This is a genomic window from Holophagales bacterium (assembly GCA_016719485.1).
GTDB lineage: Bacteria > Acidobacteriota > Thermoanaerobaculia > UBA5066 > UBA5066 > UBA5066.
In genome coordinates this window covers 230,206-287,876 of sequence record JADJZB010000023.1, presented here as the reverse complement: position 1 = coordinate 287,876, position 57,671 = coordinate 230,206, and the positions used below count along the sequence as shown (strand labels likewise).

Sequence of the window (57,671 nt, the reverse complement as noted above, 5' to 3'; positions counted from 1 at the left end):
GAAGGGTCCGTTTCCTCGTTCCGCCGGGTTCCGCGCGCTGACTGCCGCGCGTCGCGCCCGCTCAACCTGTCGCGTGGCCCGGTGTCGCTTGTGACCTCCGTCACAAGGTTGGCCCCGATCCGGGGGCGAGCCCAGAATCGCGCCATGAGCCTCTTCCGGGTCGTTCGCTCGTCTTGCGTGCTGTTCAGCGCGGCGCTTCTCCCGGCGTTCTCCGCCATCGGCGGCGTGGAGCCGGTCCTCGTCGCGTCGGGCCTCTCGAACCCGCTGCGCGTCACGGCGCCCGCGGGGGACTTTCAGCGGCTCTTCGTCGCCGAGCAGGGGGGCAGGGTGCGGATCGTGAAGGACGGGGTCCTTCTCGGCGGGAGCTTCCTCGACCTCTCCGGGCGGATCAGCTCGGGCGGCGAGCGAGGTCTCCTGGGCCTGGCGTTTCACCCGGAGTACCGCCGGAACGGCCGGTTCTACGTGAACTACACCGACCCGCAGGGCCACACCGTCGTGTCCGAGTTCGTCGTCTCCTCGAATCCCGATTTCGCCACTCCCGGGAGCGAGAGGGTTCTCCTGCGCCGGACGCAGCCCTTCTCGAACCACAACGGAGGCCACCTCGCGTTCTCCCCGATCGACGGGACCCTGTACCTCGGTTTCGGCGATGGAGGGGGCGGCGGCGATCCGCAGAACCTCGCGCAGAACGACGGCACGTGGCTCGGGAAGATCCTCCGCATCGACGTGGACGGGCGGGACGCGGGGAAGGAGTACGCCGTCCCGGCCGACAACCCGTTCGCGGGCCGGACGAATCCCCTGCCCGAGATCTGGGCGAAGGGCCTGCGCAACCCGTGGCGCTTCTCGTTCGACCGGGCCAGCGGGGACCTCTGGATCGGCGACGTGGGGCAGGGGGCGTGGGAGGAGATCGACTGGCAGAGCGCTGCGTCCCCGGGAGGCGAGAACTACGGCTGGCGGCGGATGGAGGGAGCGCACTGCTACGACCCCGCGTCCGGTTGCCTGACGCCGTCGCTGACGCTCCCGATCCTCGAGTACGCGCACACCGTGAATCCCCGGCGCTGCTCGGTGACGGGTGGAGTCGTGGCGCGCGGGGCGTCGGTTCCCGAGATCGCGGGGCGCTACCTCTTCGCCGACTACTGCTCGGGCGAGCTGTTCAGCGTCCGGCGGCTCGGCAACGAGGTGATCGACGCGCGGAACCACAAGGCGGAGTGGATTCCGGCGGGTGGGTTTTCGATCGGCAGCGTGACGGACATCGGCGAGGACCCGCGAGGCGACGTGTACGTCACCGACTCGGCCGGTGGAGAGGTCTTCCGGCTGACGACGACGACGCCGTCGGCAATGCGCATCGTCCCGATCGTCCTCGACGCGACCGGCCAGGAGGGGTCGCGGTTCGCGACCGAGCTCGTCGTCGCGAACCGCGGCGCGAGCACCGCCACGATCCGCGCGACCTACACGCCGGCCCGGCGCTTCGGCGGGGCCGGCGGCGGGACGGTGTCGGAGCTGATCGGCCGCGGCCAGCAGAAGAGCTGGCCCGACGCCCTCGCGTGGCTCCGTTCGAAGGGGCTCGCGATTCCCGAAGCGTCGCAGGGCTCCCAGGGCGGGACGCTGCGGGTCGAGCTCACGGGCCTGGTCTCCGCCTCGGACGGCGTCGCTCTCGCGCGGACGACGACTCCTTCCGGGACCGGTCGCGCGGGGCTCGCCACCCCCGCGCCCCGCGCACAGGACCTCGTGTCCGAGAAGGCCGTCCTCTACGGCCTCCGGGAGACGCCGTCCGACCGGACGAATCTCGCGCTCCTCTCGGGAGCCGTCGCCGGGACGACGTACCTGCGCGTCTCGCTCCACTCCGCCGGCCGGACGTTCGTCCTGCCGGAGACGGTGGTCCTCGAGCCGGGCGAGTGGGTCCAGCTCGATGCGGTCCTGGTCCGCGCCGGCTTCTCCAGCGGCTGGGCGGTGGTCGAGCGGCTGTCGGGGCCCGGGCCGTTCTGGGCCTACGCGGTCTTCAACGACAACGGCACGAGCGACGGCTCTTACGTCGCGCCCGTGCCACCGGTGCGCTCCGTCGCGACCCAGGTCGTTCCCGTCGTCGTCGAGACGCCCGCCTTTCAGAGCGAGCTCGTCCTGGCGAACCCCGGAGACGCGCCCGTCACGGCCCGCCTCCTCTGGGTCGAGTCGCTCGCTACCCCCTCGCCGCGCCGGTTCACGGCGGCCGAGATCCTCGCCCCGGGGGAACAGAAGATCCTCCCGGCCATCGTGGATCGTCTTCGGTTGAGGGGGCTTCCGATCGGAGGCCGGGGCGGCTCGTACGCCGGGGCGCTCTTCGTGACGTTCGAGGGGGCCTCGGGACGTCCGGTTCAGGGGTACGCCGGGGCGAGGACGGCGTCGCCGGCCCCGGGGGGCGGCGCCTACGGGCTCTTCACGCCCGGCGCGGGCGTGGACGAGGCCGCGTGGCGCGAGGCGTGGCTCTTCGGCCTGCGGCAGGACGACGCCGTGAGGACCAACCTCGCGCTCCTGAACGCCGATGCGGACGGGGGCACGGTGACGCTGCGCTACGAGGCCTTCGAGGGGACGGCCGGCAGGAAGGTCGGGACGTCGCGCGACGTCGTTCTCGAACCGGGCGAGTGGGTCCAGGTGGATCGCGTCCTGCGCGAGTTCGCGCTGCGCGAGGGATACGTGAGGGTCTTCCGCGTTTCGGGGAGCGACCGCTTCGTCGCGTACGCGGTCGTCAACGACGGTCCGGTGCCGGGCGGGTCCGGGACGGACGACGGCAGCTTCGTTCCGATGGAAGCGGCCGAGTAGCGAGACCTCAGGTTTCGCCGAGCGTGAAGGAGGCCTCCACGTCCTGCGACGCGAGGAAGAAGCAGGAGTGGGGGATGTCGACGAAGTCCTCCTGCAGGCGCAGGAGCCGGTCGACGCGCGCCTTCGGCCCGGGCTGCCCGAGCGCCTCTATGAACTCCGGGGCGCTCCCGGAGAAGTGCACCTCGGCAAGGCCGTCGAAGGGAGCGGCCGAGCCGCGACTGAGCTGCCACTCGGCGTTCGCGCCGACGGCGAGAGCGGCGCTCACCTCGACCCGGACGGCTCCGAGCTCGGCACCCAGGGCGACGATCTGCTCGCTGTACTCCACCCACTGGCGGCGGAACTCCACGACGGTCAGCTCGGGGCGGCGGCGGACGCACTGAACCCACTTGAGCACGGTCGGCCTCCTCGGAGAGAGCTGGGAGCCCGGTCATCATACCCACCCTTGACGGCGAGGCCCGCGAGTCCCAACCTTTAGTTAGATGATTACCTAACTATCGAAATTCTGGAGGCTTCATGAGGTCGGCCGGTCCGGTCTTCTCGCTTTTTCTTCTGCTCGCCACGTCCCCGTCGCCTGCGACCCCTCCCGCGTCGGCGCCGCAGCCCCCCGCCACCCGCACCGGCGAGCTCGCACGCGAGGTGACGGCCTTCTTCGGGAAAGGGGACCTCGACGCCGTCGCCGCCCGCTTCTCGCCGCAGATGGCGGCCGCGCTTCCGGCGGCGAAGCTCCGCGAGTTCTGGGACTCCCTCCCGGCCCAGCTCGGGGTCCTGAAGTCTCTCGGGACGCCGGTCGTGAAGGCAGAAGAGGGCGTGGAGAACGCGTGGGTCCCGGCGACCTTCGAGATCGCCGTCGTCTGGCTCCGGATGTACTTCGACGCCGAGGGGCGGCTCGCCGGGCTCCGCGTCATGCCGGGACCCCCGCCCGCCGACTGGAGCCCGGCGCCCTACGCCGACCCGGCCCGGGTCCGTGAGCGCGAGGTGACGGTGGGCAGCGGCGCGTGGGCGCTCCCCGGAACGCTGACGCTCCCCGCGGAGCAGAGCGGCCTGTCCCCGGCCCTGGTCCTCGTCCACGGCTCGGGCCCGCACGACCGCGACGAGAGCGTCGGAGGGACGAAGGTCTTCCGGGACCTCGCAGGCGGTCTCGCGGCCCGGGGCGTCGTCGTCCTGCGCTACGAGAAGCGGACGAAGGCGCACGGGGCGCGGATGCAGAACCATCCGGTCACGGTGAGGGAGGAGGTCGTCGACGATGCGCTCGCGGCGATCGCGCTCCTGCGCGCGCAGCCGGAGGTGGACGGGAAGAGGGTGGCGGTCCTCGGGCACAGCCTCGGCGGGATGCTGGCACCCCGGATCGCCGCTGACGACCCGGTCCTGGCCGGGCTCGTGATCCTCGCCGGAAACACGCGTCCGCTCGACGTCCTGGCGTCGGAGCAGGTCGACTACCTCGTTTCCGTCGGCGCGGCAACGAAGGCGCAGGCCGACGCGCTGAAAGCCGAGATGGCGAAAGTCCGGTCGATCGACCCGGCGAAGCCACCCTCCCCGGGGACTCTCTTCCTGGGCGCTCCGGCGGCTTACTGGCTCGAGCTCGCGGCCTACGACCCGGCGGCGACGGTGAAGAAGCTGGGAATCCCGGTCCTCGTGCTGCAGGGGGGGCGCGACTACCAGGTGACGGTCCGCGACTTCGACGGGTGGAAGACCGCCCTCGACGGCGCCCCTCTCGCATCGCTCCGCGTCTTCCCGAAGCTGAACCACCTCCTCGTCGAGGGGGAGGGCCCGTCGACGCCCGCGGAGTACGAGCGCCCGGGACACGTTTCCGAGGACGTCGTGAAGGCGATTGCGGACTGGACGCAGGGGCTCAGGGGGCGGCGACGCCCGTGAGCGACCCGGGCCTCGTCTTCAAGGCGCTTGCCGACCCGACGCGGCGGCGAATACTGGAGTACCTCCGCGAGGGCGACCTGAATGCGGGCGAGATCGCTGAGCGGTTCGACATGACGAAGCCCTCGATCTCGCACCACCTCTCGCTCCTGAAGCAGGCGCGCCTCGTCCAGGACGTGAGGCGTGGCCAGAACATCGTCTACTCGCTCGATACGACGGTCTTCCAGGAGGCGCTTCGGTTCCTCCTCGGCATGACGGAACGGAAGAAGAAGAGTCATGAACGCTCCTGAACCGGCCTACCGCGTCGACCGCGCGCTCCTGAAAGGAGACGCGCCGCTGCTGGCGATCCTCCTTGCCGATCTCGCGTTCGGACTGTGGGTGCTCCCGCGCCTGCCGGAGAAGGTCCCGGTCCACTGGAACCTCGCGGGAGAGGCCGACCGCTTCGGGCCGGCCTGGCAGAACGCCCTCCTCCTGCCGGCCCTCGCGTTCAGCCTCTGGGCGGTTCTTCTGTTCCTGCCGCTCGCGGATCCGCTCCGAAAGAACTACCCCCGCTTCCCCGCGACGCTGAAGCTCTTCCGCTGGCTCGTTCCTCTGCTTGTCGTCGGGCTCCAGGTCCTGGTCGCCCTCAGCCAGCTCGGCGTCCCGCTCGACCCGGGGCAAGGGGGGCGCGCGATCCTCGCCGTGGTCTTCGTCATCCTCGGCAACAGCATGGGAAAGCTCCGGCACAATTGGTTCGTCGGCATCCGGACGCCCTGGACGATCGCCAGCGAGGAGGTCTGGACCCGGACGCATCGCCTCGCGGCGCCGATCTGGGTGGCGGGGGGCATCGTTCAGCTGTTCGCCGCCTTCGTTCCCGGGGTGGCGGGCGAGGCCCTCTACGCCGCTCCGCTCGCCGCGATGATCCTCGTGCCGGTCGTCTACTCGTTCGTCGTCTACCGGAGACTCACGTCCTGAGGTTCCGCATGACGAGGCCGAAGCAGGTGGCCGCGAGGACGAGGAGGCCGAAGCCTTCCGCGGCGGCGCCGAGGACGAGCTTGCCGATCCCGAAGAGCGCCGCGTAGACGAGAACGACCGCGAGGCCCCAGTTCGCGAAGGAGAGCGCGCCGCCGGGGATGCTCTCGCGCCCGAGGCCCATCGCCGTCGAGACGCGGACCCAGCCCGGGCCGCCGGGGCGGACCCGCTCGTAGAACGAGCGGAGCTTCTCGTCGGGCTCCGGCTTCGTCAGGAACGTCACCGCGACCCAGACGATGGTCGAGACGACGACGGTGACGAGCATCGTCCTGGCCTGCGCCTCGAAGTCCGCTCCCGGCCCCGCCGTCACGGCGCCGGGGCGTTTGAACCACCACATCGCGCAGAGCGAGACCACCAGCGAGGCGGCCATCGCCGAGATCTCGCTCCAGGCGTTGATCCGCCACCAGTACCAGCGGAGGATGAGGACGAGGCCCGTCCCGCTCCCGAGCGCCAGAAGGAACAGCCACGCTTCCGCGATCGTCCCGAGATTCAGCGTCACGACGATCGAGGCGAGAAAGAGGAGGACCGTCGTCAGGCGCGCGGCGAGGACGTAGTGCTTCTCGGTCGCGTCCTTCCTCAGGAAGCGCTTGTAGACGTCGTTGACGAGGTAGCTCGCCCCCCAGTTCAGGTGCGTGCCGATCGTCGACATGTAGGCCGCCGCGAAGCCGGCGAGGAGGAACCCCCTCCAGCCCGATGGGAGGAGGTCGACCATCGCCTGGACGTAGGCCGCCTCGACGTCCTTCTTTCCGGCGATCTCGACCCCGCCCGGGTAGAGCAGGACGGTGCAGAGGCCAGTGATGATCCAGGGCCAGGGACGGAAGGCGTAGTGACCGATGTTGAAGAAGAGCGTCGCGAGGACCCCGTCGCGCTCCGTCCTCGCCGAAAAGATCCGCTGGGCGACGTACCCGCCGCCGCCCGGCTCCGCCCCCGGGTACCACGCCGCCCACCACTGGACGGCGAGAAAGGTGAAGAGGGCGATCGCCGGCATCCAGGGGGAGCCGGCGGGCGGAACGACCGAGAGCGCCGCGTCGAGCGAGCCGAAGTGTGCGGCGACCCCGGTCTTCATGGCGCCCATCCCGCCGACGGCGTCGACGGCGTAGACGGCGAGGACGATGACCGCCGTCATCATGATGCCGAGCTGGACGAGGTCGGTCCAGAGGACCGCCCGCATCCCGGCGGCCGCCGAGTAGGCGACGGTGACGACGAAACAGATGCCGACCGCCCAGATCGGGGAGACTCCGAGCGCGATGCCGAGGATCTTCACCATCGCGAGCGTCACCCAGCCCATGATGATCAGATTGATCGGGAGGGCGAGGTAGATCGCGCGGAAGCCGCGCAGGAAGCTCGCCGGCCGGCCCGCGTAGCGGATCTCGGCGAACTCGACGTCCGTCATGACGCGCGCCCTGCGCCACAGGCGGGCGTAGAGGAACACGGTGAGCGTCCCGCTCAGGACCATGTTCCACCAGAGCCAGTTCCCGGCGACACCATGGCTGGCGACGAGACCGGTCACGACGAGCGGCGTGTCGGCCGCGAAGGTCGTGGCGATCATCGCGGAGCCCGCGAGCCACCACGGCACCGAGCGGCCTGCGACGAAGTACTCCTCGAGCGATTCGCCGCCCTTCTTCGTGAACGTGAGGCCGATCCCGATCGACAGCGCGAAGTAGGCGAGGACGATTCCCCAGTCGAGAAGCGTCAGGCTCATGGCAGCCGGGGATGTTAGCGGGAACGAGGTGTTTCCACTTGCCTCTCCCGAGCGGCGGAAGGATCATGCTCGACGTGGAGGATCCTGCGTGTCGATGCGGGAGCTGTCGGTCGAGACCCGGCTCTCGACGATTCTGGCGCGTGGGAAGGTAGAGGCCGGATTCCGGGCACCGAGCCCGGAAGACGCGGTGGACCGCCTCCTCCGGCCCGTTCTCCTCGCGGAAGGGTTCTCCCCGGAGGCGGCCGACGCGGCGCTCGAGGGGATCCGAAACCGCGAAGGAGCGGGCTCGACGTCGTTCGGGGCGGTGGCGTTGCCCCACGCGCGCGTCGGCGGCCTCGGCCGGATCGTCGGCGCGCTCGGCGCCAACGCTTCAGGCGTCTTCGACTCGGGCCACGCCGGCATCCGGATCGTCCTCGCCTTCGCCTCGCCGGCGTCGGCGACCGTCGAGCACCTCCAGTTCCTCGCCCAGGTCGCGCGACTCCTGCGGCAGGAGGAGACCGTCGCGGACCTCCTCGACGCGAAGGACCCGGCCGGCCTCCTCGAGGCGATCCGCCGCCGCGAGCGCTAGCGGGAATGGGCGATGCCCGGGGGCGCACGGTCCGGGCCGCCGCCGCTGCGGCGACGCTCCTCGTCGTGGGGACCCTCGTCGGCGCCGCGCTCGGGATGCACCGCGGACTCGTCCTGTCGGATGCGCTGCGGGGGCACTTCTGGCCCTGGTCCCCGTCCCTCGGGCGGCCGAGCCTGGCTCCGGCACCCGCGGCGCTGACGGATCCCGTCTGGCAGTTCGTGCCGTGGATCGAGCTCTCGCGCCGCGAGCTGGGCCAGGGGCGGCTTCCGCTCTGGAACCCGCACCAGGAGGGCGGTCAGCCGCTGCTCGGCAACGGGATCTGCGGCCTCTCCTCGCCCCTCGCGTGGCCGGCCCTCGCCCTGCCGCTGTTCCCCGGCTGGAACCTCTCGCTGCTCCTCCGGATTCTCGTCTCGGCGGCCGGCGGGTGGGCGCTCGCGAGGGACCACGGGAGGTCGCGCGCCGCAGCGCTCCTCGCGGCGTCCGTCTGCGGGCTCTCCGGACCATTCGTGGCATGGCTGGAACATCCCCAGACCCTGACGGCGGCCGGGATCCCCTGGCTCCTCCTGGCGGTCCGGCGCGCGGCCCTCGTTCATTCACCGCGGAGCCTCGCCATCGTGGCGGCGGCGACCGCGCTCGTCCTCGGCGGCGGCCACCACGAGACGGCGCTGATGGCCTCCCTCCTCGCGGCGCTCGTCCTCGCCGCGGAGGCGCCCTCGGCGCGCGCCGCCGCGCGGCCCGTCGCCGGCGCCGTCCTGGGGGCCGGGCTCTCGGCCTGGTTCCTCCTCCCGTTCCTCGAGTACCTCCTGCTGAGCGCCGCCTGGGCCGGCGAGGACCGTCACATCGCCCCGCTCCCCCTGCGCGACCTCGTGCGCTTCGTCCTTCCCCGGGCGGAGGGCTCTCACCCGATCGAGGGCGCGGCGTACCTCTCGCTCGCGCTCCTGCCGCTCGCCGCGATCGGGGCGTTCGCCGGCCGGAGGGAGCGTGTCACGCAGGTCTTCGTCCTCTCCGGGGCGCTCCTTCTCCTGGCCGCCTACGACAGCCCGCTGTCGCGGCTCCTGGTCGAGCGGACGCCGGTCCGCTGGAGCCGGACGCTCCTCCTCCTGCCGATCCCGGCGGCGCTCCTGGCAGCGCGCGGCCTCGACGAGCTGCTGCGAAGGGCCCGGCGTCCGTCCCTCGGTGCGGCGGTCGCGTTCGGCATCGCAGCCGGTTGCGGGGCGGAGCTGCTCTCCGCCGCCAGGAACGTCCACGCCGTCGCGCCGGCCGCAACGCGCCGCCTCTCCACGCCGCTTCTGGAGCGCCTCGCGGCGGATCCGGGCGTCTTCCGGATACTGCCGCTCCACACGTACCTCCCGGCGAACACGGCGACGTCCCTCGGCCTCGACGACCTCCGGGGCTACGACGCCCTCGCGCTGAAAGCCTTCCGGACCGAGCGCGAGAAGGTCGGGCGCTTTCGTGGCGTCCCGACCCAGACGGACGTGGTCGCGCCGTGGGACCTTCTTCCGGGCGGCCGCGAGCTCGATGCCTGGAACGTGAAGTACCTCCTCCTCCACCCGCAGTTCACCTTCTCCGCCCGCACGCTGAACGAGAAGCTCGGCCTCGATCTCGTCGAGCTCGCCTCGGGACCCGAGGGGAGGCTCCTGGAGAACCGGAGGGTGAGGCCGCGCGCGCGCGTCGAGCGGGACGGCCGCGATGCGGGGGAGACGCGCGTCCTCGAGCGGATGCCGACGCGGTGGCTCCTCGAGGTGACGGCGCCTTCGGGAGGCACGCTCGTCCTCGCCAACGCCGGGTACCCGGGCTGGGAGGCGCGGGTCGACGGGAAGCGCGTTCCGATCGGCGGCGGCCCGGGACGGCGACAGGAAGTCGCCGTGCCCTCGGGACGGTCGCAGGTCGAGGTCGCCTACAGGCCCGGGTCGTTCCGGCTCGGGCTCCTCCTGGCGGTGCTCTCGGCGGCGCTCGTCGCGCTGCCCCGTGCGCGGCGCCGGATTCAGCGCCGGTAGCTCGCGGGCCTGCGGTCCGCCAGGACGGGGAACCTCCGGCGCGCGTCGGCGACCGCTCCGGGAGAGACGTCGGCGACGAGGACCGTCTCCTGCTCGGCGGCCGAGAGGATCGTCTCGCCCCACGGGCCGACGAGGGCCGAATCGCCGAGGTATCGCAGGTCGCCCCCCTCGCCGACGCGGTTCACCCCGGCGACGTACGCGAGGTTCTCGACGGCCCGGGCGCGCAGCAGGAGGCTCCAGTGGTGGCGCCGCCGCTCGGGCCAGTTCGCGATCACCGCGAACAGGTCGGTATCGTCCGCCGCGAGGCGGAACGGCTCCGGGAAGCGGAGGTCGTAGCAGACGAGGGGCGTGACGCGGAGCCCTTCGACGTCCCACGTCACGACGCACTCGCCGCTCCGCATGGCTTTTTCCTCTCCGGCGAAGGAGAAGGGGTGGATCTTGGTGTAGCGCCTGACGCCGCCGTCCGGAGAGACGAGGAGTGCGCGGTTGGCCGGCAGAGGCACGGCCACCTCGGCGACCCCGGCCAGGAGGTGGAGGCCGAGAGCGGCCGCCTGCTCCCGCAGGAAGGTCTCCGTGGGCCCCTCCTCGGATTCGGCGACTCTCCCGCCGTCCATCGAGAAGCCGGTCGCGAACATCTCGGGGAGGATCGCGAGGCGCGCGCCGAGGGAGGCGGCCTGCCCGAGGAGGCGCGCGGCCCGGGCGTGGTTGGCCGGGACGTCCTCCCACGCGATGTCCTGCTGGACCAGGGCGACTTTCATCGCGCCGATTCTCGCTCGGCGGACGGGTCTTTCGTGCGTTTCCGTCATGCATCTCGCGTTGACGTGCCCTCCCGGCCGCGGCTACCCTGCCGCCGCGGGCAGAGGGGGAGCCGATGACGGCACAAAAGGAACAGTGGGCGTCGCGGGCGGGTCTCGTCCTGGCGATGGCGGGCAACGCCGTGGGGCTCGGGAACTTCCTGCGCTTTCCGGCGCAGGCGGCGCAGAACGGCGGCGGGGCCTTCCTCATCCCGTACCTCGTCGCGTTCGTCCTGATGGGGATCCCGCTCCTCTGGGTGGAGTGGGCGATGGGGCGCTACGGGGGGCAGTTCGGCCACCACTCGGCCCCCGGAATCCTCGACCGGATGGGGAAGAGCCGGTTCCTGAAATACATCGGTGTCTTCGGCCTCTTCACGAACCTGACGCTGGCGGCGTACTACTGCTACATCGAGTCGTGGACGCTCGCCTACGTCTGGCACTCGCTGAAGGGGACGTTCAAGGCGACGCCGCCGACGGAGTTCTTCCCCGCGTACCTCGGCCAGCACGCGGGCTCGATCACGTCGCTGCCGCCCGAGGCGACGTTCTTCTTCGTGGTGACGCTCGCGCTCAACGGCTGGATCCTCTCCAGGGGCCTCGCCAAGGGGATCGAGCTCGCGGCGAAGATCGGGGTTCCGCTCCTCATCGTCTTCGGCATCATCCTCGCCGTCCGCGGCCTGTCCCTCGGACCGGGCGACGCCGGCGTCGTCGAGAGCCCGTTCAAGGGGCTCAACTTCGTCTGGAACCCCGACCTCTCGGGCCTCGGGGACTTCAACGTCTGGCTCGCGGCGGCCGGGCAGATCTTCTTCACGCTCTCCGTGGGCATGGGGTCGATCCACTGCTACGCCTCCTACGTCCGGAAGAACCGGGACGTCGCTCTGAACGCGGCGAGCGCGGGGTGGATGAACGAGTTCGTCGAGGTCATCCTGGGCGGGACGCTGCTGATCCCGATCGCGACGGCCTACCTCGGTCTCGCGGCCGTCCAGAGCGCGACGAGCGGGGGGAGCGGTTTCGCGCTCGGCTTCCTCACCCTGCCGACCCTCTTCAACAACTGGGGCTGGTTTGCGCCGGTGGCCGGGGCGATGTGGTTCGGGCTCCTCTTCTTCGCCGGGATCACCTCGTCCCTCGCGATGGGGCAGCCGATCCTTTCCTTCTTCGCCGACGAGTTCGGGACCGCGCGCTCGAAGGGCGCGCTCCTCTTCGCCGGGTGCACGTTCGTCCTGGGAATGTGGTGCGTCTGGCTCTACCCGGGCGGCTCGTTCGACGAGTTCGACTTCTGGACGGGCACCTTCTCCCTGGTCGTCTTCGCTCTCCTCGAGGTGATCGTCTTCGCCTGGATCTTCGGGATGAAGAAGGGGTGGGAGGAGATCACGCGCGGGGCGGACATGAAGGTCCCGGTGATCTACCGGTACATCATTCCCTACGTGACGCCGCTCTTCCTCGCGGTCGTCTTCTTCGGCGCGCTCGTCCAGCCCGAGGGCGGGGAGTGGAAGGCTGCGGTGAGCGGCCTGTTCGACGGACAGGGATGGCCGCTCTCGCCCGGAAGCGTCCTCGGCAAGCTGACGCACGTCGGGGACGCCGGGGGGCTGGCACGGTCCGAACGGAGAGGTGACGTCGAGGATGGTGAAGGACCTGAGCCGGATCCTCCTCACCCTCGTCTTCGGGGCCTGCTCGGTCCTCGTCTTCGTGGCGTTCCGCAGGAAGGAAAGGAGGGCCTCGTGACGGGAGCCGCGTGGGCCATGCTCGGGGTGACCTGGTCGGTCATCCTCTTCTTCACCGTTCGCTTCTTCTGGAAGGTCCTCGCGAATCCGATGCCGCCGGAGACGGACGACGGGCCGGACATTCCCTTCAAGGACGCGTAACAGGCTGCAGGATCCCGGGACCCGGGCCTCCACGGGCCCGGCCCCCCGCGCCTGGAGATGCTGCAGCCCCCGGTTCAGCCTTTCTTCTCGGCCTTCTCGAGGGCGGCCTTGTGGGCCTTCTCGAAGTCCGCGGCGAATTTCTCGATGAGGTACTTCTCGTCGGCGGAGACCTTGCTTCCGAAGCCGAGAAAGCCGCCGGAGGCGGAGGCGACGGCGAACGATGCGGTCATCACGTCACTCGTGAGCGACGCGCGTTTCTCGTCCGGGAAGAGCTCCAGGAGCCGCTGGATGATCTCCATCGTCCTTTCGAAGAACTGCGGGGGGGGCGGCGTCTCGAGCCACGAGACGAGCTTCGCGTGGACGGGGGTCCCTTCGACCACGTTCCGGGCCGCCGCGATCCGCAGGATCTCCTCCCGCTCGGCCTTCGAGATCTCGCCGTCGACCCAGGCGACCTGGATGATCGGGACGAGGTGGAGGATCTGCACGGTCTCGCGGTCGTAGCCGGCCTCCTCGAAGGCCTTCAGGAGCTCCTCGTCCTGGACCCCGTGGTACTCGCCCAGGGCGCGGCGCTCGGCCTCCTTCGCGACGCGGGAGCGGACTTTCTCGAGCAGCTCGGCCTCGGCCCGGAGGAAATACTCCTCTTCCTTGCTGCGGGCTCGTCCGGCGGCGGGGCGGGTTTCGGCCATCGGGTCATCCTCCTCGAGCGGATTCGGGCGGGAAGCCGCAGCCTCGTTTTACCAGAACGGGGCCGGTCAGCGTCACTTCCCGCGGCGGCTCACTCGTAGATCAGGAACCGGGCCCGTCGCCGCTCGAACTCCATCTGTCCGGCGGCCCAGCCCGAGACGATCTGTGCCGCCGAGTCGCCCCGCTCGAACCGGGCGACCGCGGCGGCGCTGGCGAGGAGCTCTCCGAATCGGTCCCGCTTCCAGGCGGCGCCCTGCAGGTCGCGAAGCGCGGTCGCGATCTCGAGACCGAGCGTCACCGGTCGAAGGGCGTCGCGGTCGGTCACGGTCATCCGGATTCCCCGGCAGGGCTCCCCGGCGTACTTCGACGAGGCCGGAACGAAAGCCACCGGCGCGAACCGCACGCCCGGTATGTTCCTCACGTTCAACGTCCGCGAGAGGCGCTCGGCGTCGATCCAGGGGGCGCCGAGAAGCTCGAACGGGGCGTCGGTGCCGCGCCCGACGGAGACGTTCGTGGTCTCGAGGAGCGCGACGCCCGGGTAGAGCGCCGCCTGCGTGACCGAGCGCAGGTTCGGCGACGGGTTGACCCACGGCAGCCCCGTCTCGTCGTACCAGAGAGCCCGATTCCAGCCCTTGAGGGCGACGACGGTGAGCGGAACGTCGATCTTCCGCTCTTCGTTCAGCATGCGGGCGAGCTCGCCGATGGTCATGCCGGTCCGGATCGGGATCGTGTGGACGGCCGTGAAGGAGAGCCGGTCCGGGTCCGCGGGCGGGCCCTCGACGGCGTGGCCCCCGACGGGGTTCGGACGGTCGAGGACGACGACGGCGACCTTCGCCCTCGCGCACTCCTCCATCACCCAGGCCATCGACGTGAGGTAGGTGTAGAAGCGGACGCCGGCGTCCTGCAGGTCGACGACGACGGCGTCGAGCCCCTCGAGGTCCCTCGGGGAAGGGCGCCGCTTCTCCCCGTAGAGGGAGACGACGGTCAGCCCGGTCGCCGCGTCGACGGTGTCGGCGACCTTTTCGTCGAGGGCCGCGGCGAGGCCGTGCTCCGGGGAGAAGAGGCGGACGAGCTTCACGCCGGCGGCTTTCGCCTTCTCCGAGAGGAGGAGCGACGCGGTCGATCTCCCGTCGCGCGTGACGCCGGTGGGGTTCGTCAGGAGGGCGACGCGCTTTCCCTTCAGCGCTGCGAAGGCGGAGGTCTCGAGGACGTCGGCGCCGGGACGGACGTCGAACGGGAGGGCGGGTGCGGGCCCCTTCTCGCGGATCACCGGGACGGCGGGGCGGGCCGCCAGGTGCGAGATCCGCTCGGAGGCGAGGCGGAGGGCGTCGGGGGAGGCGTCGCTGACGGCGGCGGCCACGACGCTCGCGAGCCGCGACCGGAGCGGAATCGCGTTGCCTGCTCCGTCGGGATGGTTTCGGGCCGTCAGGACGACGACGAACGTGTCCGTCGCCGGGTCGAGCCACATCGACGTCCCGGTCCAGCCGGTGTGTCCGAAGGAACCGAGGGGGAACAGGTCGCCCCGGCTCGTGGAGTAGTGCGTCTCGACGTCCCAGCCGAGCGCGCGCAGGTCGCCGTCCCCGAAGTCCCGTACGCGCGTCATCGCGGCGACGCCGGCCGGCGAGAGCCAGCCGCCACCGTCGCCGAGGAGAGCCCGGGCGAAGCGGGCGAGATCGTCGGCGGTGCCGAAGAGGCCCGCATGTCCCGCCACGCCGCCGAGGGCCCGGGCGCGGGGATCGTGAACCTCGCCGCGGAGAAAAGCGCCGTCCTGCTTCTCGGTCGGCGCGATCCGTGCGATGGGAAGCCTCCCGCCTACGCCGGCGGGGCGGAACTCCGTCTCGGCCATCCCGAGCGGTTCGAAGACCGTCCGCCGCGCGTAGACGTCGAGCGTCTCGCCCGTCACCGAGCGGACCAGCTCGCCGAGGGTCTCGTATCCCGCGTCGGAGTAGAGGAACCGGCTTCCCGGGGAGCTCAGGAGACGACGCTGGTGCTTCTTCGCGAAGATCTCGGCGGGCGTTCCCAGGTAGAGGTCCATCGGGTCGTCGGCGACGAGGCCGCCACGGTGCGTGAGGAGCTGCTCCACGGTCACCCTCTCGCGCTCGCCGCCTCCGGTACCGAAGGCCGGGAGGTGCGCCACGACCGCGTCCTCGAGACGGACCCGGCCCTCCTCGACGAGCGTCATCACCGCGCTGGCGGTCGCGACGGGCTTCGTGAGCGATGCGAGGTCGAACGCGGTGTCGACGCTCATCGGTTCGGCCGAGGGCGCGAGTGCGCGATGGCCGTAGGCCTTCCGGAAGGCGACCTTTCCGTGCCGGCCCACGAGGACGACGGCGCCCGGGATCTCCTTCCTCGCGATCGCCCGGGCGATGACGTCGTCGACGCGCGCGAGGCGCGCCGTCGAGAGACCGACGGACTCGGGACCGACGGTCTCGAGCGGCGGCGGGGCGGCGGGCGTCGCGACGCTCGCGAAAAGGACCGGGAGCAGGAGATGGAACGGACACCGAGTGGCACCGGATCGTGCGTGGGAGGTGCGAGCGGGGGTCCTCACTTGACCGCCTCCTTCCGCAGCCCGGTCCCTCGCGGGGCGACGCCGGGGATCGTCACCGGGAGCCTTCCTTCGATGGCCTCCTCTCCGTAGAGCGCGCGGACGGCCGCCGACTGGACGAGGGCCTGGGGGCCGTAGCCGCAGAGGTACGTCGGGAGCGCCGGCACGTCGCGCAGGAGGTACGGGCTCCCGAACGAGACGGCGATGACCGGCCTGCCGGAGGCGAGGAGAGCGGCAACAGCCGCCTTCCCCTCCGCCGGGATCTCGAGCGTCCCCCGACCGGAGCGGGGCCTCACGAAGAGGCCGACCAGGATGGCATCTGCTGCTACGGCCTTCCCGGCGAGGGCGGCCCCTTCTCCCGCGCAGGAGGTCGGGTCGAGGCGGACGTAGTCGACCGCTGCGGCCCTCTTCTTCAGCTCGGACTGGAACGTCGTGTCGATCGCCACGGAGGCCCGGTCGTCGTGGATGGCGAGCGCGAGGAGCTTCGTGCCGGAGCGGAGGGGAAGGGCCCCCTGGGCCTCGCGGACGAGCGTCAGGCCGCGTCGGGCGACCTCCTCCTCCGTTGCCCTCTGGGCGCGGGTGCCCGCCCGGGCGGGGATCTCCTGGAGAGGAATGCTCCGCTCGCGGAAGAGCCCGAGCCGCTCCTTCTCTGCGAGCACGCGCGCGACCGACTGGTCGAGCCGGGCCTCGGGGAGGCGGCCGCTCGCCACCGCGGCGACGATCGCGCCGATGGCGACCTTCGCGTCGGAGGGCATCAGGACGACGTCGCCGCCGGCCTCGAGGACGCGCACGGCGGCCTCGCCGGTCTCGAAGTGCGCGACGACGCCTCCCATCGACATCGAATCGGTGAAGACGAGGCCGTCGAAGCGCATCTCCTCGCGCAGGAGCTTCGACGTGATGACGGGAGAGAGGGTCGCCGGCAGGGTCCCCTCCTTCTCGACCTCGGTGACGTCCTCGGTGAAGTCGTGCGTGCGCGGCGGGTTCTGAAGGACGGGGACCGGCGTCGCGTCGAGGCCCGGAACGGACAGGTGCGCGGTCATGACGCTTCGGGCTCCGGCGTCGAGGCCGGCCCGGAACGGGACGAGCTCGACCGCGTCGAGCCGCGCGCGGTCGAAGGCGAGAACGGGGAGGGAGCGGTGCGAATCGGTGGCGGTGTCGCCGTGCCCGGGGAAATGCTTGAGCGTCGCGAGGACGCCGCCTTCCTGCAGCCCCTTCACGGTCGCCGCGACGAAGCGGCCGACTGCGACCGGCTCCTCGCCGAAGCTCCGCACGTTGATGACGGGGTTGTCGGGATTGTTGTTCACGTCGGCGACCGGGGCGAAGACGACGTGGATCCCGAGGGCGCGCGCCGCCTCGGCCGTCCCCCGGGCGCGACGCGTGGCGAGGTCGAGGTCTCCCGCCGCGGCGACGGCCATCGCCGAGGGGCCGAAGACGAGGTCGGGGAAGCGCATTCCGGGGCCCGCCTCGAGGTCGGCCGCGACGAGGAGCGGCACCTTCGCCTTCGCTGCCAGGCGGTGGTTCAGGTCGGCCGTCTCGAGCGGGGTCGAGGCGAACCAGATGACGCCGCCAATTCCGTCTTCGGAGACGAGCCGCGCGAGGTCGAGGTATTCCGGGTCGTCCTCCGCGCGGTAGACGCCGCGGGAGCCGACCATGACGACCTGCCCCGCCTTCTCGCGAAGGGAAAGCGAGGCGACGGACGGGGCGCGGCCCGGGAGAGCGGACTCGGCGGAAGCGACCCGAGCCGGTCCGGCCGCGGGCCGGGCGGCGGTGCAGGCGGCGAGGATGGCGGAAAGGGAGAGGGAGAGAAGAAGAGGGCCGCCGGAGATCCGGCGGCCCGCTGCGAGGTTTCCGAGTTCGTGCGTCACGGCGGCCGAATCATAGGGCCGCCGGCCGTCGACAAAGCCCTCCAGATCGCTTGGCTTATGGGACGTTCATCGGAACATAGCTGCCGTCGTCGTTCCCCTGGTCGTTGAGGACCCCGTAGGCGAGGAACTGGTCCGAGCCGGAGACTCTCCGGATACGTGCGTATCCCTGCGACGCTCCGAAGCCCGAGAGGGGTGTGTTGAACTGCTTCCACTGACCCGGAGCGAGAGTGCAGGGTGCGCACTGGGGCTCTTTCCCGAGCTCGCGTCCGTCGGCGGCGAAGTACGTCACCTCGAGCCTCAGGTCCTCGACGTTGCCTCCGAGCGAGTGGACGACCGCGAGGTTCGAACGCGTTCCGCCTTCCTGCCCGCGGATCCCCGTCTGCTGCAGGCCGTAGACCCACGCTTCGGTGTCCGCACCCTCTCCCAAGGGCGTGTAGCCGTAGGCGAGGCCGAGCTGGCCGCCCGCCCGCGACGTCGTCGTCCTCACGCCGATGAAGCCGTCGCTGGTCGGAATCTCCGCCTGGGTGTCGCTCTGCTCCACGCGGAACTCCCCATCCAGGAACTGGACGAAGACGCTCCCGACGGTTCCCGCCGGCGCATTGAAGCCGATGTCCCGGAGCTCGCCGATGATGTTCGGGATCGTGAACTGCGCCCCCGCGGGCAGGTCGAAGTACCCCCAGTCGGGGACAGGGTCCGCGGAAGGAAGCAGGGCGAAGAGCCCGGAGATCGACCGGGCGGTGCGGTTTGCGAAGGTCATTTCCGACGTGTAGCCCGCGGCCTCGAGAACGACCGGGACCATGGCGGCGGAGGTCCTCGACGGAACGTCGTTCTTCACCATCGGAACGAAGGCGCCATCCCCGTTCAGGTTGTCGTTGAGCACCCCGTAGCAGACGAACTGGTCGTTGCCGGAAACGCGCTTCACGTCGGCGTAGCCGTACCTCATGCCGCGGGCGGCGAGTGGCTGCGATCGCTGGTCCCACTGGAAAGCCGCCAGGTCGAACGTGTCCTTCGACGGACTCGGGACCCCGGTGTCGCCGTCCCGGTACGTGACTTCCAGCCGGATCGACCCTCCCGATCCTGCTCCCGCGTTCACGCAGGCGAGGTTGGAGCGGGTGCCGGGCGCGCCTGCGCTGGACGTCTGCTGGAGGCCGAATACGAACGCTTCGTTGATTGCGCCCCGGCCGAGAGGCGTCGCGGGGAACGCGAGGCCGAAGCGGCCGATGACCCCCTGGGAACGGAGGCTCCCGGTCGCAGGCGTGGTGACGCGCACCTGCGCGCCGAACTGGACGAGGTTGTCGGCCCCGGCGACCTCGACGCGGAGCGACGCGGTCTTGTTCCCGGACGGGATGGCCATCCCCGTCGAGCTCTGCAGGAAGCCGAAGATGTCCGGGTGGATCTGTTGGCCGGGCGGCAGGGAGTAGGTCGACGAGGCGTCGAACGAGCCTTTTGCCCGGAAGGTCAGGTTGAGTGTCTTCCCGGACCTGTTCGTGAGAGTCAGCTCGGACGTGAAGAATGCGCCGCCGGCGCCGGAGCTGGTCAGGACGATCGGGAGGAGGTAAGTGTAAGTGCTTCCGGTACCGGTCGAGCCGTAGGTCACGGTGACCGTCTTCGTGACGGACCGGGTGCCGGCAGCGTTTCCCGCGGACAGCGTCACGGCATAGGGACCGGGGCTCGCCCAGACCTTCGTCGGGTTCTGGAGGGAAGAGGACGTCCCGTCGCCGAAGCTCCAGCTCCAGCTCGAGGCCCCTCCTTGAGACCTGTCGGAGAACGTGACGCTCTGCCCGGGCTTCGGGCTCGCCGGACTGAAGACGAAGTCGGCGGTCGGGGGAGACGTCGGTCCCGTCGACCCGCCCAGGGGGTTGATCTCCCACATTCCCCTGCCCCATGTCGCGGCCCGGAGCTTGCTGCCGTCGGGAGAGAACAGGAGGGACGAAACCCACGTCGCCGGGAAGTCGTCGCCGAAGCGGCTCCAGGCCTGGCCCTTGTTCGTCGAGCGGAATATTCCGTACTTCGTCCCGGCGAACATCAGGTTCGCGTCGGAGGGCGACACGGCGAGGCTGTCGACCGGCGCGAAGTAGCTGAACGAGCCTCCCGCATAGGTGACGGGGACTCCGATTCCCGTGCTGGCCGGGGCGGCCGTCTTCTGCTCCTTGTCGAGAGCGGCGATGCGCCAGATGACGTGGCGCCCCTGCCCGGAGATGACCTCCGTCGCGCTTTCGAGTCCCACGTAGTAGGCGTTCGGGTCGGTCGGGTCCCAGGCGATCGCGTTGATCTCGCTGCCGATGTTCAGAAGCGACGCGGTCTGAAAGCCGTCGACGGTGGTGATGAGGTAGCCGGCGGCCGTCCCGAAGGCGACGCGGTTTCGGTCCCGCGGGTTGATCGAGATCGATGAGCAGCTCGCGTAGTTCTTCTGCGCGTTCGGACAGGGCTGGGTCGAGATCCCGTCGGAGCAGAAGTACTCGGCGAAGACGGGCTGCCAGTCGGAAGCCGTGGCAGCCCCGTTCGACGTCCGGTAGATCCGGTCGGTCATCGTGTAGAGGATCCGCGGGTCGACCGGGTCCATCGCGAGGCGCGACCGAAACGACGTCACCGGAGGAACGGAGCACTGCTCGTCTGTCTGCGCTTCGGGGGGACAGGTCGTCAGCCGGAACGAGTCCTCGCTCTCGCCACCGTCGTCCGCGCGCGACGTGTAGCCGTTGAAGTTGGTCGCGTAGACGATGTTCGGGTTCTGGTAGTTGACGGCACAGTCGTAGCCGTCGCCGTAGAAGATCTTCTTCCACGCGGCGGTGCTGTCGCCGGACAGCTTCATCGTTCCGTTGTCCTGGGTTCCCGCGTAGAGGCGGTACGGGTCCGTTGGATGCTGTGCGAGAGAGGAGAACATCCGGGCGACGACGCCGTCGTTCTTCCAGATGAAGGACCGACCACCGTTCGTCGACCGGAAGAGCCCGCCGTCCGTCCCCATCCAGAAGTTTCCGAGACCCGGCTCGAAGGCGATGACGTCGACGTCGGCGTGGCAGAACTGCGGGTGGCGCTCGGGCAGCGTCCACTGGGATATCTGTGTCCAGCTCAGGCCCGCGTCCTCGGACCGCCAGGTGTCGAGGCCTCCGGCGATGACGCGGTCGGCGTTCGTCGGGTCGACCGCCATGCCCAGGAACGTCCAGCCCTGAGAGCCCGCGATCAGCGGATAGGCCTGCCCCGACGGCGGACCGAGGGCCGTTCCCCAGTTCTGGCCGCCGTTGTCGCTCCGGAAGAGGCCGACCTGGGAGTACCCCCTGCCGGATTCATAGCCCGCGACGAGCCAGTAGAGCCGGTTGGGGTTGGAGGGGGCGATCGCGACGAGAGAACGAATCGGCAGGCCGGCGTAGCCGACCTGCTGGGCGATGTCTTCGAAGAGGACCTGCCAGGTCTCGCCTCCGTCCAGAGAGCGCCCGAGGCCACCCCAGAGGCCGGCCCAGACGACGTTGGGATTCGCCGGGCTGCGCGCCAGGTTCACGCCCTGCCGCCGGAGCTCCAGCGAGGAGGTCGAGCTGGCGCCCGTGGAGGGAAGGCGGTTCACCCAGGTCCGTCCGCCGTCCGTGGAGCGGAAGATCCCGTTGGCCGTGCCGAGGAGGACGTCGTCGGGATTGGAAGGGTGGACGTCCAGATCGTACGAGTACTGCGAGGGGACGACGTCGAACCACCCACCGGTGACGGATGACGTATTGAAACTCCACGTCGAACCGCCGTCCGTCGACCGGAGAGTCCCCATCCCGGTCACCTGAGAGCCGCTGAGGGGCGACTGCTCCCCCGTCGCTGCGTAGACGATGCTCGGATTCGAGGGCGCGACGGCGACGGCGCCGAAGGTCAGGAGCGGGAGGTCGTCCGTGAGGTTCACAGGGTTGCCGTAGTCGGAACCCGCCCCGCCCTGGCGGGTCAGGAGCCAGATGCCTCCGTTCGCCGTGGCTGCGTAGAGCTTCGAGCCGTCGCGGGTGAAGGCGTAGTCGCGCACGCGGCCGGCATCGGTCGTCGGCCCCAGGGATTTCCAGCCGGCTGCGGCCAGCGTCGCGTTGAGGGGCTGGGGGCCTCCGTCCTGACTTCGGTAACGAAGGCGCTCGCGGTAGATCGCCTCCGAGACCGATCGAAGTATCGGCGCCGCGGGGAGCTCTGCGCTCTCCTGCATTTCCCACTCGCGCCGCGCCTTCCAGTAGCCCCTTCCCTCGTGAGTGGCTTCTTCCTCGTCTGCCCTCTCTTTCCGGGCTCCGAGGAGGGAGAGGTTGGGGATGTTCCGTCGCCCGGAGAAAGATATCGCGCCGTCGAGCACGGGCGCGGAGGGGTCCGTCTGCGCGCGCGTGGGGAAGGAGGCAAAGACCGAAACCAGGACGAGAGCACTCGTCCACAGAGAGAACCACAGGCGTCGATTCATGACGTCCTCCCTTCCGGGGGCCTACTTTTGTGTTGAATTACACAGTATAGGGCCCCGTGACCTTTCGGCAATCTCGCCGCTCACAGGACCGCCGGAACGGAGGACCGAGCAGACCGCCGGCTGCAGCGAGGCCGCCCGGGAAGGGCGGCCTCGCCGTCGAAGGCGAGATCCCGGTGAGCCGCTAGTCGTCGCCGCCCGCCGCCGTCCCTCGCTCGCCCCGGTGCAGCCCCTCGAACGTCCCGCGCCGCCTGATGACGCGGACCTCGTCGCCGTCGACGAGGACCTCGGCCGGAAGCGGGCGCGCGTTGTACTCGCTCGCCATCGCGAAGCCGTAGGCGCCGACGTCGAGAAAGACGACGAGGTCGCCCGCTTCGGGTCTCGGGAGGAGCCTCCCCTCGGCGAGGATGTCCCCGGTCTCGCAGACGTCGCCGGCGACGTCGAGCGTCATCGGCGCGGCCGTCTTCCCGACGACCCGGACCCGGTGCCTGGCGCCGTAGAGCGCCGGCCGCATCAGGGTGTTGAAGCCGGCGTCGACGTTGACGAACGTCTTCACCGGGGTCGTCTTGACGGAGTTGACGCGGGCGACGAGGAAACCCGACTCGGCGACGAGGAAACGTCCCGGCTCGATCCAGAGCTCCGGCTCGTAGCCGAGGAGGGCGATCTCCTCTTCCCAGATCGGCTTCAGCGCCCGGGCGAGCTCCTCGGGGCCCATCACCGTACGGCCGTCCTCGAAGGGGATTCCGAGGCCGCCGCCGAGGTCGACGAAGGAGAGGCGGATGTCGAGCTCCTCCTTCAGCTCGCGGACGAAGGCGAGCATCTTCCGGGCGGTCTCCTCGTACGCGTCGGTCGCGGTGATCTGCGAGCCGATGTGGCAGTGGATGCCGGCGATGGCGAGGCCCGGGAGGGCCTTCGCGGTTTCGTACGCCTTCCGGGCGATCCCCGCGTCGAGGTGGACGCCGAACTTCGACTCGATGCAGCCGGTGTTGATCTGGTGGAGGGTGTCGGGGTCGACGCCCGGGTTGATCCGGAAGGAGATGCGCGCGGTGGTCCCGAGGCGCACCGCGGCCGCCGAGACCTGCGCGAGCTCGTCGAGGTTGTCGACGTTCAGGATGACGCCGTGCCGGAGGGAGAAGTCGATCTCGGAAGGGCTCTTGGAGGAGGACGAGAAGAGAACGTCGCCTCCCTTCGCTCCGGCGAGGAGGGCGGCGCGGATCTCTCCCTCCGAGACGACCTCGGGCGCGAGCCCCTCGGAGAGGAGGAGCCGCACGATCTCGACGTTCGTGTTCGCCTTGAGCGCGTAGCGGACCCGCAGCTTCGGGAAGCGCGGGGCGAAGGCGGCCGCCAGGGCGCGGGCCTGCTCGCGGATCGTCTCCGCGTCGTAGACGTAGAGAGGCGTGCCGTGCGCGGCCGCGAGGCGCGTGAACGCGGCGACGCTCGTCGGATGGGCGGCCTCGCCGGCACGGGCGAGGACGAGGCCCTCGCGGAGGGTCACGGGGCCCTCCGCGCCGCGAGAGCCGGGGACGGGACGGGGCGGAACAGGGCCGGAGCGGCTGACGGGATCGGAGTGTGAATGCTCATGGGACGTCGGCCGATTCTGCGGCCGCAGGAGGCCGCGGTCCAGAAGCGGCGCATAGAATCGAAGGGTGAAGACCCGCCGCAGCCTCCTCGCCGACGCCGCTCTCGCCTCGGCTTTCCTGGCCCTGCCGCGCGCCGCCCGCGCCGCGGCGCCTCCTGGCGGGCCCGTCCGCCCGAAGGCGCTCGCCCCGGGGGCGCGCGTCGCTCTCGTTTCCCCGGCGAGCCCCGGGACGGAGGTCGAGTCGAACGTCATCGCCGAGGAGATCGTCGCCTCGCTCGGGCTCGTCCCGAAGAGGATGCCGGCGGCGGCCCGCCAGACGATGTACCTCGCCGGAACCGACGAGGAGCGCGCGGCCGACCTGAATGCCGCCTTCCGCGACCCGTCGATCGACGCGGTCTGGTGCATCCGTGGCGGGTACGGCTCGGGGCGCCTCCTGCCGCTCCTCGACTGGGAGGCGATCCGGAAGAACCCCAAGCCCCTCCTGGGCTACAGCGACATCACCGCGCTCCTGAACGGGTTCCACGCCCGGACGGGCCTCGTCACGTACCACGCGCCGAATTGCTCGGAGAACCTCTCCGACTACGCGCTCGCGGAACTGAAGCGGGTCCTCTTCTCGACGGAGCCGGCGGGCGTCATCGCCGCGGCGCCCCGCTGGAGCCGAAGGAGGGTTTCGTCGACCGGGAGGACCGTCTCCGCCGGATCGTCCCCGGCACGGGCCGCGGCCGCCTCGTGGGCGGCAACATCAGCGTCTTCTCGATGCTCGTCGGCACGCCGTGGGAGCCACCCCTCGCCGGTTCGATCCTCTTCCTCGAGGAGGTCGGGGAGGAGCCGTACCGGATCGACCGCTGGCTCACGCACTTCGCCCTGACAGGGCGCCTTGCGACGTGCGCGGGAATCGTATTCGGGAAATTCAAGGACTGCGGCCCGGCGGACAAGGGGAGCTTCCAGGGGACGTGGACCTGGCAGGAGGTCGTCGCGGACCGGCTCGGAAAGCTCGGTGTTCCGATTCTCGCGGGGCTGCGGTTCGGGCACGTGCCCGACAAGTCGACGCTTCCCGTCGGCGTCCTGGCGGAGCTGGACGTGGCGAAGGGGACCCTCACGCTCCTCGAACCTGCGGTCTCGTGACGATGACGGGGCCGGCACGCCGCGCGCGACGGGCCGACCTCGCCCTCCTCGTCTTCTCTGTGTTGCTCGCCGCGCCGGCGCCGCCCGCCGGCGCGACGTCCGCACCGGACCCCGTGGGCCTGCCCGTCGTTCTTTCCACCGGCTGGAGAGCGGCCGACGGCGATCCGCCCGACGGCGTCACCGGAATCGACCGTCTCGACTTCCGGCCGACCGACCCGCTGAAGGACCAGGCGGCGCGCGAGGGAGTCCGCTGGTACCGGGTCCTCGTGGACCTGTCGCCGTTCGTCGGGCAACCCCTCGCGTTCGCGGTCCCGGGTATCCGGGACGTGGACGAGGCCTGGTTCGACGGCGTGAGGATCGGCGGCCTCGGGGAATTCCCGCCCGCGTCCGACACGGCTCACTTCGTCGCGCGCCTCTACCCGCTCCCGACGGACCGGGTGGATTCCGCGGGGCCCCGCGAGCTGGTCGTCAGGGTCTGGCACGGGAAGAGGGACGGGAGCGCCTTCCGGGGCCTGCCTGTGATCGGAAGGCTCGACCGCCTCGAGCGCGAGCGATCGCTGCACGACCAGAGCCTCGTCCTCTTCCTCGGCGCGTCGCTCGTCGTGTCGGTGCTCCTGGTCCTCTTCGCCTTCCACGCCCGAAGCCCCGCCGACTATCTCCTCTTCGCAGGCTTCGCGACGTCGCTCGGTCTCTACCTGATGCTCGGCCACTCGGCCTGGGGCGACTCCCGCCTTCCCCTCTCGGCCGTCTTCCGGGGCGGCATCGTCGTCCTCGTGTCGACGGTGATCTGCTACTGCGCGGCGATGCTCCGGTTCCTCGGGGCCGGCATCCCGCCCGGCTACCGCCTTCTCCTTCCCGCCTTCGCCCTCCTCGCCGTCGCGGCGCCCGTCGTCCCGGGGATCGAGAGCTTCGTCGTGCCGCTGCAGCTCTTTCGCTGGGCGTTTGCGGCGCTCCTGCTCGACCTCCTCGTCCGCTTCGCCGTCGCCGCGTGGCGCGGCCGCCGCAGCGCGCGGACCGACCTCGTGGGGCACGTGTCCTTCCTCTTCGCGGTGGTCCCGGTCGCGGGCCTCGTCCCCGGAACGGGTCCCGCCGACCTCGATCCTTCGTGGCGCGTCGTGCTCATGGGTGTTCTCTTCCTCTGCCTCGCTTTCACCGTCCTCTGGCGGATGTCGGAGGAGGTGAGGCGCTACCGGCTCGCCGGGCTGACCGACCCGGGGACGCGCCTCTGGAACCGCGACGCCCTGTACGGCGAGATCGCGGAAAGAGGAGATGCGTTCCGGCGTGGAAAGGGGCGGGGTTTCGGGCTCCTCCTCGCCGACATCGACCGTTTCAAGGAGTGGAACGACGCGAGGGGCCACCTCGCGGGAGACCGCCTCCTCCTGCGCGCGGCGCGCTCTCTCCTCGACGCATCGCGCCCACAGGACTTCGTCGCGCGCTACGGCGGCGACGAGTACGCCGTGGTCGTAGGCGACGTCGACGGCGAGACCCTTCCGGCCCTGGCCTCTCGCCTGCGCGAGGCGCTGGGCGCGGCACTCTCGGAGGAAACGGGCGGCTTCCTCGCGAGCGCGTCGACCGGGACCGAGATCTTCGACGGGACCCGCCACAGGACGCCGGAGGACCTCCTCAGAGACGCCGACCGGCGGCTTTACGAGGCGAAGGAGGCGTTCCGCGCGGGGCACCCGGCGCGGGCGGCCCGACAGACCCCGTCGGGAAAGTGGTCCGTCCGCCTCTAGCGGATTCCGTACACTCCCGTCCCGTGACCGCACGCCGCCGGAGCACCGGGCTCTTCGTCTCCTTCCTCGCCGCGCCGCTCGCCGCCCTCGCACTCGCCGAGGTCGCCGTCGATCCGCTCCCGCCCGAGACGCGCGCGGCGGTCGCCGCGCTCGCCGGCAGGGGCACGTCTGCCACCCGTGCGACGGAGTGGGTCCGGAGGCTCACGGACGAGGTCGGCCCCCGCCTCGCCGGGACTCCCGGCGACCGGGCGGCCGTCGCGTGGGCAGCGGCCCTCTTCCGCGAGCTCGGCTTCTCGAACGTGAGAGCCGAGGAGGTTCCCGTGACGGCCTGGGAACGTGGCGTCGAGACGGCCCGGGTCGTCTCTCCGTTCCCCCAGGTGCTCGTCGTCACGGCGCTGGGCGGCAGCGTCGGGACGCCGCCGCAGGGGATCACGGCGCCCATCGTCGAGATGAAGACGCTCGAGGCGCTGGAGGATGCCGTGAAAGCCGATCCGGCGGTCGTGCGCGGGAAGGTCGTCTTCTTCAGCCGCCGGATGGCGAGGCCTGGCCAGGGCCCGGGTTACGGCGCGACCGTCCCGATACGCGCCTCGGGCGCTGCGAAGGCCGGGCCGCACGGCGCGCTCGCCGTTCTCGTCCGGTCGGTCGGGACGTCGTCGAGCCGGTTCGCGCACACGGGTTCGACGAACTACGACGACGGCGGGCCGCGCATTCCTGCGGCCGCCGTCTCGAACACGGATGCCGACCTCCTCGAGCGGCTCCTCGCCAAGGGCCCCGTCGAGGTGAAGATCGTCCTGGGCTGCCGCCCCCTTCCCCCCTCCGTGTCGGCGAACGTCATCGGCGAGGTGAAGGGGAGGGAAAAGCCGGACGAGGTCGTGGTCGTCTCGGGCCACCTCGACTCGTGGGACCTCGGAACGGGGGCCGTCGACGACGGCGCCGGCTGTGCGATCGCGATCGAGGCGGCGCGACTCATCGCCGAATCCCCCCGCCGGCCCCGGCGAACGATCCGCGTCGTCCTCTACGCGAACGAGGAGAGCGGCCTCGCGGGCGGCAAGGGCTACGCGGCCCGGCACGCCGCCGAGCTGGCGAAGCACGCCGGCGCCTTCGAGGCCGACAGCGGAACCGGCACACCGACGGGCTTCTCCTGGAACGCGGCGGACACGCTCGGGCCGGCGCTCGCCGCCGTGTCCACCCTCCTCGAGCCGCTCGGTGCCGGGACGCTTCGCAAGGGGGGCACGGGCGGCGCCGACATCTCGACGATGGCCCCGGCCGGCGTGCCGCTCTTCGGCCTGAGGCAGGAGACGGGGCGCTACTTCGACGTCCACCACACGGCCGACGACACGTTCGACAAGATCGAGCCGGCGTCGCTCGACAGGGCGGCCGCCGCGCTCGCCGCGATGGCCTACGCCGTGGCGGACCTCCCGGCGATCCACACCCTGCCAGCCGGGTCCGCCGGGCCGAAGCCACGATGAACCTGCCGACGCTCCCTTCGCTCCCGACGGCGGAAGGTGCGGCACCCCCCGCGCCGCGGTCCGCCGACGGGCCCGAGGTGGAGCTCACGGTAAGGGGGATGCACTGTGCGTCGTGCGTGGGGCGGATCGAGTCGGCCCTCGGCAGGGTGCCGGGCGTCTCCCTCGCCGTCGTCGACCTCCTCTCGGGGCGGGCGCGCGTCCGCCTCTCGGACCCGTCGCTGGCCGTGGGGCGCCTCGTCGAGGCCGTGGCCGGCGCGGGGTACGAGGCGCGGGAGGCGGAGAAGGCCGACCTCTTCGGCCTCGAAGAGGTCGTCGACGCCGAGCTGGCCGAACGCGCGGCATCCCTGACGGACCTCTCCCGCCGGCTCGCCCTCGCGGTCGCGGTCGCGCTGCCGGTGGCGACTCTCTCGATGGCCGAGGTGACCTTCCCGGGGCGCGACGCCCTCTTCCTCGTCCTGACGGCGGTCGTCCTCGGCTTCTCGGGGCGCGAGATCCTCGCCGGTGGGGCCCGCGCCGCGGGGCGCCTCGCCCCCGACATGGACACGCTCGTGGCCCTCGGGACGTCTTCGGCCTTTCTCACGTCGGCCGCGGCCACGCTCTTTCCGCACCGCTTCCACGTCCCGGGCGGGCACGCGCCGGTCTACTACGAGGCGGCGGTCGTCATCGTCGCGCTCGTCCTTCTCGGGCGGTTCCTCGAGGAACGGGCGAAAGGGAGGGCGGGGGAGGCGATCCGGGCGCTCGCCCGGCTCGGTGCGCGGAATGCCCGCCTCGTGCGGCCGGACGGCGACGTCGAGGTGCCTCTCGAGCGCGTGCGTGCCGGTGACCTCCTGCGCGTCCTCCCGGGCGAGAAGGTGCCGACGGACGGCGTTCTCGTCGAGGGATCGACGGCGGTGGACGAGGCGCTCGTCACGGGCGAGTCGATCCCGGTGGAGAAGGTGCCGGGCGACCCGCTCCTCGGTGCGACGGTGAACGGGAACGGGTCCATCGTCATGAAGGCGACGCGCGTGGGGAAGGAGACCGTGCTCGCCCAGGTCGTGAAGCTCGTGAGGCAGGCGCAGGCGACGAAGGCCCCGGTCCAGCGCCTCGTCGACCGGGTCGCCGCGGTCTTCGTCCCGGTCGTCGTCGTCCTCGCGCTCCTCTCCTTCGCGGGCTGGATGCTCTTCGGCCCGGAGCCGAAGCTGCTGCGGGCGCTCCTGGCCGCCACGTCGGTCCTCCTCGTCGCCTGCCCTTGTGCCCTCGGCCTCGCCACCCCCACGGCCCTCGTCGTCGGGACGGGGCGCGGCGCGCAGCTCGGCCTCCTCCTGCGCGACGCCGGAGTGCTCGAGAAAGCGGCGCGGGTCACGACCATCGTCTTCGACAAGACGGGAACGCTGACGGCGGGGCGCCCCGCGGTGACCGCGCTCCGCCCGGCGGAGGGCGTGAGCGAGGAGACGCTCCTCGCGGCGCTCGCCGCGCTCGAGACGGGATCGGAGCACCCGCTCGCGAAGGCGGTTCTCGAGGCGGCCCGCGCACGCGGCCTCGGTTTCGAGCGCGCCCGCGACGTGGCGGCGGTGCCGGGTGGGGGCGTGACGGGGAGGGTGACCGGCGAGCCGGCGCTCGCGGGCTCGGAGGCGTTTCTCGCCGCCCGCGGCGTGGCGGTGCCGCCGGAGCTTCTCGACGCCGGCGGCGACGGGACGCTGGTTCTCCTCGCCCTGTCCGGGCAGGCTCTGGGAGCCGTCGTCCTGACCGACCCCGTCAAGCCGCACGCCCGGGAGGCGCTCGCGGAGCTGGCGGCCCGGGGTCTCTCGCTCCACGTCCTGTCGGGCGACCGGCCAGGTGCGGTCGCGGCCGCCGCGCGAGCGGCGGGAATCCCGGAAGCGAACGTCGCCGCGCGTCTCTCGCCGTCCGAGAAGGCCGAGCGGGTGAAGGCGCTGGGCGCACAGGGCGAGGTCGTGGCGATGGTGGGGGACGGGATCAACGACGCTCCCGCCCTCTCGGCGGCGGACCTCGGGATCGCGATCGGGACCGGGACGGACGTGGCCCGCGCGGCCTCGGACATCACGCTCGTCGGGGGTGCGCTCTCGGGAGTCGGAACGGCGCTCGACCTGTCGAAGGCGACGCTTCGGAACGTGAGACAGAACCTCTTCCTCGCGTTCGTCTACAACGTCGTCCTGATCCCGGTGGCCGCCGGCGCGCTCTATCCCGTCACGGGCTGGACGCTGAACCCGATGCTCGCGAGCTTCGCGATGGCGGCCTCCTCGGTGAGCGTCGTCTCGAACGCCCTGAGGCTCCGGCGCTTCGGGAAGTAGGGGCGCTCAGGACGGGAGGAGGAGCTCGCCCTTCACGACGGTGACGGCCGTCCCCGCGAGGCGGACCCGCTCGCCGTGGCAGGAGACGAGGACCGTCCCGCCGCGCGGCGAAGCCTGGTAGCCGACGAGATCGGCCTTCCCGAGCTTCCCCTGCCAGTACGGTCCGAGGGCGCAGTGGGCCGACCCGGTGACCGGGTCCTCGGGGACGCCGCATTCGGGGGCGAAGAAGCGGGAGACGAAGTCGAAGGGCGACCCCGCGTCGGCCCGGGCCGTGACGATGACACCGCGGTAGGGGACCTGGTCGAGAAGGCCGTAGTCGGGCTTGAGGGCGCGAACCTCGGCTTCCGTCGCGACCTCGTAGAAGAGGTCGAAGCGCGTCTTGCCGGAGTAGACGGGCGAGATCGAGAGCGCCCGGAGGGCGTCTCCGAGGGGCGCGAACTCCTCGGCGGGGGTCGCGGGGAAGTCCAGGACGATCGACGCGCCTTCGTGCTCGGCCGTCAGGAGGCCGCTCTTCGTCTGGAACCGCGCCGTCGCGCCCGGGGCGACGCGTCCGCTCTCGAAGAGCACGTGGGCAGAGGCGAGCGTCGCGTGGCCGCAGAGGTCGACCTCGACCTCGGGGGTGAACCAGCGAAGCCGCCACGCGTCGCCCTCCGGGAGGAGGAAGGCGGTCTCGGCCTGGTGCATCTCCATCGCGACGTTCTGCATCACGTCGTCCGGAAGAGGCGACGACAGGAGGCAGACGCCGGCGGGGTTCCCTGCGAACGGACGGGCGGTGAAGGCGTCGACGAGGTAGAGAGGCAGCGCCATCCGGCAAAGATACGCCGGGATGAATCCTCCGGCGAGCTTCCCTGCTCTCATACTCGGAGAACGAATTCGGACCGGAAGGGTCCTCAAAGGAGCGTCATGAGCAAGCTCTTCCCCGTCAACGAACACATCGCCGAACGCGTCATCAGAGTCGGCATCGGCCTCGCGCTGATCGGCCTCGCCGCGGCCGGGAAGGTCGGTCCATGGGGCTACGTCGGCGTCATCCCCGTCATGACCGGTCTGCTCGGGAGCTGCCCGCTCTACACCGTCCTCGGGTTCTCCACGTGCCCGCTGAAGGCCGGGAAGCCGTCCTGAACGACGGGCCGGGGAGCTGACAGTCCAGGAAGCCGGGCCAGGTCGCGAAACCTCCGGCCGTTCCGTTCGTCTCACCCGACGTGAGACCCTTGCGGGCAGTGGCCATCGTTCCGGACGACGACGCCGGCCTGATGGGCCGGGTCAAGGCGGGAGACCCCGCCGGGGCCGAGGCTCTTTTCACGCGATACGCCGGTCCGATGCTCGGTTTCACCGAGCGGATGCTCGGGAACCGGGCCGAGGCCGAGGAGGTCACGCAGGACGTCTTCCTGAAGATGATCTCCCGCTGCGAGCAGTACGACGGGCGGGCGTCGGTCTCGACGTGGCTCTTCGCCATCGCCGCCAACGCCTGCCGCGACCGGCTCCGGAGCGCCTGGCGGACGACCTCGGTCCCGCTCGAAGCGGTGCCGGAGCCGAAGGGCGAGGGGTCCATCGAGGGGGGGCTCCTCGAAAGGGAGAAACGCAGGGCCGTCCGGACGGCCCTGGACCGCCTGACGCGGGAGCAGCGCGAGGCGCTTCTGCTGGCCCGCTACCGGGGAATGCCCTACGCCGACGTCGCCCGGACGCTCGGCATCAGCGAGGGGGCCGTCAAGACGCGCGTCTTCCGCGCCGTGGAGACGCTGCGCGCCCTCTTCGCCGAGGAAGGAGTTTCGAGATGGACTGCCGCGAGGCCCTAGAGATCTCCGTGGCCCGGACGGCCGGCGAGCCTGCCGGCGCCCGGGATGCCGAGGCCGTTGCGCACATCGAGGGGTGCGAGAGCTGCCGCAGGGACGCGGCGGCCCTCGACGAGGCGTGGGAGCGGGCCGCGCTCCCCGACCCGGAGGTCCCGCCCGTCTTCCGGGAACGGACCATCGGCCGCATGGAGGAGGCGCTGGCCCACCGCAACGTCGTCCCATTCCGGTCGAGGACCTGGTGGAGACCCGCGCTGCAGGCGGCGGCCCTGGTCGTCGCCGGGGCCGGAGGCTTCCTGCTCGCGCGGGCGAGCGCGCCGGCGGCGGTGCCCTTCGGCGGCCCCGAGGCCGTCACCCCCGCTTTCGCCGTCGTCCCGGAGCGGCAAGTCGACGTTTCCCGCGTCGGTCTCGACCTCTCGGGAAACCCGCGTCTCAGAAACGTCTCCTTCCGCCCCACCGAGGCGGACGGCCGGCTGGCGATCTCCTTCGACGTGACGACCCGCTACAACGTGACGGGACGGCCCGAGGACCGCGCGGTCGCATCTCTGCTCGCCTACGTCGTGAACGCGCAGTCGGCGACCGAGGGGGCGCGGGGCCGGGCCATCGACCTCGTTTCGAGCGAGCTGGGCGAGAAGGCGGCCGCCTCTCCCGAGATCGTCGACGTCCTCGTGAAGACCCTGAGGGAGGACCGCAATCCGGGCGTGAGGAAGAAGGCCGCCGAAGCGCTCGTCCAGATGCCGCCGTCGCCCGAGATCCGGGACGCCCTCGCGTTCGCCCTGAAGTCCGACGCGAACCCCGCCGTGAGGATGATCGCGGTCGACGGGCTCGCGCGGGCCGCAACGACGCTGGGCGATCCGCTGAGCATCGAGACGCTCCGGCTCAAGGCGGCGGACCAGACGGAACCGGGGTTCGTCCGCGTGAAGGCCGCCTCGGCGCTTCGTGAGATCCCGCTGTGAGCGATACCTTTCCGGCGATCGCCCGTCAGACCGGCATGAACACGGAGACGACGATGACCCCCGCAACCCCCCGACCCGTGTCCCGCGGCTGGACCGTCCTCTGGATCCTCCTGATCGGGACCTTCCTCCTCGTCTCCCTCGCCTGGCCGGCCCGCGCAGACCGGCTCTCGGCGACCGCCAGCCGGACCGACACGTTCGGCGTCCCCGCCGGGGTGAAGTCGCTGTCGATCGATGGTGTCAGCGGCGACGTCGAGGTGACGGCCGGACCCTCGTTCTCGGCGACCGTCGACGTGACCGTCAAGGCGGACGGCGAGGCGCGGGCGAAGGAGATCCTCGGCCAGACGAAGATCTCCTTCGAGAACCGTTCCGGCGAGCTCTCGCTCGCGACGCTCGAGCCGGGGGCCACGCTCTCCCGCGACGGCCGCCGGACGCGGCTGCACATGACGGGCGACGGCGGACGGCGCTGGCGGGTGGAGGCGCGCTACCGCGTGACGCTCCCCGCCGGCACGCACCTCGACGTCTCGCTCGTCAACGGAGGGGTCAAGACCTCCGGGCTGGACGGCGTCCAGGAGCTCACGACGGTGAACGGGCGCGTCCTGGCGTCCGGGGTGAGGCGGGACGTGACGCTGAAGTCGGTGAACGGCTCCGTCGAAGGGGCGCTCGCCGCCCTGCCGCGGGACGCGAAGATCGTCGCGGAGACCGTGAACGGGAGCGTGACGCTGACGCTGCCCGCCGACGCGGCCTTCGGGCTCCGAGCGTCCTCGATCAACGGGGGGATCCGGTCTACCTTCCCGCTGCCGGTGAGCGGCGCGGCCTCGGGGGACGAGGACATCGCCCGGGTGGCCGAGGACGTCGCCCGCGTCGAGGCGGAGCACGCGCGGGCCGCGGCCGACAGGGCGCGCGCGAAGGCCGAGCGCAATCGAGGGGGGACGAAGGGGGAGGACGACGAGTGGGACCGGGAGTGGGAGGAGTTCGGCCGGGAGATGGCGAGCTTCAGCCGGGAGATGGCGCGGTTCGGCCGCGAGATCTCGCGCTCGGTCAACGGAAGCCTGAATCGCTCCTACGAGGGGGCGGTGAAGGGGGGCGGGGCCTCGGTGAGGTGCTCGACGGTGAACGGAGGGGTGGTGGTCCTCGCCGCCGGTACGACGGAGTCCGCTGCCACCTCGCTCGTCCCGAAGCGGCCGGCGACCTGGGCGGTGGCGCCCGTTGCACCGGTTCCTCCGGTGCCGCCCGTTCCGCCGGTCCCGCCCGCTCATGCCGGTCGCGGCCGGGGCCACGACGAGGGATCGATCGTCAAGGGAGACGTGGCAGGCGATTTCAGCGCCACGCTCCCGACCGGCGACGTGAGGCTCGGGAACGTCTCGGGGCGCGTCACGGTGCGGACGAGCTCCGGCGATGTGAGGGTCGTGTCGGCCGGCAAGGGGGCCGACCTCTCCAGCTCGGGCGGGGACGTGAGGATCGACCGCGTCGAGGGAGGGCTCACCATATCGACCCTCGGGGGCGACATCATCGTGGGCGACGTCTCGGGAGAGACGAAGCTCCGGACGATGGGCGGCGACGTGAAGCTCCGCTCTGCCAAGGGGCCCGTTTCGGTGAAGACCGCCGGTGGCGACGTCCGGCTTCTCCGGGTCGCCGGTTCCGTCCGGGCGGAGACGGCTGGGGGAGAGGTCTACTGCGAGGTCGTGTCGAAGGACGGCTGGGCGGTGGAGCTCTCGACGGGAGGCGGCGACGTGACGCTCGTGCTGCCCGCCAACTTCAAGGGTGACGTCGAGGTGATCGTCCGCGGCGTCGACGCCGACGGCGACTACGTCGTCTCGGAGTTCCCGGAGATCTCGGTCCTGACCCATCGGAGTCCCGGGGTCGGCGTCGTGAGGGCCGAGGGGAAGCTGAACGGCGGTGGTCCGAAGGTCTCGATCAGCGCCTCGTCCGGAACGATTCACCTTCGGAAAGGGCCTCCGGCCTGACGACTTTCCTCGACCGTGCGGTCGTGATTCCGGACGCTCCCGGAAACCCGCGGCCCCCGCTCCTGCGGGGGCCGCGCCGTTTGCTACCCTCTGCCGGACGCCCGCGCCAGGCGCTGGGCCCGGGCGCGGGGTCCTGCTCCGCGATTCCCGATCGGAGGTCTGCATGAAGCGATCGATTCCCGCGGCGCTCCTCGTCGCGGCCGCTCTCCTCGCCGCTCCCGGCGCGAACGCCGTCATCCCCGAGAAGGGCTCCATCGCGGTTTTCGCGGGAGTGGGGCCGGTCCTTCCGTTCGAAGGGGACTACGACATCGGGTTTCAGCTCGAGGCGGGAGGCGAATACTACTTTTCGAAGGTCTTCGGTGTCCGGGCGACGTTCGCCTACGCCCGTTCAGGGGCCGACGGCGGGTCGGACGCGACGATCGGCGGACTCGAGGCATCGGCCGTCTACACCTCGCGCCGCGGAGACTGGGCTCCTTTCGTCCTCGGCGGGTTCGGAATCCACACGGTCGATCCTCCGGGCGACGGACCTTCCCAGAAGCTCGGAGCCCACTTCGGCGCGGGAACGGAGTATTTCCTCGACCGCCGCACGGCTCTCACGGGACAGCTTACCGGGCGGTTCGTCGGCAGTGCCGGCGGACGAACCTCCAGTTACGCGAGCGTGATGTTCGGGGTCAAGTATCACTTCTGAAACGACTTGTATCGAGACAGGGAGAGAACTGGACGAGCGACTGACGCCCCCGGATTCTTCGGAGCCCGGCGCACAGGCCGCCAATCGGGCCTTGACAGGTACGGATTTCGGCTTACCTTGGGCGCGTTGAGCTCTCGTCGCGTTCCGGCCTCGACCTTCGCCGCTATCGTCCTGACGGTGGCCGTGTCGCTGCTGGGCGTCCGGCCCTTCCTCGCGGGCTCGCCGGTTGCGTGCGCGGATTCCGAGGCCGGCTGTTGCTGCGCCGGTTCTGCCGTAAGCGAGGAGGAGGGCGGCTGCGGTTGCTCCGTCTCCCCGGCCGCCCCCGTCCCGGTCGCTGCCCTTGCCTCGGTCGACGGCGTCGCCCCCCCGGCGCTCCTCGCCGAAGCGGCTGTTTCCCGGGCGGTTGACGGCCGGGGAACGCTCCCGGCCGTCGCGCGGCCGGCGCAGAGGGCCCGTTCTGCACCGACGCAGGCGCTCCTCGAAACGTTCCGGAACTGAGACCTCGGAAGACCGTGCTCTCGTCCGCCCCGATCGGGGCGGCCTGATGACCGTTTTCCCGAGGTGGCCATGTCGCTGTTCCGACCGTCCCTTCTCCGGACGCTTCCCGGGGTCCTCGCCGCGGGCCTCGCGGCTCTACCAGCCGTAGCAGTCCTTCCGTCGACCGTCACCCCTGGCGCTCCAGGGAGCGTCGAAGCCCTCGTCGCCGAGGCGCTCGAGAAGAGCCCCGCCCTCGCCGCAGCACGGGCCGAGGTTGCCGCCGCGCGCGAGCGGGTCGCTCCCGCCGGCACGCTGCCTGACCCGATGCTCTCGCTCGGGTACGAGAACGACGGCGCCTCCTTCTCCCTCGGCCAGGAGCCGATGACCCGTCTCTCGCTGATGGCCGAGCAGCCGATTCCGTGGCCGGGAAAGCTGCGCGCCGCGGCGAAGCTGGCCGGGGCGGACGCGGACGTCGTCGAGGCACGCCTCGCCCGTATCCGCCTCTCGGTCGAGGCGGCCGTGCGCAGGGCCGCGGCACGTCTCCTCGAAGCACGCGCGCTGCGGGACGTGACGCGCGCGCAGGGGGAGACCTGGGAGCGCATAGAAGCCGTCGCGCGGAACCGATACGCCGCCGGAATGGGGACGCAGCAGGACGTATTGCGCGCCCAGGCCGAGCGGACGCGACTGCTCCAGCAGGCGCGACGCGACGAAACGGCCGAGAGGATCGCCCTTGCCGAGCTCCGGCGTCTTCTCCTGCGGGGACCGGACGAGCCCGTCGCGCTGTCGGGCCGCCTCGCGGACACCGTACCGGTTGCGCCCGAGGCGGCCGCGGAACGCGTTCGAGCCGAGGAGGAGAGCCCGGAGCTCGCCCTCGTGAGGAGGGCGGCGGCGCGCGAGACGCTCGCGATCGACCTCGCGAGGCGGGACGGCTCTCCCGACCTCGTCGCCTCGGCCGGATACATGAATCGCGGTTCCCTTCCGTTGATGTGGGCCGTGGGGCTCGGCGTTTCCGTTCCGCTCTTCTCCTCGCGAAAGCAGGAGCCGCGCGTTCGCGAGGCCGAGGCGCGGCTCGCCTCCGTGAAGGCGGCCGAAAGCGACCTCAGGGCCCGCCTTCTCGGCAGGACGGAGGAGCGGCTTGCCCTCCTCGACCAGCTCGCCGAGGAAGCCCGTCTCGACAGGGAATCGCTCCTCGTCCAGGACCGGCTCGCGGTCGAATCGGCCCTCGCGAGCTACGGAACGGGCAACGTCCCGTTCGTCACCGTTCTCGAGGCGATCGGTACCGAGTTCTCCGACCGCCGTGCGGCCCTCGCTCGCCTCGCCGGCTTTCTCTCGACGCAGGCCGACCTCCTCGACCTGAGCCTCGAGGGCCCCGCTGCCATGACCCCTTTCGCCGCCCCCTCCGCCCCGGCCGCGACGAGCGCCGGCGGCGGGATGTGAGGAGAGACCCCATGAACCGCACGAAGACGACCCCGACTCGCGCCGCGCTCCTCGCGGTCCTGCTCCTCACGCTCGCCGTCCCGGCGGTCCTCCTCGTCGGCTGCGGCGGCGGAAAGCCCCCGGCCTCGGCCGGGGCGAAGACCTACATCTGCCCGATGCACCCGGAGGTCGTGAAGGACGGGAAGGGGAGCTGCCCCATCTGCGGCATGGACCTCGTCCCGAAGGAGGAAGCCCCGGCCGCGCCGGCCGCCGCGCACGAGACCTGGATCTGCCCGATGCACCCGGAGATCGTGAAGGACCGCAAGGAGAGCTGCCCGATCTGCGGCATGGACCTCGTGAAGAAGGAGGAGGAGGCGTCGGGGGGCGGCGCGGGCGAGGCGGGCGTTCCCGGCTTCGCGACCGTGACGATCGACGCCCGCAAGCGCCAGCTCCTCTCGCTGAAGACGGCGAAGGTCGAGCGGGGGACCTTCGGGACCGGGATCCGGACGGTCGGCCGCGTCGCCTACGACGAGCGGCGGGTCCACCACGTCCACACCCGGTTCGAGGCCTACGTCGAGCACGTCACCGCCGACTTCACGGGGAAGTTCGTCCGGAAGGGCGAGGTCCTCGCCCACGTCTACAGCCCCGAGCTCTTCGCCACCCAGCAGGAGCTCCTCCTCGCCCTCCGGGCCGTCCGCGCCCTCGGGCCGTCGGCCGACGCCACGGCGCGCGAGGGGGCCGAACGCCTCCTCGACGCGACCCGCCAGCGCCTCCGTCTCTGGGACGTGGCGCAGAAGGACATCGCGGCCCTCGAGGCGCGCGGCGAGCCGCTCCGGAGCTTCCCGATCTACGCGCCCACCTCCGGCTACGTGACGGCGCGGACCGCGTTTCACGGAATGAAGGTGATGCCGGCCGACACGCTCTTCGACATCGTCGACCTCTCGTCCGTCTGGGTCCTCGCCGACGTCTACGAGTCGGAGCTGCCGCGCGTGAAGGTGGGGCAGACGGGACGGATGACGCTCGCCTACCGCCCGGGGCAGAGCTGGACGGGGAAGGTCACCTACATCTACCCGTCGCTCGACGAGAAGACCCGGACGGCGAAGGTGCGCCTCGAGTTCGCGAACCCCGCGAGGAGCTCAAGCCCGAGATGTTCGCGGACGTCGTCCTCGAGAGCGCGCCGCGGACGGCGCTGAAGGTGCCGGACGACGCCGTCCTCGACAGCGGGACGCGGAAGGTCGTCTTCGTCGCGAAGGGGGAAGGGGTCCTCGAGCCGCGGGAGGTGAAGGTCGGCGAGCAGGGGGGCGGGGCGTGGGAGATCCTCTCGGGCCTCGCGGAAGGGGAGGAGATCGCCCTCGGGGCGAGCTTCCTCGTCGACTCCGAGTCGCGCCTCGCCTCGGCCCTCGCGGGGATGAGGGACGGCGCCACGCCGCGCCGTCTCCCGCCCCCGCGGTCCCGGACACCGGGCACAAGCACTGAGGGGGCGGCCGTGATCAAGAAGATCATCCGCTTCTCGGCGGAGAACAAGTTCCTCGTCCTCGCCCTCTGGGCGGTCGCGGTCCTCCTCGCGTTCCGCGCGCTCCGGAACGTCCCGCTCGACGCGATCCCCGACCTCTCCGACACCCAGGTCATCGTCCTCTCGAGGTGGGACCGGAGCCCCGACATCCTCGAGGACCAGGTGACCTACCCGATCGTCAGCGCCCTCCTCGGGGCGCCGAAGGTGAAGACGATCCGGGGCTTCTCCGACTTCGGCTACTCGTTCGTCTACGTCATCTTCGAGGACGGGACCGACCTCTACTGGGCCCGCTCGCGCGTCCTCGAGTACCTCTCCAAGATCCAGGGGAGCCTGCCGCAGGGCGTGAAGACGGAGATCGGCCCCGACGCGACGGGCGTCGGGTGGGTCTACCAGTACGCCCTCGTCGACGAGACGGGGCAGACCTCCCTCGACGCGCTCCGCTCCTACCAGGACTGGTTCCTCCGCTACCAGCTCCAGTCGGTGCCGGGCGTCGCGGAGGTCGCGACCGTCGGCGGGATGGCGCGGCAGTACCAGGTCACCGTCGACCCGAACCGCCTCGCGGCGTACGGCATCTCCCTCGAGGCCGTCTCGGACGCGCTCCGGAAGAGCAACGACGAGGTCGGGGGGCGGCTCATCGAGATCTCCGGCCGCGAGTACATGGTCCGGGGGCGCGGGTACCTCAAGGGGACGGCCGACATCGAGAAGGTCGTCGTGAAGACCGACGAGCGCGGGACGCCGGTGACGATCAAGGACGTCGGCAGCGTCGCCCTCGGGCCCGACCTGCGCCGCGGGCTCGCCGAGCTGGACGGGAAAGGGGAGACCGTCGGCGGCATCGTCGTCATGCGCACCGGCGAGAACGCCCTCCACGTCATCGAGCGGGTCAAGGCGCGGATCGACGAGATCGCCCCGTCGCTCCCGCCCGGCGTGAAGCTCGTGACGACCTACGACCGCTCGACGCTCATCGAGTCGGCGATCGACAACCTGAAGGGGAAGCTGATCGAGGAGATCGTCATCGTCTCGATCGTCATCCTCATCTTCCTCTGGCACATCCCGAGCGCGCTCGTCCCGATCCTGACGATCCCGGTGTCGGTCCTCCTCGCGTTCATCCCGCTCCACCTGATGGGGATCACGGTCAACATCATGTCGCTCGGCGGCATCGCGATCTCGATCGGCGTCCTCGTCGACGGCGCGATCGTCGAGGTGGAGAACGCCTACAAGAAGCTCCAGATCTGGAACGACACGGGACGGAAGGGGGACTTCCACGCCGTCCGCCTCGAGGCGCTGATGGAGGTCGGCCCGTCGGTCTTCTTCTCCCTCCTCGTCATCGCCGTCTCGTTCCTCCCGATCTTCACGCTCGTCGACCAGGAGGGGCGCCTCTTCACGCCGCTCGCCTGGTCGAAGAACTTCGCGATGGCGATCGCGGCCGTCCTCGCCATCACGCTCGACCCGGCGATGCGGATGCTCTTCGCGCGGATGGACCCCTTCCGGTTCGGCTTCGCGCACGGCGGGGAGAGCGCCCTGGCGCGGCTCGTCCGGCTGCCCGCCCGCCTCGTCGAGAAGGCCGTCAACGCGGTCGCCGTCGGGACCTACCACGCCGAGGAGAAGCACCCCGTCTCGAAGGTCCTCTTCCGGCTCTACGACCCGGTCTGCCGGGCCGTGCTCCGCCACCCGAAGAAGGTCGTCGCGGTCTCGCTCCTCGTCCTCGTCTCGACCGTGCCGGTCTACCTCTCCCTCGGGTCGGAGTTCATGCCGCCGCTCCACGAGGGGACGATCCTCTACATGCCGACGACGCTCCCAGGCATCTCCGTCACGGAGGCCGCGAAGCTCCTGCAGACGCAGGACCGGGTCCTCGCGACGTTCCCCGAGGTGGAGCGGGTCTTCGGCAAGGCGGGGCGCGCCGAGACCTCGACCGACCCGGCGCCCCTCTCGATGATGGAGACGACGATCATCCTGAAGCCCGAAGACCAGTGGCGGCCGAAGGAGCGCTGGTTCTCCCCGTGGGCGCCGGACTGGCTGTCGGCGGTCCTCCGGCACGTCTGGCGCGACCGGATCACGTACGAGGAGCTCATCGGCGAGATGGACCGGGCGCTGAAGATCCCGGGCTCGACGAACGCCTGGACGATGCCGATCAAGGGGCGGATCGACATGCTCTCGACGGGGATCCGGACGCCGATCGGCGTGAAGGTCTTCGGCTCGGACCTCGCCGAGATCGAGCGGATCGGCGCCGAGGTCGAGGCGGCGGTGAAGACGCTCCCGGCGACGCGCTCGGCCTTCGCCGAGAGGGTCGCGGGAGGCTACTTCGTCGACTTCGAGCTGAAGCGCGACGCGCTCGCCCGCTACGGCCTCACGGCCGCCGACGCGAACATGGTGATCATGACCGCGATCGGCGGCGACACGGTGACGACGACCGTCGAGGGGCGGGCGCGCTACAGCGTCAACGTCCGCTACCCGCGCGAGCTGCGCGAGGACCTCTCGAGCCTCTCCCGTGTCCTCGTCCCGACGATGTCCGGCGCCCAGGTGCCGCTCGGGCAGCTCGCCGACATCCGCCTCGTGACCGGGCCGTCGATGATCCGCAACGAGAACGGGCTCCTCTCGGGCTACGTCTACGTCGACTTCGACACGTCGAAGGAGGACGTCGGGCGCTTCGTCGAGAAGGCGAAGGCCGCCGTCGCGGAGCGGGTGACGGTCCCGACCGGCTACTCCCTCGTCTGGAGCGGCCAGTGGGAGAACATGGTCCGGGTGCGGGAGCGGCTCAAGGTCGTCATCCCGGTCACCCTCGTCCTGATCTTTCTCCTCATGTACGCGAACACGAAGTCGGTGACGAAGACGCTCATCATCGTCCTGGCCGTCCCGTTCTCGGTCGTCGGCGCGGTCTGGTACCTCTGGCTTCTCGACTACAACATGTCGATCGCGGTCTGGGTCGGGATGATCGCCCTCATGGGCCTCGACGCCGAGACGGGGATCTTCATGCTCCTCTTCCTCGACCTCGCGCACGACGAGGCGAAGAAGAAGGGGCTCCTCCGAAACCTCCCCGACCTCGTAGAGGCGGTCGTCCACGGCGCCGTGAAGCGGATCCGGCCGAAGGCGATGACGGTCCTCTCGGCGTTCTTCGGGCTCCTGCCGATCATGTGGTCGACGGGGGTCGGGGCCGACATGATGAAGCGGATCGCCGCGCCGATGGTGGGCGGCCTCGTCACGTCGTTCGCCCTCGAGCTCCTCGTCTACCCGGCCGTCTACCTGCTCTGGAAGAAGCGGGAGCTGCCGGGGCCGGGAAAGCCCGGAGAGGAGGCCGCCGCGGTGGCGTGAGAAGCCTCGCGCTGAAGTCACTTCAGGCGTAGGTCACCGGCCGGGTCCATTCCCGTGAGGTCCCGGCCGGGGCCGGGGAGGATTCGTGCGCCTTGCCGTTCCGCTGCTCCTCGCGGCGTCTTTCACAGCGCCTGCAGCTGCGCGCGTCGTGTCGTACGCCCCCGTCACGAACAGGTACGCGACGCCCATCCACCAGCCCCGGGCGAGCGCCCGGTTCGTCCTGGCCGAATCGGACGTCCAGTCCGCCTGGTACTACTCCGCGATGCCCCGCGGTCGCCTCGTGGTTCACGACGCGACAGGCCAGGACGAACCGCGGGTCGTCCTGCCGACGGCCGGGCCGGAGGTGCTCTTCTCTGTCGCCGCCGCGAGGCCGGGTCCCGGCGGGCTCCTCCGGATCCTGGCCCTCGTCGACAGGAGCCCCCAGGGGACGGAGGACTACTCGAAGAAGGAGCTCCTCTTCAGCCGCGACGGGGGCGAGACCTGGATCGAGGTCCTCCTCCCCTCCGGAGTCCTCCCCGTGGTCGCGGTGGCGACGAGCCCGGTTGCCGATTTCGGGGGACCGAACGCCCGGGGCCGGCAGCCCTCGCTGAGGCTCGGCTCGGATACGACCCCGTTCTTCCTCTGCCTCCAGAAGTCGGCGTATGGGGACGACCGGGCCGTTGTCGCCGTGGACGACGACGGAGCGGCGCGGCTCCTGACCGAGGCGTCGATGGTCACCTGGCCGGACGGGCACGGCGCGCAGCTCGGGTACTTCCCGCGCTTCGTCGGCACGAGCCACGACGGTGCCTCGGTCCTGGTGGTCGGAGGCCTCCCGGCTCCCGGAGCGCCGGGCCAACGGTCGGCTGGACTCTGGCGCGTCGGCGCCTCCGGCGCCGTGGAGCGGCTCGCCGAGCTTCCGGGCGCGCTCCCGTCGTTCGAGGCGTGGCTCACGCCCGGCGGCCTCGCCTATCTCGACGTCGACCCGTGGGCGGGGCCCGCGCCGACGTCGCCGTTCCACGAGGGGCAGGGGCTGTACCTGGCCGAGGCCGGGACCGTGAGGCGGGTCGCCGGGCCCGAAGGAGCCTCCCCCGGCTCGAGCCAGAACGGCACGGAGCTGATTGCGATCCCGACATCCGACTTCGAGGGGGCCTGGGTCTCTCGCCGCGGCCTCGGAAGGCCGACGACGCTGGCCCGGCACACTCCCGGCGGCGGGCTGGTCGAGATGTGGAGCGACCCGACGGCCCCAGAGGTCGAAGCGCTCCACGCGGGCTCCTCCGGCCAGAGGCTCCTCGTTCAGGTTCACCGGCCGCGTCCGCAGATGGACCAGCGCCTCATCCTCGACCCGGCCCTGGCCGTCTGGGAAGTTGGGGGTTCCGCACCGGCCCGCTACGACGAGCTCTTCCTGAACGAGCAGCCGATCAAGGGGTTCGTCCACCTCGACGTCGAGACGGTGGCGTCCGGGCAGCCGTTCGTCTTCGATGCCGGAGCCCTGGAGGGATGGTGCTGCGCGGGGGCGGGCCGTCCGGCGACGGAGGGAGCGGGGGAGCCGACGTGTTCCAGGAGTGGGGCGTCGTCAAGGGGTCTCTCCGCCAGCGCCTCGTCATCCCGGCCGTCGCCCGGACCGGGGGCGCGGGCGGCGCGTTCTGGACGACGGACCTGGTCCTCGGGAACCCGGGCGCGGAACCGCTGGCCCTGGACCTCCGTTTCGTACCCGCCGAGGAGGGGGCGAGGACCGCGACGCGCCTCGGCCCGAACGAGATCCGGGTCGTCGCCGACGTTCTCGACTCGCTTTTCGGGATAGAGGCCGGCTCGGGGGCGCTCTTCCTCACTCCCGAGGGGACCCGCGTCGTCTCCGCGACGACCCGCACCTACACAGCCTCCGAGGAGGGGTCCTACGGGATGTCCCTCGGTGCGGTCGACCTCTTCGCCGCGTCGAGCGCCCGGTTCCCGCTGGCGTTCTCGGGAGCCTTCACCGGCTGGGGATACAGGACGAACGCGGGGGCGGTCGACGTCGCCGGACGGGGCGCGACCGTCGGCCTGAGGTTCGCGTCGGAGTCGGGATGGACGGGCCGGCCCGACGTCTTCGTCGAAGCCCGGCCCGGCGGGACGGCGCAGCTGAACCGGCTGGGTACGTGGCTGGGAGTCGAGCCGTGGCGGGCGGGCGCCCTGAAGTACGCGCCCACGCGCGGCGAGTCCATTCCGTTCGTCATTTCGATCGACGAGACGACGAACGATCCGACCGCCTGGCGACCCGACCTTCCCGCGCCGGTGGCGAGGGCGATCCCGGCGCTCGTCCACGCGGACGGCCGCAACGGCGCGCGCTTCCGGAGCGACCTCTTCCTCTACAACGACTCGGACGTGCCCGCGAGCGTCACGCTGGCGGCGAAGCGCTGGGATTCGACGGCTCCCGAGAAGCTCGTGACCCTCACGCTCTTTCCCCGCGAGGCGAAGGCCGTTCGCGACGCGCTCGCCGCCGTGTTCCAGCTGGAAGGTGTCGCCCGGCTCCGGTTCATGGCGGGAGAGGGCGGGGCCGGGCTCGGCGTCCGGGTCACGTCGCGGGCCTACACGGTGAGACCGGACGGCGGGACCTACGGCGTCCCTCTGCCGCCGCTCAACGCGTTCCAGATGGCCGGGGCCGGCGAGGCGCTCGAGCTCTTCGGCGTCCTCGGCGGACCGTCCTTCCGGACGAACCTCGCGCTCGTCGACATGTCCGCCTTCGCCGACGGCAAGACCGTGCGGGTTCGCGTCGAAGTGATCGGGACCGGCGGGGGGACGCTCGACTCCTTCGACGTCAACGTGCCGGTCGCCGGTGGAATCCAGATCGACGACGTCTTTCGCGCCCGGGGTCTCGGCAACGGCCCTCCCGCGGCCCTGCTCCGGGTCCTGCCGGCGGGAGGGCTCGTCGGGGCCTACGCGACGTCGATCGACCAGGGGACGAACGACGCGATCCTGATTTCCCCGGCCCTCGCCGCGCGGGACTGAACCACGGGAGGTGTCCCCGTCCGGCTCTCCCTACCTGCCGTAGGCCGTCTCCCGGTCGAGGATCGTCAGCGTTCGCGCGTAGAGATGCTCGACCTCTTCGCGGCTGTTGCCGATGGCGGTGACGCCGATCTTCCCGTACTGCGAGAGCGCGCCGATGAGGTGGAAGAGGACCCCCGACTCGGTGTTGTGCGAGTAGTGGAGGCCGTTGATCGTCAGGATCTCGATCAGGTCCTCCGGGAGGAGGCCGCGGTACGCCTCCGACTTCAGGTTGTCGGTGGCGCGGTAGTACTTCGGAATGCCACGAGGTGAGAAGAAGAGCCCGGTCCCGGCGTCGATCTGTCCGCCCGTGATGAACTGGAGGGCGAGGTAGGGATGGGTCGTCCCTCCCATCCGGAGGTTGATCTCGAGAGCGTGCGTGACCCACTCGTCCGAGCCTTCCCGGCGTGTCGCGAGGAAGTCGACGGCGAGGCGGCTCATCACTCCCTTCCGGGCCAGGACGGCGCCGATCTTCATCGCCTCGTCCTGGATCTTCAGCCGGTACTCGCTCGCGGCGGGGAAGAGGCAGCCGAGGAAGACCTGGCCGCTCGTCCCGCCGAGGACCTGGTCGTGGGTCGAGATCGGGATGACGGCCCCGTGCGGGTCGACGCGAAGCTGCACGCTCGGCGAAGTCTTGTGGTCGCCGTCGAGGAACTCCTCGACGATCCCCCCCATCCGCTCGAAACGGGCGAAGTAGTCGGCGTTCGTCTCCCACGACACGGCGTACTCGAACCGCTCCATCGCCTCCCTCACGGAATCGCGGTCGACCCGGTCGGGGTAGCGGAAGAGCGCGTTTCCCTCTCCCGAGAAGCTGTCGTCGAGCTTGACGACGGCCTTGCGCAGGCCCGGGCGGCGGCGGTGAAGCTCGAGGAGCGCCTCCTCGACGTCGTGGAGCGTGCGGAGGTCTTCGAAGCCCTCCGGAAGAGGCACCCCTGCCTCCCGGAAGACCTTCCGGCTGCCCGACTTCGTCCCGAGGTGCCCGAGGGCTGGGTCGACGCCGTTCAGCGGGATGCCGAGCAGGACGGCCAGCTTCCGCTCGAGAGGTGTGGAATTGAAGACGGTGAGGTAGGCCCTCGACGGGTCCCCGATCCCGGCGCGGATCCGCTCGATCAGCCTGGGCCGCTCGAGGATCTTCTCCGTGAGGGATCGCGGCGAGTCGTCGTAGGCGCAGAGGAGCGTCAACCGCGAGCGGGCGTGGCTCGCCGGAACTCCGACCAGGAGCTGGAAGTAGTACTCGAGGACCAGGGGATGGACGGGCTGGGAGGTCACGAAGACGATCCGCGCCCGGGGGTTCCGGAGACGGATCAGGAGGAACAGGAGCCGCTCCTCGTAGAAGCTCGACCCCTCCAGCTTCTGGAGCTCGCTCTGATCGAGCGTCAGCGACGGGACGACTACGGACGTGTGGGGCTCCTCGTCTCGCATGGAGATGGAGTCCCAGACTTCCTTCAGCCTCGGCTTGAGCTTCTCGAACTCGGCGAGCTCACGCTCGGGCGTCAGGTCCGACGCAAACGGTAGTTTCGGGATCACGCATCGGCATTCTAGCGTTTCGATCCGTTCGGAAGCGGCACGATTCTTGTTCTTACGCGAGTCGAAGGATCGCGACGAGATGCACGAGCGCCGTTCCACCGGCTTCACCCTGATAGAGATACTCGTCGTCGTGGCAATACTGGGGATCGTCGTCGCGATCTCCGTCATCAACTACCTGAATGCCATCGGGAGGGCGCGGCAGCGCCGGTCCATGTCGGACATGCGGAGCCTCGCGACAGCAATCGAAACGTACGCGACCGACCTCAACCGCTACCCTCCCGCGAGTGCTTTCGTCATGCCGGCGGGCCTCGGTCTTCCGACCCTGAACCTCGCGAACGCGCGCCCATACCTCCAGCCGACCTACATCAAGATGGTGCCCATGGTGGACGGCTGGAACTCGTGGTTCCTGTACGGGACGACGGCTGCGAGGTCCGACTACGCGCTCCGATCCGCCGGTCAGGGCGGCGTGCCGCAGGTAACCGTCGATTTCGGACCGACGACGGCCTTCGCGGACGACATCATTCTCGTGAACGGACAGTTCGTTCAGTGGCCGGAGGGGGTCCAGAGGTGACGCCGGAGAGGTTTCCGGCTGGTGGCGCCGACACTCTTCGCGAGCGCCCGGGCCGAGTTCCGACATTATTTGTCGGTCGTACTGAGGGGATGGCGTTCAGAGACCGCCGGAGGGGCGGTCTTCGGTGGTCCTGTCGTCGGCGCGGTTCTTGCTTGGCAGGGTGAAAAGGAGGCTTCCTCAAATGAAAAGGAATCCTAAGGGCTTCACCCTCATCGAACTCCTGATCGTCGTCGCGATCATCGGCATCATCGTCGCCATCGCGATCCCCAACCTGCTGAACGCCATCCAGCGTGCCAAGCAGCGGCGGACGATGGGCGACATCCGGAGCGCTTCGACGGCCGTCGAGGCGTACGCGGTCGACCTGAACCGTTACCCGCCGGCCGCGGGCAGCTACGATCTCCCGTTCGCGATGGGCACGACGACGATGAACGTCGTCAGGGGCTACCTCTCCCCGACCTACATCAAGTCCGTTCCGCTGCGGGACGGCTGGAATTCCTGGTTCCGGTACGTCACGGACGCCACGGGATCCGCCTACATCTTTGCCTCCCCCGGCAAGGACGGTGTGATGACGGTGGCCGCCGTGGGCACCCCCGTCGGTGCGACGACCGACTTCAACGCGGACATCGTCTACAGCAACGGTTCCTTCCTGCAGTGGCCCGAGGGCGTCCAGCGCTAACGCGCTGACGAATCCATCGACCCTGAACCCCCGGGCACCTGGCCCGGGGGTTTTCTCGTTTCCGGGGCTCGGCGGCGCGCGCGTGTGCTCCCTTTGCCCGCGCCTCGGGGAAACCGCCGGGAAGGCCTCAGCCGGTCCTCGTCCCGTGAAGCTCCAGCCGGGCGTTCCAGCCTCCGGCGCGGAACTCGACGTGCGCGGACGCGATCTCCAGCGAACGGGCCGCGGACTTCGGTGTGTGAAGTGGCAGGTTCGCCGTGGCTCGATTCACGTCGAAAGCCAGCCAGCGGGGTGGGTGAAGTGTTCCCGGCTCCTCCTGAACGGCCCGAAGAGCCTCCTTCACGAGGCCGGCGAGGAGGACGTCGTCGTCGCCCGCCGCCTGGACGGGAACGACCTGCCCGTCGGAGGCCCCCTCGGGGATCGGCGCTCCATACGTGGCCTCGAGGACTTTGGTCAGGGCCGCCTGGAACAGCTCCTCCCGGTTGGGGGCGCTGACTGACAGCTGGATGGTCTCCGGACTCTCACTCAGTTCGTTGGGCACGAATGCCTCCTTCCGCAAGGAGCGATCTTAGCCCTGCCGCACGGCCCCACTCGCGGAGAGAATGCGATCGTGGGCCGAGCTTCCCTGTCCGAACGCCTTCGAGACCGGATCGGGTGCGAAGGCCCTCTGCGGTTCGACGCATTCCAGGAGTCTGCCCTCTACGACCCGGACGGGGGCTACTACGAGCGAGCGGGACGCGTGGGCAGGGCGGGAGACTTCGTGACGGGTGCCTCGTGGCACCCGGCGTTCGCCCGCTGCCTCGTCCGGATCGTCGCCCGCCTGGCGGACGAGATCGCCCCGCCCGTCGACGTCGTCGATTTCGGCGCGGGAGAGGGGGAGCTCCTGTCGTTCTTTTCCGGCGCCCTGCCGCAAGCCCTCGGAGTTCGGCTTGCCGGGGTCGAGGCCTCGACCGTGCGCCGGGCGGCCGCGGAGGCGCGTCTCCCCGGGGCCCGCCTCGTCGCTTCCGTGGGCGACCTTCCAGCCGGTTCGGAAGGCCTCTTCGTGGCGTACGAGCTGTTCGATGCCCTTCCGGTTCGCGCCCTGCGCGTCTCGGAAGACGGTTCTCTCTGCGAGAGAAGGGTCGCGAACGGCGCGGACGGCGGCTTCGAATGGTTCGATGCCCCCTGCCCCGACAGTCCGGAGCTCCTCGCCCAGCTCGCCCGCCGCGGCGCCCTTCTCGAGCCGGGGCAGCTCCTGGAAGTCCGACCCGGTGCCGCCGCTCTCGCGAGGGAGATCGGCGCCCGGCTCGCGAGGGGGATGCTCCTCGTCTTCGATTACGGCGCGCCGACCCGCGCCCTCTACGGCCCGGCCCGCGCAAACGGGACGCTCGAGGCGTTCGTGGGGCATTGCGTGACGCGGGACGTCCTCGCCGACCCCGGGAGCCGCGACATCACGGCCTGGGTCGACTTCAGCGAGCTCGAAGAGGCGCTTCGAGACGCGGGGCTGACCGTCCACGGCCTCGTGTCCCAGTCGCGGCTTCTCCTCGCTAGCGGGATCGCCAGCGAGCTGCTACTCCCTCCCGGCGCAGCCGACTCACCGGAACGGGCGGCCGAGCGCAACGCGGTGGCGAAGCTCGTGATGCCGGGAGGCATGGGAGAGTCGATCCGCGTTCTCGTGGCCGAGCGAAAAACGGGACTGGGGAAGTCCTTGATCTCCAATCCCTTGGTTTGACTTAAGAACATCGCGCCCAGACAATCCGCCGCATGTGACGACGCGCACAAACCAGGGGCGCAGGCGCCCCCGGCGATGCGCGTCCACGGGGGGCCCGAGGCTGTGGAAAGCTATATCCCGATCCTCTTCTTCGCTGCGATCGCGGCCGTGTTTCCCGTCGCGATACTCCTCGTCATGGCGCTCTTCCGGCAGCAGGCGCCGAACGCGACGAAGCTCTCGCCCTACGAGTGCGGGGTGGTGTCTTCGACCGACGCCCACGACCACCGCTTCTCGGTCCGCTACTACCTGATCGCGGTCCTCTTCGTCGTCTTCGACGTCGAGACGGTCTTCCTGTTTCCCTGGGCGGTCATGTACGACAAGCTCCTCCTCTTCGGCCTGATCGAGATGGCGATATTTCTCTACATCCTCGTCCTCGGATACGTCTACGTCTGGAAGAGGGGGGCGCTCTCGTGGGCCTGATCAGGGACCTGCCGGACAACGTCATCACGACCTCCGTCGACGCCCTGATCGGCTGGGGGCGGAAGAACTCCCTCTGGCCGCTCCAGTTCGGCCTCGCCTGCTGCGCCATCGAGATGATGGCGGTCGTCGACAGCCGCCACGACATGGCGCGCTTCGGCGCCGAGGTCTTCCGCGGCTCGCCGCGGCAGGCCGACCTGATGCTCGTCGCCGGAACGGTGACCGAGAAGATGGCGCCGATCGTCAGGCGCCTCTACGACCAGATGGCCGACCCGAAGTGGGTCATCGCGATGGGCTCCTGCGCCACCTGCGGAGGACCCTACAAGACCTACGCGGTCACGCAGGGGGTCGACCGGCTGATCCCGGTCGACGTCTACGTCCCCGGCTGCCCTCCGCGGCCGGAGGCGCTCCTCTACGGGCTCCTCGAGCTGCAGAAGAAGATCCAGAAGTCGCGCACGCTGCGGCGGGCGTCGTGAACGGGCCAGCGCGATGACTGACGAAAAGCCGACAGCCCCCGACGCCCCTGCGTCCGCCGCCGTTGCCCCGAAGGCCGCCGAGCCGGTGCCCGTACCCGCGGCGGCTCCGGCCTCCGAGCCGCCCGCCGCCGCAGCGCCGAAGCCCGCGGCCGAAGGCGCCCTCCCCGCGGCGGCTCCCGCGGCCCCGAAGGCCGCCGCCCCCGCCGCGCCCCCCAAGCCCGCCGCGCCGAAACCGACCGATGCCTCCGGCAAGCCCCTCATCGCCGCGCTCGCCGCGGCCGTTCCCGGAGCGGTCCTCGAGGCGTACGAGTTCGTCGGTGAGACGACCGCGAAAATCGCTCCGGAGCACCTCGTTGCAGCCTGCCGGTACCTGAAGGACGAGGAAGGCTTCACCTACCTCGTCGACGAGACCGCGGTCGACTGGAAGGACCGCCAGCCCCGCTTCGACGTCCTCCTCCTCCTCCACTCCTTCTCCCGCGGGCAGGAACGGCTCCGCCTGAAGGTGGGCGTCGCGGAGGACGGGGCGTGCCCCACCGTGACGGGCGTCTGGGAGACGGCGAACTGGATGGAGCGCGAGGCCTTCGACATGTACGGCGTCCGGTTCGACGGGCACCCCGACCTGCGCCGGATCCTGACCTGGGACGGCTTCCAGGGGCACCCGCTCCGGAAGGACTTCCCCATCGAGGGGATCGACACCGGCGCGGCCATCTACCCCGACCGGTATCCCGAAGGGGGCGGTCCCGGGCCGAAGGACACGAACCGGAAGGTGCTCTCATGAGCGAGTCGACGCCCGGCACCGTCGCGCAGTTCCCACCGCTGGCGGGTCCGCCGCTCCTCGGGCTCCACGAGATGGAGCTCAACTTCGGGCCGCAGCACCCGTCGACGCACGGCGTCCTGCGCCTCGTCCTGAAGGTCGACGGCGAGCGGATCGTCTCGGCCCGTCCCGACGTCGGATACCTCCACCGCGGCACCGAAAAGCTCTTCGAGACCGAGACGTTCCCGATGGTCATCCCGCACACCGACCGGATGGACTACGTCGCGGCCGCAACGAACAACCACGCCTACTGCCTCGTCGTCGAGAAGCTCCTCGGCGTCGAGGTGCCGAAGCGGGCCCAGTACATCCGGGTCCTCCTCGACGAGATGCAGCGGATCTCGTCGCACGTCCTCTGGCTCGCGACGGCGGCGATCGACCTCGGCGCCATCACGCCGTTCTTCTACACGTTCCGCGACCGGGAGGTCATCCTCGACCTCTTCGAGGAGTACTGCGGCGCCCGCCTCACGCTGAACTGCATGCGGATCGGCGGCCTCCCCGTCGACCTGACGCCGGGCTGGCTCGAGAAGGTCCGCGCCTTCACCGAGCCGTTCGAGAAGTGCATCGACGAGTACGAGGACCTCCTGACCGAGAACCGGATCTGGAAGGAGCGGACGGTCGGGATCGCCGTCCTCGACGAGAAGCGCTGCATCGAGTGGGGCGTGACGGGACCGGTCCTCAGGGCCGCGGGGAAAGCCTGGGACATCCGCAGGGCGCTCCCCTACGAGGTCTACCCCGAGCTCGAGTTCGACATCCCCGTCGGGAAGAACGCCGACACCTACGACCGCTACCTCGTCCGGGTCGCCGAGATCCGGCAGAGCCGGCGGATCGTCCTGCAGTGTCTCGACTGGCTCGAGAAGAACCCGGGGACCGAGATCCGCGGGAAGGTCCCGCGCGTCATCAAGCCGCCGGCAGGCGAAGCCTACGCCTGCGTCGAGGCGCCGAAGGGGGAGCTCGGCTTCCATCTCGTCGCCAGCGGCGGGAACAAGCCGTACCGTCTCCACGTCCGGCCCCCGAGCTTCATCAACCTCCAGGCCCTCCCCGAGATGGCGCAGGGGCACCTCGTCGGGGACCTCGTGGCCGTCATCGGGACGATCGACATCGTCCTCGGCGAAGTCGACCGTTAGGAACGCGATGTCGCACACCCTCCTCCACAACGTCCTGATCCCCTTCCTGAAGGGGGCGATCACCGTCGTCGCCCTCGGCCTCGCGGCCGGCATCCTGACGTGGATCGAACGCCGGCTCCTCGGGCGGCTCCAGATCCGCAAGGGGCCGAACCGGGTCGGTCCGCAGGGCTTCTTCCAGTGGATCGCCGACACGGTCAAGCTCGTCTTCAAGGAAGACATCGTTCCGTCGCGGGCCGAGAAGGCCCTGCACCTCCTCGGGCCGCTCCTCCTCTTCGTCCCGGCCGTCGTCGTCCTCGGCCTCGTCCCGTGGGGGCCGGAGCTCACGCTCTTCGGCGTGACGACGCCCCTCCACGCGGCGGCCGACCTCAACGTCGGCCTCCTCCTGATCCTCGCGGTCTCCACGATCGGGGTCTACGGGATCATCCTGTCGGGCTGGGCCTCGAACTCGAAGTACCCGCTCCTCGGAGGCCTCCGCTCGGCCGCGCAGCTGATCAGCTACGAGGTGCCGATGGGGCTCGCGGTCGTCTCCGCGATCCTGATGTCGGGCTCTCTCTCGATGGTCGAGATCATCGAGGCGCAGCGCAAGGCGGGCGTCTGGTTCGTCTTCCCGGGCCTCATCGCCTTCTTCCTCTACTTCGTCTCCGGCGTCGCCGAGACGAACCGGACCCCGTTCGACCTCCCCGAGGCCGAGAGCGAGCTCGTCGGCGGCTTCCACACGGAGTACTCGGGCTTCCGCTGGGCCGTCTTCTTCATGTCCGAGTACGGGAACATGATCTCCGTCTCGGCCGTCGCCACGACGCTCTTCTTCGGCGGCTGGCTCCGCCCCTTCCCGAACGTCGCGTGGCTCTCGTTCCTCGACGTGATCCCGGCCTTCTTCTGGTTCGCCGGGAAGGTCTTCCTCTTCCTCCTGACCTACATCTGGTTCCGGGCGACCTTCCCGCGCTACCGGTTCGACCAGCTGATGGCCCTCGGGTGGAAGACCCTGATCCCGATCTCCCTCGGCAACCTCGCCCTCGTCGCGATCGCCGTCCTCTGGGGCGCGGCCGGCCTGAAGGTCCTCGGAGCGGTCCTCGTCCTCCTCGTCGCGGCGGGTTTCCTCGCCGTCTGGATCAGGCCGGCCCGGCCGCGGAGCTCGACGACGATGGCCTCCCCGAACGTGGAGGTGCGCGCGTGAGCTTCCTCGACCGCATCCTCCTCCTCGACATCTTCGGCGGCCTGAGGCTCACGGCGAAACACGCGGCCCGCAAGGCCGACACGGTGGAGTACCCCGAGCAGTGCAAGGAACCGAGCGAGCGGTTCCGCGGGATGTTCCGGCTCGACGAGGAACGCTGCATCAAGTGCACGCTCTGCGCGATCGAGTGCCCGATCAACATCATCTACATCGACTGGCACACCGAGAAGACCCCCGAGGGGAAGGCCGAGAAGAAGCTCGACCGCTTCGACCTCGACATGAAGCGGTGCATGTTCTGCGGCCTCTGCGAGGAGGCCTGCCCGACGAACCCGCGCTCGATCTGGCTCGCCACGAAGACCTACGAGCTGGGCGTCTACGAGAGGAACGAGGGGCTCTACCTCGACCTGAAGAAGCTGACGAAGTGGGACGAGAACGTGAAGCCGTACCCGGGCGTCGACCCCGACAAGGCGCCGGTGAATCCGGCCAAGGAGAAGTGACGTGGAACCCGCCCTCTTCTTCTTCTGGGCCTTCGCGGCGGTGACCGTCGTCGGCGCGGTCGGCGTCGTCGTGATGCGGCAGCCGATCCATTCGGCCCTGTTCCTCCTCCTCTCCTTCCTCGGCGTCGCGTGCCTCTACGTCCTCGCCTCCGCCGAGCTCGTCGCCGCCGTCCAGGTCCTCGTCTACGCGGGCGGCATCATGATCCTCTTCCTCTACACGATCATGTTCGTGAACGTCCGCCGCCAGCGGACGGAGAGGTACCTCCACCTGCAGGCCATCCCCGCACTCGGCTTCGGGTTCCTCTTCCTCCTCGTCGTCGGCGGGGTCGTCGTGAACGAGGCGCGCGCGCTCGCCGCGAAGGTGCCTGCGGCCGATCCGAAGGCCCTCGCGACGACGGTCGTGGACGGCGTGACCGTTCTCGGGAACACGCAGGCCGTCGGCTGGATGCTCTACCGCGACTACTTCCTGCCGTTCGAGATCGCCTCGGTCTTCCTCCTCGTGGCGATGATCGGCGCCGTCGTCCTCGGCAAGAGGACGATGGAGAGGTTCGACTAGATGATCACCCTGGCCCACTTCGTCGGCCTCTCGTTCGTCCTCTTCACCATCGGCGTCGTCGGCGTCCTCGTCCGCCGGAACCTCCTCACGGTCCTCATGTCGATCGAGCTGATGCTCAACGCCGTGAACATCAACCTCGTCGCGTTCTCGAGGCAGCTCGGCGACCTGACCGGGCAGGTGTTCTCGATCTTCGTCATCGCCGTGGCGGCCGGGGAAGCCGCGATCGGCCTCGCCATCATCATCTCGCTCTACCGCCTGAAGTCGTCCGTCAACCTCGACGACGCGGCCGAGATGAAGGGCTGAGCCGATGACCGCCTCAGACTTCCTCCCCTGGATCCCCGTCTTCCCGCTCCTCGGATTCCTCGTCAACGGCCTTCTCTACCTCGTGGCGCACTCGAAGCTCGGCGGCAAGGACGCCCCGCTCGGATCGCACGGCCACGGCGACGCGCACGGTGCGGGCCACGCGGCCTCCCACGGCGGGCACGACGACCACGGCGCCGGCCACGGCGGCCACGGGGACCACCACGACATCCCGTTCAAGACCGTCCACACCTGGGTGGGCCCGATCGCATCGGGGCTCTCGTTCGTCTTCGCGCTCCTGGCGATCCTCTCCTGGTGGAAGGAGACGGGCGGCCACCACGAGATCGTCGCGACGCTCTGGACCTGGATCCCGATGGGGGTGAACGGCGGGTGGTTCGGCAGCCCCGAGTTCTCCGTCGACGTCGCGTTCCGGCTCGACCCGCTCTCGGCCCTGATGCTCGGGTTCGTGACGTTCATCGGGACGCTCATCCACGTCTACTCGGTCGGGTACATGGGGCACGACGAGGGGTTCGGGAAGTTCTTCGCCTACCTGAACCTCTTCATGTTCGCGATGCTGACGCTCGTCCTCGGGGCGAACCTGGCGATCCTCTTCGTCGGGTGGGAAGGCGTCGGCCTCTGCTCGTACCTCCTGATCGGCTACTACAACACGAAGGACTTCGCCGCCGACGCCGGCAAGAAGGCGTTCGTCATGAACCGGATCGGCGACGCCGGGTTCCTGATGGGTCTCTTCGCCTGCGTCGCGATGTTCGGGACCGTCGACTTCGGGAAGATGTTCGGTGCGGCGGCTGCGAACCCGGGCGTCTACGCGGCGGGCGGCCTGATGACCTTCGCCTGCCTCGCCCTCTTCGTCGGGGCGACCGGCAAGAGCGCGCAGATCCCCCTCTTCGTCTGGCTTCCCGACGCCATGGCCGGCCCGACCCCCGTCTCGGCCCTCATCCACGCCGCGACGATGGTCACCGCGGGCGTCTACATGGTCGCCCGCTGCAACGTCTTCTTCCGGATCTCCCACGAGTGGGCGCTGAAGACTCTCGGCGAGGACCCCTCCGTCTGGGGCCTCCTGACGCACGACGCCTCGTTCGTCGTGGCGGTCGTGGGCGGCGTGACGGCCTTCGTCGCGGCGACGATCGGCCTCGCGCAGACCGACATCAAGAAGGTCCTCGCCTACTCCACCGTCTCGCAGCTCGGCTACATGTTCCTCGGCTGCGGCGTCCTGGCGTTCGGCGCGGGGATGTTCCACGTCTTCACGCACGCCTGGTTCAAGGCCTGCCTCTTCCTCGGCTCCGGCTCCGTCATCCACGCGCTCTCGGGCGAGCAGGAGATGACCGCGATGGGCGGTCTGAGGAAGAAGATCCCGCACACGTACCGGACGATGCTCATCTCGACGCTCGCGATCGCGGGCGTCCCGGGCCTCGCGGGCTTCTTCTCGAAGGACCTCATCCTCGGGGAGACCTTCCTCCAGGGGCACCCGGTCCTGTGGGTCCTGGCGGCGCTCACCGCGGGCCTGACGGCCTTCTACATGTTCCGCCTCGTGAAGATGACGTTCTTCGGCGAGTACCGCGGGCCGAAGGAGACCTGGGACCACGTCCACGAGTCGCCCGCAACGATGACCGTCCCGCTCTGGATCCTGGCGATCGGAGCGATCGTCGTCGGCTGGGTGGGGATCCCGAACTTCGTCCTCCCGGGCGGGAACCGGTTCGAGGCGTTCCTGCATCCCTCGTTCCCGGCCCTTCCGCCCGACTGGACGCCGCACCCCCACGAGGTCTCGCACGCGCTCGAGTGGGCGCTCATGCTCGGCTCGGTGGCGATCGCGGGCGTCGGCATCCTCCTCGCGACGAAGTTCTTCTACCCCGGCTCGGCCCCGTACGCGCTCCCGGCGAAGGTCGTCGCGGCCTTCCCTGTGGCCTACCGCTGGGTGAGGAACAAGTACTTCGTCGACGAGTTCTACGAGGCGGTCTTCGTGAACGGCCTCGTGAAGAAGGGGGGCCGGCTCCTCTGGGAGATCGACGCCCGCGTCGTCGACGGCCTCGTGAACGGGACGCGCCACCTGACGGTCGGCCTGTCCCACGTGTCGAGCTGGTTCGACAAGACCTTCGTCGACGGCGCCGTGAACGGCGTCGGCGACTCCTTCCAGGCCGCGTACAAGGGCTACGGAAAGCTCCAGACGGGGCAGACGCAGAACTACGCGTTCGGAATGGCCGCGGGCGTCTTCGCCCTCGTCTGCATCTACATCATCTTCGCGTGACGTGTAAGGACGCCGAATGAACGGACTCGGACTCCTCTCCCTTCTGATCCTCCTCCCGACGGCCGGAGCGCTGGCGATCCTCTTCCTCCCGCGGGAGAAGACGGGCGCGATCAAGGCCCTGGCAACCGGCGTCGCGGGCCTGACGTTC

Annotated in this window: 46 protein-coding genes (2 of these 46 only partly in view); 35 read left to right on the top strand and 11 right to left on the bottom strand. The window is 70.5% G+C overall.

The window, feature by feature from the left end; genetic code table 11:
- Together IPN03_16870 and IPN03_16865 are read left to right on the top strand one after the other, a co-directional pair.
- On the top strand, window positions 1-41 hold the 3' portion of the coding sequence (locus tag IPN03_16870) for an NAD(+)/NADH kinase (GenBank protein MBK9375346.1). Its footprint begins 871 nt before the window's first position; the window shows 41 of its 912 coding nt (coding positions 872-912); the start codon falls outside the window, past its left edge; its stop codon occupies window positions 39-41.
- Between the two features lie 103 nt (window positions 42-144).
- Window positions 145-2,793 (top strand): PQQ-dependent sugar dehydrogenase, encoded by a 2,649-nt coding sequence (locus IPN03_16865; protein ID MBK9375345.1) that lies wholly within the window; start codon window positions 145-147, stop codon window positions 2,791-2,793.
- 7 nt (window positions 2,794-2,800) lie between these two features.
- Here IPN03_16865 and IPN03_16860 read toward each other — a convergent pair whose 3' ends face one another.
- Window positions 2,801-3,187 carry a hypothetical protein gene (locus IPN03_16860; protein ID MBK9375344.1) on the bottom strand — a complete coding sequence of 129 codons (387 nt, stop codon included), beginning with the start codon at window positions 3,185-3,187 and terminating at the stop codon, window positions 2,801-2,803.
- Between the two features lie 119 nt (window positions 3,188-3,306).
- Here IPN03_16860 and IPN03_16855 point away from each other — a divergent pair, with 119 nt between their 5' ends.
- From IPN03_16855 to IPN03_16845, 3 genes are read left to right on the top strand one after another with little or no spacing between them, the layout of a single operon-like run.
- Window positions 3,307-4,665 (top strand): alpha/beta fold hydrolase, encoded by a 1,359-nt coding sequence (locus tag IPN03_16855; GenBank protein ID MBK9375343.1) that lies wholly within the window; start codon window positions 3,307-3,309, stop codon window positions 4,663-4,665.
- Entirely contained in the window at window positions 4,662-4,952 is a 291-nt protein-coding gene (locus IPN03_16850; protein ID MBK9375342.1) for a winged helix-turn-helix transcriptional regulator, read from the top strand. Before IPN03_16855 ends, IPN03_16850 begins: the two co-directional genes overlap by 4 nt.
- Complete coding sequence (locus IPN03_16845; GenBank protein ID MBK9375341.1) at window positions 4,939-5,616, top strand: SdpI family protein; 678 nt, start codon at window positions 4,939-4,941, stop codon at window positions 5,614-5,616. The genes IPN03_16850 and IPN03_16845 overlap by 14 nt, the downstream gene beginning before the upstream one ends.
- Here IPN03_16845 and IPN03_16840 read toward each other — a convergent pair.
- Entirely contained in the window at window positions 5,606-7,375 is a 1,770-nt protein-coding gene (locus IPN03_16840) for a Na+:solute symporter (protein MBK9375340.1), read from the bottom strand. The genes IPN03_16845 and IPN03_16840 overlap by 11 nt on opposite strands.
- A gap of 88 nt (window positions 7,376-7,463) precedes the next feature.
- Between IPN03_16840 and IPN03_16835 the strand changes: the two genes are divergently transcribed.
- Window positions 7,464-7,943: a PTS sugar transporter subunit IIA gene (locus IPN03_16835; protein ID MBK9375339.1), complete on the top strand. Its 480-nt coding sequence runs from the start codon at window positions 7,464-7,466 to the stop codon at window positions 7,941-7,943.
- A gap of 5 nt (window positions 7,944-7,948) precedes the next feature.
- Window positions 7,949-9,940 (top strand): hypothetical protein, encoded by a 1,992-nt coding sequence (locus tag IPN03_16830; protein ID MBK9375338.1) that lies wholly within the window; start codon window positions 7,949-7,951, stop codon window positions 9,938-9,940.
- Here IPN03_16830 and IPN03_16825 read toward each other — a convergent pair.
- Window positions 9,928-10,698: a carbon-nitrogen family hydrolase gene (locus IPN03_16825; protein MBK9375337.1), complete on the bottom strand. Its 771-nt coding sequence runs from the start codon at window positions 10,696-10,698 to the stop codon at window positions 9,928-9,930. The two genes, IPN03_16830 and IPN03_16825, sit on opposite strands and share 13 nt — an antisense overlap.
- Before the next feature lie 113 nt (window positions 10,699-10,811).
- On the opposite strand from IPN03_16825, the gene IPN03_16820 reads away from it, so the two are divergent.
- Complete coding sequence (locus IPN03_16820) at window positions 10,812-12,593, top strand: sodium-dependent transporter (GenBank protein ID MBK9375336.1); 1,782 nt, start codon at window positions 10,812-10,814, stop codon at window positions 12,591-12,593.
- Window positions 12,594-12,667: 74 nt separating this feature from the next.
- Here the strand turns inward: IPN03_16820 and IPN03_16815 are convergent, their stop codons facing one another.
- The 5 genes from IPN03_16815 to lysA all read right to left on the bottom strand — a co-directional run bounded on the left by IPN03_16815 (window position 12,668) and on the right by lysA (window position 23,581).
- Window positions 12,668-13,279, bottom strand: a complete 612-nt coding sequence (locus IPN03_16815) for a hypothetical protein (protein MBK9375335.1) — start codon at window positions 13,277-13,279, stop codon at window positions 12,668-12,670.
- A gap of 89 nt (window positions 13,280-13,368) precedes the next feature.
- The gene (locus IPN03_16810) at window positions 13,369-15,825 is read right to left on the bottom strand and encodes a DUF1343 domain-containing protein (protein MBK9375334.1); all 2,457 of its coding nucleotides are present in this window, start codon (window positions 15,823-15,825) and stop codon (window positions 13,369-13,371) included.
- Window positions 15,822-17,687: a hypothetical protein gene (locus IPN03_16805; GenBank protein MBK9375333.1), complete on the bottom strand. Its 1,866-nt coding sequence runs from the start codon at window positions 17,685-17,687 to the stop codon at window positions 15,822-15,824. The genes IPN03_16810 and IPN03_16805 overlap by 4 nt, the downstream gene beginning before the upstream one ends.
- Before the next feature lie 55 nt (window positions 17,688-17,742).
- Window positions 17,743-22,089, bottom strand: coding sequence for a PKD domain-containing protein (locus IPN03_16800; GenBank protein MBK9375332.1), 4,347 nt, complete (start codon window positions 22,087-22,089; stop codon window positions 17,743-17,745).
- A gap of 181 nt (window positions 22,090-22,270) precedes the next feature.
- A complete protein-coding gene (gene lysA, locus IPN03_16795) occupies window positions 22,271-23,581 on the bottom strand; it encodes a diaminopimelate decarboxylase (GenBank protein ID MBK9375331.1) in 1,311 nt (436 codons plus the stop codon).
- Window positions 23,582-23,732: 151 nt separating this feature from the next.
- Here lysA and IPN03_16790 point away from each other — a divergent pair, with 151 nt between their 5' ends.
- From IPN03_16790 to cadA, 5 genes are read left to right on the top strand one after another with little or no spacing between them, the layout of a single operon-like run.
- Entirely contained in the window at window positions 23,733-24,533 is an 801-nt protein-coding gene (locus IPN03_16790) for an LD-carboxypeptidase (protein ID MBK9375330.1), read from the top strand.
- Window positions 24,422-24,790: a hypothetical protein gene (locus IPN03_16785; GenBank protein ID MBK9375329.1), complete on the top strand. Its 369-nt coding sequence runs from the start codon at window positions 24,422-24,424 to the stop codon at window positions 24,788-24,790. The genes IPN03_16790 and IPN03_16785 overlap by 112 nt, the downstream gene beginning before the upstream one ends.
- Window positions 24,791-24,792: 2 nt before the next feature.
- On the top strand, window positions 24,793-26,523 hold the full coding sequence (locus IPN03_16780) for a GGDEF domain-containing protein (protein ID MBK9375328.1): 1,731 nt from the start codon (window positions 24,793-24,795) through the stop codon (window positions 26,521-26,523).
- Between the two features lie 23 nt (window positions 26,524-26,546).
- Window positions 26,547-27,992 carry a M20/M25/M40 family metallo-hydrolase gene (locus IPN03_16775; GenBank protein ID MBK9375327.1) on the top strand — a complete coding sequence of 482 codons (1,446 nt, stop codon included), beginning with the start codon at window positions 26,547-26,549 and terminating at the stop codon, window positions 27,990-27,992.
- Window positions 27,989-30,280 (top strand): cadmium-translocating P-type ATPase, encoded by a 2,292-nt coding sequence (cadA, locus tag IPN03_16770; GenBank protein MBK9375326.1) that lies wholly within the window; start codon window positions 27,989-27,991, stop codon window positions 30,278-30,280. The genes IPN03_16775 and cadA overlap by 4 nt, the downstream gene beginning before the upstream one ends.
- Before the next feature lie 6 nt (window positions 30,281-30,286).
- Here the strand turns inward: cadA and IPN03_16765 are convergent, their stop codons facing one another.
- On the bottom strand, window positions 30,287-31,087 hold the full coding sequence (locus IPN03_16765) for a PhzF family phenazine biosynthesis protein (GenBank protein ID MBK9375325.1): 801 nt from the start codon (window positions 31,085-31,087) through the stop codon (window positions 30,287-30,289).
- A 96-nt stretch (window positions 31,088-31,183) separates the two neighbouring features.
- Between IPN03_16765 and IPN03_16760 the strand changes: the two genes are divergently transcribed.
- The 9 genes from IPN03_16760 (at window position 31,184) to IPN03_16720 (ending at window position 44,167) form a co-directional block, all read left to right on the top strand.
- The gene (locus IPN03_16760; protein MBK9375324.1) at window positions 31,184-31,399 is read left to right on the top strand and encodes a DUF2892 domain-containing protein; all 216 of its coding nucleotides are present in this window, start codon (window positions 31,184-31,186) and stop codon (window positions 31,397-31,399) included.
- Window positions 31,400-31,479: 80 nt separating this feature from the next.
- Window positions 31,480-32,073, top strand: a complete 594-nt coding sequence (locus tag IPN03_16755) for an RNA polymerase sigma factor (GenBank protein ID MBK9375323.1) — start codon at window positions 31,480-31,482, stop codon at window positions 32,071-32,073.
- Window positions 32,052-33,023 (top strand): HEAT repeat domain-containing protein, encoded by a 972-nt coding sequence (locus tag IPN03_16750; GenBank protein MBK9375322.1) that lies wholly within the window; start codon window positions 32,052-32,054, stop codon window positions 33,021-33,023. Before IPN03_16755 ends, IPN03_16750 begins: the two co-directional genes overlap by 22 nt.
- The gene (locus IPN03_16745) at window positions 33,020-34,987 is read left to right on the top strand and encodes a DUF4097 family beta strand repeat protein (protein ID MBK9375321.1); all 1,968 of its coding nucleotides are present in this window, start codon (window positions 33,020-33,022) and stop codon (window positions 34,985-34,987) included. The genes IPN03_16750 and IPN03_16745 overlap by 4 nt, the downstream gene beginning before the upstream one ends.
- A 163-nt stretch (window positions 34,988-35,150) precedes the next feature.
- Window positions 35,151-35,675, top strand: a complete 525-nt coding sequence (locus tag IPN03_16740; GenBank protein MBK9375320.1) for an outer membrane beta-barrel protein — start codon at window positions 35,151-35,153, stop codon at window positions 35,673-35,675.
- A 567-nt stretch (window positions 35,676-36,242) separates the two neighbouring features.
- On the top strand, window positions 36,243-37,589 hold the full coding sequence (locus IPN03_16735) for a TolC family protein (GenBank protein MBK9375319.1): 1,347 nt from the start codon (window positions 36,243-36,245) through the stop codon (window positions 37,587-37,589).
- A gap of 11 nt (window positions 37,590-37,600) precedes the next feature.
- The gene (locus tag IPN03_16730; protein MBK9375318.1) at window positions 37,601-38,761 is read left to right on the top strand and encodes an efflux RND transporter periplasmic adaptor subunit; all 1,161 of its coding nucleotides are present in this window, start codon (window positions 37,601-37,603) and stop codon (window positions 38,759-38,761) included.
- Between the two features lie 293 nt (window positions 38,762-39,054).
- Entirely contained in the window at window positions 39,055-42,387 is a 3,333-nt protein-coding gene (locus IPN03_16725; GenBank protein ID MBK9375317.1) for an efflux RND transporter permease subunit, read from the top strand.
- A gap of 148 nt (window positions 42,388-42,535) precedes the next feature.
- Window positions 42,536-44,167 carry a hypothetical protein gene (locus tag IPN03_16720; GenBank protein MBK9375316.1) on the top strand — a complete coding sequence of 544 codons (1,632 nt, stop codon included), beginning with the start codon at window positions 42,536-42,538 and terminating at the stop codon, window positions 44,165-44,167.
- Between the two features lie 1,211 nt (window positions 44,168-45,378).
- Here the strand turns inward: IPN03_16720 and IPN03_16715 are convergent.
- Window positions 45,379-46,806, bottom strand: coding sequence for a carboxylate-amine ligase (locus IPN03_16715; GenBank protein MBK9375315.1), 1,428 nt, complete (start codon window positions 46,804-46,806; stop codon window positions 45,379-45,381).
- A gap of 184 nt (window positions 46,807-46,990) precedes the next feature.
- Here IPN03_16715 and IPN03_16710 point away from each other — a divergent pair, with 184 nt between their 5' ends.
- Complete coding sequence (locus IPN03_16710; protein MBK9375314.1) at window positions 46,991-47,482, top strand: type II secretion system protein GspG; 492 nt, start codon at window positions 46,991-46,993, stop codon at window positions 47,480-47,482.
- Window positions 47,483-47,663: 181 nt separating this feature from the next.
- A complete protein-coding gene (locus IPN03_16705; protein ID MBK9375313.1) occupies window positions 47,664-48,158 on the top strand; it encodes a prepilin-type N-terminal cleavage/methylation domain-containing protein in 495 nt (164 codons plus the stop codon).
- Window positions 48,159-48,285: 127 nt separating this feature from the next.
- Here IPN03_16705 and IPN03_16700 read toward each other — a convergent pair whose 3' ends face one another.
- The gene (locus IPN03_16700; GenBank protein MBK9375312.1) at window positions 48,286-48,696 is read right to left on the bottom strand and encodes a hypothetical protein; all 411 of its coding nucleotides are present in this window, start codon (window positions 48,694-48,696) and stop codon (window positions 48,286-48,288) included.
- A gap of 69 nt (window positions 48,697-48,765) precedes the next feature.
- Between IPN03_16700 and IPN03_16695 the strand changes: the two genes are divergently transcribed.
- The 11 genes from IPN03_16695 to IPN03_16645 form a co-directional block, all read left to right on the top strand.
- Window positions 48,766-49,866, top strand: a complete 1,101-nt coding sequence (locus IPN03_16695; protein MBK9375311.1) for an SAM-dependent methyltransferase — start codon at window positions 48,766-48,768, stop codon at window positions 49,864-49,866.
- Between the two features lie 75 nt (window positions 49,867-49,941).
- The gene (ndhC, locus tag IPN03_16690) at window positions 49,942-50,325 is read left to right on the top strand and encodes an NADH-quinone oxidoreductase subunit A (protein MBK9375310.1); all 384 of its coding nucleotides are present in this window, start codon (window positions 49,942-49,944) and stop codon (window positions 50,323-50,325) included.
- Window positions 50,316-50,798, top strand: coding sequence for an NADH-quinone oxidoreductase subunit B (locus IPN03_16685; protein MBK9375309.1), 483 nt, complete (start codon window positions 50,316-50,318; stop codon window positions 50,796-50,798). The genes ndhC and IPN03_16685 overlap by 10 nt, the downstream gene beginning before the upstream one ends.
- 259 nt (window positions 50,799-51,057) lie before the next feature.
- A complete protein-coding gene (locus IPN03_16680) occupies window positions 51,058-51,576 on the top strand; it encodes an NADH-quinone oxidoreductase subunit C (GenBank protein ID MBK9375308.1) in 519 nt (172 codons plus the stop codon).
- Window positions 51,573-52,736, top strand: a complete 1,164-nt coding sequence (locus IPN03_16675) for an NADH-quinone oxidoreductase subunit D (protein MBK9375307.1) — start codon at window positions 51,573-51,575, stop codon at window positions 52,734-52,736. Before IPN03_16680 ends, IPN03_16675 begins: the two co-directional genes overlap by 4 nt.
- A 7-nt stretch (window positions 52,737-52,743) precedes the next feature.
- The gene (gene nuoH / locus IPN03_16670; protein MBK9375306.1) at window positions 52,744-53,910 is read left to right on the top strand and encodes an NADH-quinone oxidoreductase subunit NuoH; all 1,167 of its coding nucleotides are present in this window, start codon (window positions 52,744-52,746) and stop codon (window positions 53,908-53,910) included.
- On the top strand, window positions 53,907-54,404 hold the full coding sequence (locus tag IPN03_16665) for an NADH-quinone oxidoreductase subunit I (GenBank protein MBK9375305.1): 498 nt from the start codon (window positions 53,907-53,909) through the stop codon (window positions 54,402-54,404). Before nuoH ends, IPN03_16665 begins: the two co-directional genes overlap by 4 nt.
- Window position 54,405: 1 nt before the next feature.
- On the top strand, window positions 54,406-54,960 hold the full coding sequence (locus IPN03_16660) for an NADH-quinone oxidoreductase subunit J (GenBank protein MBK9375304.1): 555 nt from the start codon (window positions 54,406-54,408) through the stop codon (window positions 54,958-54,960).
- A complete protein-coding gene (nuoK, locus tag IPN03_16655) occupies window positions 54,961-55,263 on the top strand; it encodes an NADH-quinone oxidoreductase subunit NuoK (protein ID MBK9375303.1) in 303 nt (100 codons plus the stop codon).
- A 4-nt stretch (window positions 55,264-55,267) separates the two neighbouring features.
- The gene (locus IPN03_16650; protein ID MBK9375302.1) at window positions 55,268-57,523 is read left to right on the top strand and encodes an NADH-quinone oxidoreductase subunit L; all 2,256 of its coding nucleotides are present in this window, start codon (window positions 55,268-55,270) and stop codon (window positions 57,521-57,523) included.
- Between the two features lie 16 nt (window positions 57,524-57,539).
- On the top strand, window positions 57,540-57,671 hold the start of the coding sequence (locus tag IPN03_16645) for an NADH-quinone oxidoreductase subunit M (GenBank protein MBK9375301.1). 1,494 nt of this gene lie beyond the right edge of the window; the window shows 132 of its 1,626 coding nt (coding positions 1-132); the start codon lies at window positions 57,540-57,542; the stop codon falls past the right edge of the window.

Bases quoted from the DNA above. Each gene is read 5' to 3' on its own strand.
- IPN03_16765 (MBK9375325.1), bottom strand. From the start codon at position 31,087: ATGGCGCTGCCTCTCTACCTCGTCGACGCCTTCACCGCCCGTCCGTTC.
- IPN03_16845 (MBK9375341.1), top strand. From the start codon at position 4,939: ATGAACGCTCCTGAACCGGCCTACCGCGTCGACCGCGCGCTCCTGAAA.
- IPN03_16825 (MBK9375337.1), bottom strand. From the start codon at position 10,698: ATGAAAGTCGCCCTGGTCCAGCAGGACATCGCGTGGGAGGACGTCCCG.
- IPN03_16735 (MBK9375319.1), top strand. From the start codon at position 36,243: ATGTCGCTGTTCCGACCGTCCCTTCTCCGGACGCTTCCCGGGGTCCTC.
- IPN03_16705 (MBK9375313.1), top strand. From the start codon at position 47,664: ATGAAAAGGAATCCTAAGGGCTTCACCCTCATCGAACTCCTGATCGTC.
- nuoK (MBK9375303.1), top strand. From the start codon at position 54,961: ATGATCACCCTGGCCCACTTCGTCGGCCTCTCGTTCGTCCTCTTCACC.
- IPN03_16855 (MBK9375343.1), top strand. From the start codon at position 3,307: ATGAGGTCGGCCGGTCCGGTCTTCTCGCTTTTTCTTCTGCTCGCCACG.
- IPN03_16820 (MBK9375336.1), top strand. From the start codon at position 10,812: ATGACGGCACAAAAGGAACAGTGGGCGTCGCGGGCGGGTCTCGTCCTG.
- nuoH (MBK9375306.1), top strand. From the start codon at position 52,744: ATGTCGCACACCCTCCTCCACAACGTCCTGATCCCCTTCCTGAAGGGG.
- IPN03_16830 (MBK9375338.1), top strand. From the start codon at position 7,949: ATGGGCGATGCCCGGGGGCGCACGGTCCGGGCCGCCGCCGCTGCGGCG.
- IPN03_16715 (MBK9375315.1), bottom strand. From the start codon at position 46,806: ATGCGAGACGAGGAGCCCCACACGTCCGTAGTCGTCCCGTCGCTGACG.
- IPN03_16730 (MBK9375318.1), top strand. From the start codon at position 37,601: ATGAACCGCACGAAGACGACCCCGACTCGCGCCGCGCTCCTCGCGGTC.
- ndhC (MBK9375310.1), top strand. From the start codon at position 49,942: ATGCGCGTCCACGGGGGGCCCGAGGCTGTGGAAAGCTATATCCCGATC.
- IPN03_16815 (MBK9375335.1), bottom strand. From the start codon at position 13,279: ATGGCCGAAACCCGCCCCGCCGCCGGACGAGCCCGCAGCAAGGAAGAG.
- IPN03_16675 (MBK9375307.1), top strand. From the start codon at position 51,573: ATGAGCGAGTCGACGCCCGGCACCGTCGCGCAGTTCCCACCGCTGGCG.
- cadA (MBK9375326.1), top strand. From the start codon at position 27,989: ATGAACCTGCCGACGCTCCCTTCGCTCCCGACGGCGGAAGGTGCGGCA.
- IPN03_16750 (MBK9375322.1), top strand. From the start codon at position 32,052: ATGGACTGCCGCGAGGCCCTAGAGATCTCCGTGGCCCGGACGGCCGGC.
- IPN03_16785 (MBK9375329.1), top strand. From the start codon at position 24,422: ATGCTCGTCGGCACGCCGTGGGAGCCACCCCTCGCCGGTTCGATCCTC.
- IPN03_16780 (MBK9375328.1), top strand. From the start codon at position 24,793: ATGACGGGGCCGGCACGCCGCGCGCGACGGGCCGACCTCGCCCTCCTC.
- IPN03_16840 (MBK9375340.1), bottom strand. From the start codon at position 7,375: ATGAGCCTGACGCTTCTCGACTGGGGAATCGTCCTCGCCTACTTCGCG.
- IPN03_16740 (MBK9375320.1), top strand. From the start codon at position 35,151: ATGAAGCGATCGATTCCCGCGGCGCTCCTCGTCGCGGCCGCTCTCCTC.
- IPN03_16800 (MBK9375332.1), bottom strand. From the start codon at position 22,089: ATGAATCGACGCCTGTGGTTCTCTCTGTGGACGAGTGCTCTCGTCCTG.
- IPN03_16760 (MBK9375324.1), top strand. From the start codon at position 31,184: ATGAGCAAGCTCTTCCCCGTCAACGAACACATCGCCGAACGCGTCATC.
- IPN03_16710 (MBK9375314.1), top strand. From the start codon at position 46,991: ATGCACGAGCGCCGTTCCACCGGCTTCACCCTGATAGAGATACTCGTC.
- IPN03_16650 (MBK9375302.1), top strand. From the start codon at position 55,268: ATGACCGCCTCAGACTTCCTCCCCTGGATCCCCGTCTTCCCGCTCCTC.
- IPN03_16865 (MBK9375345.1), top strand. From the start codon at position 145: ATGAGCCTCTTCCGGGTCGTTCGCTCGTCTTGCGTGCTGTTCAGCGCG.